This is a genomic window from Klebsiella sp. BIGb0407 (assembly GCF_024807845.1).
Taxonomy (GTDB): Bacteria; Pseudomonadota; Gammaproteobacteria; order Enterobacterales; family Enterobacteriaceae; genus JGM124.
In genome coordinates this window covers 57,672-115,342 of the sequence record NZ_JANUEQ010000007.1, presented here as the reverse complement: position 1 = coordinate 115,342, position 57,671 = coordinate 57,672, and the positions used below count along the sequence as shown (strand labels likewise).

The 57,671-nt window shown below is 48.3% G+C and carries 57 protein-coding genes and 2 tRNA genes (2 of these 59 cut by a window edge); 23 read left to right on the top strand and 36 right to left on the bottom strand.

The window, feature by feature from the left end:
* The 17 genes from M2387_RS19150 to rlmE all read right to left on the bottom strand — a co-directional run.
* On the bottom strand, positions 1–801 hold the 5' end (the start) of the coding sequence (locus M2387_RS19150; RefSeq protein WP_259051742.1) for a DEAD/DEAH family ATP-dependent RNA helicase. 1,137 nt of this gene lie to the left of the window's left edge; the window shows 801 of its 1,938 coding nt (coding positions 1–801); its start codon is at positions 799–801; the stop codon falls past the left edge of the window.
* Positions 794–871 carry a protein YrbN gene (gene yrbN / locus M2387_RS19145; RefSeq protein ID WP_259051991.1) on the bottom strand — a complete coding sequence of 26 codons (78 nt, stop codon included), beginning with the start codon at positions 869–871 and terminating at the stop codon, positions 794–796. The genes M2387_RS19150 and yrbN overlap by 8 nt, the downstream gene beginning before the upstream one ends.
* Before the next feature lie 107 nt (positions 872–978).
* On the bottom strand, positions 979–1,866 hold the full coding sequence (nlpI, locus tag M2387_RS19140; protein ID WP_259051740.1) for a lipoprotein NlpI: 888 nt from the start codon (positions 1,864–1,866) through the stop codon (positions 979–981).
* 100 nt (positions 1,867–1,966) lie between these two features.
* The gene (gene pnp, locus M2387_RS19135; RefSeq protein WP_259051737.1) at positions 1,967–4,096 is read right to left on the bottom strand and encodes a polyribonucleotide nucleotidyltransferase; all 2,130 of its coding nucleotides are present in this window, start codon (positions 4,094–4,096) and stop codon (positions 1,967–1,969) included.
* A 241-nt stretch (positions 4,097–4,337) separates the two neighbouring features.
* Positions 4,338–4,607, bottom strand: coding sequence for a 30S ribosomal protein S15 (gene rpsO, locus M2387_RS19130; protein WP_211993323.1), 270 nt, complete (start codon positions 4,605–4,607; stop codon positions 4,338–4,340).
* Between the two features lie 148 nt (positions 4,608–4,755).
* Positions 4,756–5,700: a tRNA pseudouridine(55) synthase TruB gene (gene truB, locus M2387_RS19125; protein WP_259051735.1), complete on the bottom strand. Its 945-nt coding sequence runs from the start codon at positions 5,698–5,700 to the stop codon at positions 4,756–4,758.
* Complete coding sequence (rbfA, locus tag M2387_RS19120) at positions 5,700–6,101, bottom strand: 30S ribosome-binding factor RbfA (protein WP_259051734.1); 402 nt, start codon at positions 6,099–6,101, stop codon at positions 5,700–5,702. The genes truB and rbfA overlap by 1 nt, the downstream gene beginning before the upstream one ends.
* Positions 6,102–6,164: 63 nt before the next feature.
* Positions 6,165–8,861 carry a translation initiation factor IF-2 gene (gene infB / locus M2387_RS19115; RefSeq protein ID WP_259051733.1) on the bottom strand — a complete coding sequence of 899 codons (2,697 nt, stop codon included), beginning with the start codon at positions 8,859–8,861 and terminating at the stop codon, positions 6,165–6,167.
* A gap of 24 nt (positions 8,862–8,885) precedes the next feature.
* Positions 8,886–10,373, bottom strand: a complete 1,488-nt coding sequence (gene nusA / locus M2387_RS19110; protein WP_259051732.1) for a transcription termination factor NusA — start codon at positions 10,371–10,373, stop codon at positions 8,886–8,888.
* 27 nt (positions 10,374–10,400) lie between these two features.
* On the bottom strand, positions 10,401–10,853 hold the full coding sequence (rimP, locus tag M2387_RS19105; protein ID WP_259051731.1) for a ribosome maturation factor RimP: 453 nt from the start codon (positions 10,851–10,853) through the stop codon (positions 10,401–10,403).
* A 211-nt stretch (positions 10,854–11,064) separates the two neighbouring features.
* Positions 11,065–11,141, bottom strand: a tRNA-Met gene (locus M2387_RS19100).
* 61 nt (positions 11,142–11,202) lie between these two features.
* Positions 11,203–11,289, bottom strand: a tRNA-Leu gene (locus M2387_RS19095).
* A 40-nt stretch (positions 11,290–11,329) separates the two neighbouring features.
* Complete coding sequence (secG, locus tag M2387_RS19090; RefSeq protein ID WP_259051730.1) at positions 11,330–11,662, bottom strand: preprotein translocase subunit SecG; 333 nt, start codon at positions 11,660–11,662, stop codon at positions 11,330–11,332.
* Between the two features lie 227 nt (positions 11,663–11,889).
* Positions 11,890–13,227: a phosphoglucosamine mutase gene (gene glmM / locus M2387_RS19085; protein ID WP_259051726.1), complete on the bottom strand. Its 1,338-nt coding sequence runs from the start codon at positions 13,225–13,227 to the stop codon at positions 11,890–11,892.
* Positions 13,220–14,068, bottom strand: a complete 849-nt coding sequence (folP, locus tag M2387_RS19080; RefSeq protein WP_259051990.1) for a dihydropteroate synthase — start codon at positions 14,066–14,068, stop codon at positions 13,220–13,222. Before folP ends, glmM begins: the two co-directional genes overlap by 8 nt.
* 319 nt (positions 14,069–14,387) lie before the next feature.
* Positions 14,388–16,316 (bottom strand): ATP-dependent zinc metalloprotease FtsH, encoded by a 1,929-nt coding sequence (ftsH, locus tag M2387_RS19075; protein ID WP_259051724.1) that lies wholly within the window; start codon positions 16,314–16,316, stop codon positions 14,388–14,390.
* Positions 16,317–16,469: 153 nt separating this feature from the next.
* Complete coding sequence (gene rlmE, locus M2387_RS19070; RefSeq protein WP_259051722.1) at positions 16,470–17,126, bottom strand: 23S rRNA (uridine(2552)-2'-O)-methyltransferase RlmE; 657 nt, start codon at positions 17,124–17,126, stop codon at positions 16,470–16,472.
* Positions 17,127–17,251: 125 nt separating this feature from the next.
* On the opposite strand from rlmE, the gene yhbY reads away from it, so the two are divergent.
* Positions 17,252–17,545 (top strand): ribosome assembly RNA-binding protein YhbY, encoded by a 294-nt coding sequence (gene yhbY, locus M2387_RS19065; protein ID WP_259051720.1) that lies wholly within the window; start codon positions 17,252–17,254, stop codon positions 17,543–17,545.
* Positions 17,546–17,648: 103 nt separating this feature from the next.
* On the opposite strand, the gene greA is transcribed toward yhbY, so the two are convergent.
* Entirely contained in the window at positions 17,649–18,125 is a 477-nt protein-coding gene (greA, locus tag M2387_RS19060; protein WP_259051718.1) for a transcription elongation factor GreA, read from the bottom strand.
* Positions 18,126–18,377: 252 nt separating this feature from the next.
* Here greA and dacB point away from each other — a divergent pair, with 252 nt between their 5' ends.
* Genes dacB through pmrB form a run of 3 tightly spaced genes read left to right on the top strand, consistent with a single transcriptional unit; the run spans position 18,378 to position 21,531 of the window.
* Positions 18,378–19,811 carry a serine-type D-Ala-D-Ala carboxypeptidase gene (gene dacB / locus M2387_RS19055; RefSeq protein ID WP_259051716.1) on the top strand — a complete coding sequence of 478 codons (1,434 nt, stop codon included), beginning with the start codon at positions 18,378–18,380 and terminating at the stop codon, positions 19,809–19,811.
* A 2-nt stretch (positions 19,812–19,813) separates the two neighbouring features.
* Positions 19,814–20,476: a two-component system response regulator PmrA gene (gene pmrA, locus M2387_RS19050; RefSeq protein ID WP_259051715.1), complete on the top strand. Its 663-nt coding sequence runs from the start codon at positions 19,814–19,816 to the stop codon at positions 20,474–20,476.
* Positions 20,473–21,531 (top strand): two-component system sensor histidine kinase PmrB, encoded by a 1,059-nt coding sequence (pmrB, locus tag M2387_RS19045; protein WP_259051714.1) that lies wholly within the window; start codon positions 20,473–20,475, stop codon positions 21,529–21,531. Before pmrA ends, pmrB begins: the two co-directional genes overlap by 4 nt.
* A 33-nt stretch (positions 21,532–21,564) precedes the next feature.
* Here the strand turns inward: pmrB and cgtA are convergent, their stop codons facing one another.
* The 4 genes from cgtA to rplU form a co-directional block, all read right to left on the bottom strand.
* Entirely contained in the window at positions 21,565–22,737 is a 1,173-nt protein-coding gene (cgtA, locus tag M2387_RS19040) for an Obg family GTPase CgtA (protein ID WP_259051713.1), read from the bottom strand.
* Between the two features lie 16 nt (positions 22,738–22,753).
* On the bottom strand, positions 22,754–23,719 hold the full coding sequence (locus M2387_RS19035; RefSeq protein WP_259051712.1) for a DMT family transporter: 966 nt from the start codon (positions 23,717–23,719) through the stop codon (positions 22,754–22,756).
* A gap of 92 nt (positions 23,720–23,811) precedes the next feature.
* Positions 23,812–24,069 carry a 50S ribosomal protein L27 gene (gene rpmA / locus M2387_RS19030; protein ID WP_259051711.1) on the bottom strand — a complete coding sequence of 86 codons (258 nt, stop codon included), beginning with the start codon at positions 24,067–24,069 and terminating at the stop codon, positions 23,812–23,814.
* Between the two features lie 18 nt (positions 24,070–24,087).
* A complete protein-coding gene (gene rplU, locus M2387_RS19025) occupies positions 24,088–24,399 on the bottom strand; it encodes a 50S ribosomal protein L21 (RefSeq protein ID WP_259051710.1) in 312 nt (103 codons plus the stop codon).
* Between the two features lie 261 nt (positions 24,400–24,660).
* On the opposite strand from rplU, the gene ispB reads away from it, so the two are divergent.
* Both ispB and sfsB read left to right on the top strand, forming a co-directional pair.
* A complete protein-coding gene (gene ispB / locus M2387_RS19020) occupies positions 24,661–25,632 on the top strand; it encodes an octaprenyl diphosphate synthase (protein WP_259051709.1) in 972 nt (323 codons plus the stop codon).
* A 237-nt stretch (positions 25,633–25,869) separates the two neighbouring features.
* On the top strand, positions 25,870–26,190 hold the full coding sequence (sfsB, locus tag M2387_RS19015) for a DNA-binding transcriptional regulator SfsB (RefSeq protein WP_259051707.1): 321 nt from the start codon (positions 25,870–25,872) through the stop codon (positions 26,188–26,190).
* A gap of 207 nt (positions 26,191–26,397) precedes the next feature.
* Here sfsB and murA read toward each other — a convergent pair whose 3' ends face one another.
* From murA to mlaF, 7 genes are all read right to left on the bottom strand, one after another.
* Positions 26,398–27,660 carry a UDP-N-acetylglucosamine 1-carboxyvinyltransferase gene (murA, locus tag M2387_RS19010; RefSeq protein WP_259051703.1) on the bottom strand — a complete coding sequence of 421 codons (1,263 nt, stop codon included), beginning with the start codon at positions 27,658–27,660 and terminating at the stop codon, positions 26,398–26,400.
* A 53-nt stretch (positions 27,661–27,713) separates the two neighbouring features.
* The gene (gene ibaG, locus M2387_RS19005) at positions 27,714–27,968 is read right to left on the bottom strand and encodes a BolA family iron metabolism protein IbaG (RefSeq protein ID WP_259051702.1); all 255 of its coding nucleotides are present in this window, start codon (positions 27,966–27,968) and stop codon (positions 27,714–27,716) included.
* A 127-nt stretch (positions 27,969–28,095) separates the two neighbouring features.
* Positions 28,096–28,398, bottom strand: coding sequence for a lipid asymmetry maintenance protein MlaB (mlaB, locus tag M2387_RS19000; protein WP_259051701.1), 303 nt, complete (start codon positions 28,396–28,398; stop codon positions 28,096–28,098).
* On the bottom strand, positions 28,398–29,030 hold the full coding sequence (gene mlaC, locus M2387_RS18995; RefSeq protein ID WP_259051700.1) for a phospholipid-binding protein MlaC: 633 nt from the start codon (positions 29,028–29,030) through the stop codon (positions 28,398–28,400). The genes mlaB and mlaC overlap by 1 nt, the downstream gene beginning before the upstream one ends.
* Positions 29,031–29,047: 17 nt before the next feature.
* The gene (gene mlaD, locus M2387_RS18990; RefSeq protein WP_259051699.1) at positions 29,048–29,605 is read right to left on the bottom strand and encodes an outer membrane lipid asymmetry maintenance protein MlaD; all 558 of its coding nucleotides are present in this window, start codon (positions 29,603–29,605) and stop codon (positions 29,048–29,050) included.
* 4 nt (positions 29,606–29,609) lie between these two features.
* The gene (gene mlaE, locus M2387_RS18985; protein ID WP_259051697.1) at positions 29,610–30,392 is read right to left on the bottom strand and encodes a lipid asymmetry maintenance ABC transporter permease subunit MlaE; all 783 of its coding nucleotides are present in this window, start codon (positions 30,390–30,392) and stop codon (positions 29,610–29,612) included.
* 7 nt (positions 30,393–30,399) lie between these two features.
* Complete coding sequence (gene mlaF, locus M2387_RS18980) at positions 30,400–31,215, bottom strand: phospholipid ABC transporter ATP-binding protein MlaF (RefSeq protein ID WP_259051695.1); 816 nt, start codon at positions 31,213–31,215, stop codon at positions 30,400–30,402.
* A 226-nt stretch (positions 31,216–31,441) separates the two neighbouring features.
* On the opposite strand from mlaF, the gene M2387_RS18975 reads away from it, so the two are divergent.
* From M2387_RS18975 to npr, 11 genes are all read left to right on the top strand, one after another.
* Complete coding sequence (locus M2387_RS18975) at positions 31,442–32,419, top strand: calcium/sodium antiporter (protein ID WP_259051693.1); 978 nt, start codon at positions 31,442–31,444, stop codon at positions 32,417–32,419.
* Between the two features lie 16 nt (positions 32,420–32,435).
* Positions 32,436–33,422, top strand: a complete 987-nt coding sequence (gene kdsD, locus M2387_RS18970; RefSeq protein WP_259051691.1) for an arabinose-5-phosphate isomerase KdsD — start codon at positions 32,436–32,438, stop codon at positions 33,420–33,422.
* A gap of 16 nt (positions 33,423–33,438) precedes the next feature.
* The gene (gene kdsC, locus M2387_RS18965) at positions 33,439–34,005 is read left to right on the top strand and encodes a 3-deoxy-manno-octulosonate-8-phosphatase KdsC (RefSeq protein WP_259051688.1); all 567 of its coding nucleotides are present in this window, start codon (positions 33,439–33,441) and stop codon (positions 34,003–34,005) included.
* Positions 34,002–34,577: an LPS export ABC transporter periplasmic protein LptC gene (lptC, locus tag M2387_RS18960; protein WP_259051685.1), complete on the top strand. Its 576-nt coding sequence runs from the start codon at positions 34,002–34,004 to the stop codon at positions 34,575–34,577. Before kdsC ends, lptC begins: the two co-directional genes overlap by 4 nt.
* Positions 34,546–35,097 carry a lipopolysaccharide ABC transporter substrate-binding protein LptA gene (gene lptA / locus M2387_RS18955; RefSeq protein ID WP_259051684.1) on the top strand — a complete coding sequence of 184 codons (552 nt, stop codon included), beginning with the start codon at positions 34,546–34,548 and terminating at the stop codon, positions 35,095–35,097. The genes lptC and lptA overlap by 32 nt, the downstream gene beginning before the upstream one ends.
* 6 nt (positions 35,098–35,103) lie before the next feature.
* A complete protein-coding gene (lptB, locus tag M2387_RS18950; protein ID WP_259051683.1) occupies positions 35,104–35,829 on the top strand; it encodes an LPS export ABC transporter ATP-binding protein in 726 nt (241 codons plus the stop codon).
* Positions 35,830–35,871: 42 nt separating this feature from the next.
* The gene (gene rpoN, locus M2387_RS18945; protein WP_259051682.1) at positions 35,872–37,308 is read left to right on the top strand and encodes an RNA polymerase factor sigma-54; all 1,437 of its coding nucleotides are present in this window, start codon (positions 35,872–35,874) and stop codon (positions 37,306–37,308) included.
* A gap of 22 nt (positions 37,309–37,330) precedes the next feature.
* Entirely contained in the window at positions 37,331–37,618 is a 288-nt protein-coding gene (gene hpf, locus M2387_RS18940) for a ribosome hibernation promoting factor (protein WP_259051681.1), read from the top strand.
* Positions 37,619–37,698: 80 nt separating this feature from the next.
* Positions 37,699–38,199 carry a PTS IIA-like nitrogen regulatory protein PtsN gene (gene ptsN, locus M2387_RS18935; RefSeq protein WP_259051679.1) on the top strand — a complete coding sequence of 167 codons (501 nt, stop codon included), beginning with the start codon at positions 37,699–37,701 and terminating at the stop codon, positions 38,197–38,199.
* A gap of 43 nt (positions 38,200–38,242) precedes the next feature.
* Positions 38,243–39,097, top strand: a complete 855-nt coding sequence (gene rapZ, locus M2387_RS18930) for an RNase adapter RapZ (RefSeq protein WP_259051675.1) — start codon at positions 38,243–38,245, stop codon at positions 39,095–39,097.
* The gene (npr, locus tag M2387_RS18925) at positions 39,094–39,366 is read left to right on the top strand and encodes a PTS phosphocarrier protein NPr (RefSeq protein ID WP_259051673.1); all 273 of its coding nucleotides are present in this window, start codon (positions 39,094–39,096) and stop codon (positions 39,364–39,366) included. Before rapZ ends, npr begins: the two co-directional genes overlap by 4 nt.
* A gap of 20 nt (positions 39,367–39,386) precedes the next feature.
* On the opposite strand, the gene mtgA is transcribed toward npr, so the two are convergent.
* The 3 genes from mtgA to arcB all read right to left on the bottom strand — a co-directional run bounded on the left by mtgA (position 39,387) and on the right by arcB (position 43,322).
* Positions 39,387–40,115: a monofunctional biosynthetic peptidoglycan transglycosylase gene (gene mtgA, locus M2387_RS18920; protein WP_259051671.1), complete on the bottom strand. Its 729-nt coding sequence runs from the start codon at positions 40,113–40,115 to the stop codon at positions 39,387–39,389.
* On the bottom strand, positions 40,112–40,765 hold the full coding sequence (gene elbB / locus M2387_RS18915; protein ID WP_259051668.1) for an isoprenoid biosynthesis glyoxalase ElbB: 654 nt from the start codon (positions 40,763–40,765) through the stop codon (positions 40,112–40,114). Before elbB ends, mtgA begins: the two co-directional genes overlap by 4 nt.
* A 217-nt stretch (positions 40,766–40,982) precedes the next feature.
* Positions 40,983–43,322: an aerobic respiration two-component sensor histidine kinase ArcB gene (arcB, locus tag M2387_RS18910; RefSeq protein ID WP_259051662.1), complete on the bottom strand. Its 2,340-nt coding sequence runs from the start codon at positions 43,320–43,322 to the stop codon at positions 40,983–40,985.
* A gap of 850 nt (positions 43,323–44,172) precedes the next feature.
* Here arcB and gltB point away from each other — a divergent pair.
* Together gltB and M2387_RS18900 are read left to right on the top strand one after the other, a co-directional pair.
* Complete coding sequence (gene gltB, locus M2387_RS18905; RefSeq protein WP_259051658.1) at positions 44,173–48,633, top strand: glutamate synthase large subunit; 4,461 nt, start codon at positions 44,173–44,175, stop codon at positions 48,631–48,633.
* Positions 48,634–48,642: 9 nt separating this feature from the next.
* Positions 48,643–50,061, top strand: a complete 1,419-nt coding sequence (locus M2387_RS18900; protein WP_259051655.1) for a glutamate synthase small subunit — start codon at positions 48,643–48,645, stop codon at positions 50,059–50,061.
* Positions 50,062–50,142: 81 nt separating this feature from the next.
* On the opposite strand, the gene M2387_RS18895 is transcribed toward M2387_RS18900, so the two are convergent.
* From M2387_RS18895 to sspA, 3 genes are all read right to left on the bottom strand, one after another.
* On the bottom strand, positions 50,143–50,451 hold the full coding sequence (locus M2387_RS18895; RefSeq protein WP_259051654.1) for a bacteriocin immunity protein: 309 nt from the start codon (positions 50,449–50,451) through the stop codon (positions 50,143–50,145).
* 268 nt (positions 50,452–50,719) lie between these two features.
* Complete coding sequence (sspB, locus tag M2387_RS18890) at positions 50,720–51,211, bottom strand: ClpXP protease specificity-enhancing factor (RefSeq protein ID WP_259051653.1); 492 nt, start codon at positions 51,209–51,211, stop codon at positions 50,720–50,722.
* A gap of 3 nt (positions 51,212–51,214) precedes the next feature.
* Positions 51,215–51,856, bottom strand: coding sequence for a stringent starvation protein SspA (gene sspA / locus M2387_RS18885; protein ID WP_259051652.1), 642 nt, complete (start codon positions 51,854–51,856; stop codon positions 51,215–51,217).
* A gap of 663 nt (positions 51,857–52,519) precedes the next feature.
* Between sspA and M2387_RS18880 the strand changes: the two genes are divergently transcribed.
* Genes M2387_RS18880 through M2387_RS18865 form a run of 4 tightly spaced genes read left to right on the top strand, consistent with a single transcriptional unit; the run spans position 52,520 to position 56,705 of the window.
* Positions 52,520–53,461: a D-ribose ABC transporter substrate-binding protein gene (locus tag M2387_RS18880; protein WP_259051651.1), complete on the top strand. Its 942-nt coding sequence runs from the start codon at positions 52,520–52,522 to the stop codon at positions 53,459–53,461.
* Positions 53,462–53,480: 19 nt separating this feature from the next.
* A complete protein-coding gene (locus tag M2387_RS18875; protein ID WP_259051650.1) occupies positions 53,481–54,092 on the top strand; it encodes a DUF2291 family protein in 612 nt (203 codons plus the stop codon).
* 47 nt (positions 54,093–54,139) lie between these two features.
* Positions 54,140–55,615, top strand: coding sequence for a sugar ABC transporter ATP-binding protein (locus M2387_RS18870; RefSeq protein ID WP_409040089.1), 1,476 nt, complete (start codon positions 54,140–54,142; stop codon positions 55,613–55,615).
* A 1-nt stretch (position 55,616) separates the two neighbouring features.
* A complete protein-coding gene (locus M2387_RS18865) occupies positions 55,617–56,705 on the top strand; it encodes an ABC transporter permease (protein WP_259051647.1) in 1,089 nt (362 codons plus the stop codon).
* A gap of 33 nt (positions 56,706–56,738) precedes the next feature.
* Here the strand turns inward: M2387_RS18865 and M2387_RS18860 are convergent, their stop codons facing one another.
* A protein-coding gene (locus M2387_RS18860; protein ID WP_259051645.1) for a sugar-binding transcriptional regulator crosses the window boundary here: on the bottom strand, positions 56,739–57,671 show its 3' portion. 18 nt of this gene lie beyond the right edge of the window; the window shows 933 of its 951 coding nt (coding positions 19–951); the start codon falls outside the window, past its right edge — the gene reads right to left on this strand; its stop codon occupies positions 56,739–56,741.

Here is a 57,671-nt window from a genome sequence, read left to right as displayed (position 1 = left end):
CGCCTCAAGTGCTTCAGCCACTTCCAGCGTCGCATTTTTGGTACGTACGAAAATAATCGCAGCATCAAAATCTTCAGCTTCCAGGAAACGTACCAGAGCTTCATTCTTACGCATACCGTGAACAGACCAGTAACTCTGGCTGATATCCGGGCGCGTAGTGATGCTTGACTGGATGCGAACTTCCTGTGGATCTTTCATGAAACGACGGGTAATACGACGAATCGCTTCTGGCATAGTTGCAGAGAACAATGCTGTCTGATGCTCAGCAGGGATCTGCGCCATAATGGTTTCAACGTCTTCGATGAAGCCCATACGCAACATTTCATCAGCTTCGTCCAGAACCAGACCTTTCAGGCTGGACAGGTTAAGGGTCCCACGCTTCAGGTGATCCAGCAGACGACCAGGTGTTCCGACAACAATTTGTGGTCCCTGACGCAGAGCACGCAGCTGCACGTCATAACGCTGACCACCGTACAGAGCAACAACGTTAACGCCTTGCATGTGCTTGGAGAAGCTAGTCATTGCTTCAGCAACCTGCACTGCCAGCTCACGCGTTGGCGCCAGCACCAGAATCTGTGGTGCTTTAATTGCAGCATCAAGGTTATTCAGTAAAGGAACGGAAAACGCAGCGGTTTTACCACTCCCGGTCTGGGCCATACCCAGAACATCGCGACCACCCAACAGATGAGGGATACATTCCGCCTGAATAGGGGAAGGTTTTTCGTAACCCAGATCGTTCAGTGCATCAATAATAGAAGATTTCAATCCGAGATCGGAGAAAGTAGTATTTAATTCAGTCATGTAGTACATGTGCCTCAGTAATGGCGGCCAGTCTACATAACTCATCTTGAAATTTAACAGCAATTTTCATTGAAAAGTGTGAACCGGCTCAAATTTGATTGATTGACGAACAAAAACGCCCTCACCCGTTAAGATGATGACTTTAACAAAAGTTTATGGGCTGTCGTTGTACGTCAGCTATTGCTGGTCCGATTCTGCCAGGTCGTCTTGCTCCTGGCCCAAGAGCGCTAATTCCAACAATGCATAACGATGCTCAACGTAATTATGTACGTTGTTAGCTACCGCTAACTTGAACAGTGCCGTGGCGCTGTCCTTTTCCCCCAGACTTAGGTAGTACTTACCTAAATAGAAGTTGGTTTCACTGAGATGCTCAGCGAGCGAAGTGTTATCCGTTGCGTTCATCTGAAGCCTTTCCATTAGCGTGACTTCACTAATGTTGCCCAGATAGAACTCGACAATGTTCCATCCCCATTGCTCTTTATCCGATTCTTCCAGGCGCTGTTGTAACGCCTCTTTGGCCTGTTTTTCATCTACACTGCTTTCAGCAATGTAGAGCCACAGACTACGGAATGGATCGTTGGGATCGTCTTGATAAAACGCCTGCAGATCATCTTGCGCTAAGCGATAACGACCACCGTAATAGAGGGCGATACCACGATTCAAACGCGCATAGTTGTAAGTTGGATCAAGCTCAAGTACAGAATCAAACGCTTCATAGGCGGCGTCAAAATTGCCTGCCTGCGTTAAATATATGCCTAAGTAATTGAATACTTCAGGCATATCAGGTCGGATTGCCAGCGCTTGTGAGAAATCATTCCGCGCAAGTGCTCGCAAACCTAGACTATCATACAACACTCCGCGCTCATATAAAAGCTGTGCGCGTTCATCATCCGTTAAAGCACGGCTGGCAAGAATCTGTTCCATTCTCGCCAGGATGACTTCTTGCTGCAATGACGGTTGTAACGGTACTGCGAGAACCTCGTTTTTACGCCATGCAGAATTGTTGCTGCATCCTGCCAGTGTGATAGCTGTAGCAACAAAACACCAGCGCAAAAAAGGCTTCATGACCTACTCCTGAAGACAACAAATGGTGAACATCCTGGTCCCCGCTCGCAAAATGGGGCATCCTGCCCCGTTACAAACCGTTATCTACTGTCAGTGAGTCTTACTCAGCTTCTGGTGCAGCAGGTGCGGCAGTTTCAGCTGGAGATTGCTCAGTGGCTTCTTTAATACTTAAACGAACACGGCCCTGACGATCGACTTCCAGTACTTTTACCGGTACTTCCTGACCCATTTGCAGATAATCAGTCACTTTCTCTACGCGTTTGTCAGCAATCTGGGAAATATGAACCAGACCTTCTTTACCGCCGCCAATCGCAACGAAAGCACCGAAATCAACGATACGGGTGACTTTACCGTTGTAGATACGACCCACTTCAATCTCTGCGGTAATTTCTTCGATACGACGGATAGCATGTTTCGCTTTCTCGTTATCGGTTGCAGCGATTTTCACAGTGCCGTCATCTTCGATTTCAATCGTGGTACCGGTTTCTTCGGTCAGTGCACGGATAACCGCGCCGCCTTTACCGATGATATCCTTGATCTTATCAACACTGATCTTAATTGTATGGATGCGCGGTGCAAATTCAGAAATATCGCCACGCGGTGCATTGATAGCCTGCTCCATCACGCTCAGGATATGCAAACGCGCACCCTTAGCCTGGTTCAGTGCTGCATGCATGATTTCACGGGTGATACCTTCGATTTTGATATCCATCTGCAGAGCAGAGATACCTTCACGGCTACCGGCAACTTTAAAGTCCATATCACCCAGGTGATCTTCGTCACCCAGAATATCAGACAGAACAACAAAGTTATCGCCTTCTTTGACCAGACCCATCGCGATACCCGCAACGGCAGCTTTGATAGGCACACCTGCATCCATCAGTGCTAATGATGCACCACATACGGAAGCCATAGAAGAAGAACCGTTAGATTCAGTAATTTCTGAAACTACACGTACGGTGTACGGGAAAGTCGCTGCGTCAGGCATTACTGCCAGTACGCCACGCTTAGCCAGACGACCGTGACCAATCTCACGACGCTTAGGTGAACCAACCATACCGGTTTCGCCTACAGAGTACGGAGGGAAGTTGTAGTGGAACAGGAAGCTATCAGTACGCTCACCCATCAACTCATCAAGGTTCTGTGCATCACGCGCAGTACCTAGGGTCGCAGCAACCAGAGCCTGAGTTTCGCCACGAGTAAACAGTGCTGAACCGTGAACGCGTGGCAGAACGCCAGTACGTACATCCAGACCACGGATCATGTCTTTTTCACGGCCATCAATACGCGGCTCGCCACGCAGAACACGGCTACGAACAACGTTTTTCTCGATAGCGTGCAGGATGTCGCTGATTTCAGCGGCATCTAAAGTCTCGTCTTCTGCCTGTAATGCGGCAGTTACGTCAGACTTAATCGCACCAATTTGCTCATAACGCTCTTGCTTATCAGTCACCAGATAAGCATCGCTCAGACGAGATTCTGCCAGAGCAGCAACGCGTGCATTCAGAGCGTCATTAGGCGCTTCTGGCTGCCAGTCCCAACGTGGTTTGCCTGCTTCAGCAACCAGTGCGTTGATATTATCGATAACAACCTGCTGTTGCTCGTGACCAAAGACCACGGCACCCAGCATTTGATCTTCGCTCAACAGTTCAGCTTCTGACTCAACCATCAGTACTGCACCAGTAGTACCAGCAACAACCAGGTCCAGTTTAGACTCTTTCAGTTCATCTGAAGTCGGGTTCAGTAAGTACTGGCCGTTGAGGAAACCAACGCGAGCGGCACCGATTGGGCCATTGAATGGCAGACCTGACAGGCTCAGAGCCGCAGAAGCACCAATCATCGCAACGATATCAGGGTTAACCTGTGGGTTTACGGAAACCACGGTCGCAATAAGCTGAACTTCGTTAACAAAGCCTTCCGGGAACAGTGGACGTACCGGACGGTCAATCAGACGAGAAATCAACGTTTCGCCTTCGCTTGGACGACCTTCACGACGGAAGAAACTTCCCGGGATGCGGCCAGCAGCGTAAGTACGTTCCTGGTAGTTTACTGTCAGTGGGAAGAAATCTTGACCTGGTTTAGCTGTTTTCTTACCAACAACAGTCACTAATACCGCGGTGTCATCCATGCTGACCATAACGGCAGCAGTCGCCTGACGAGCCATCATACCGGTCTCTAAGGTGACGGTATGCTGACCATACTGGAATTTACGAACAATCGGATTCAGCAAAATAATATCCTTAATCATGCAGGTGTACGTATTGACGTACTACCGTTAATACCCGACCTTCATTACACCCTCGCGACTAATGACAATCCTCACCCTGTTCTGTGAGTAAAGCTTCTCATTAGCCGCGCGAATCTCTGCAATAAAGATCACATTTAGCAACGATACAGCAGTTTCAACCGAATTGCTTGGTTCCGGTTGAAAAAAGGGGCCTCGTAGGCCCCTTTTATGAAACTCGCAAAAACTAGCGACGCAGGCCTAAACGAGCGATGAGGTCAGTATAACGAGCAACATCTTTACGTTTCAGGTAGTCGAGCAGTTTACGACGCTGAGAAACCATGCGCAGCAGACCACGACGGCTGTGGTGATCTTTTTTATGCTCTGAAAAGTGACCTTGCAGATGGTTAATCTGTGCGGTCAGCAGTGCAACCTGAACTTCGGTAGAACCGCTGTCGTTAGTACCACGACCAAATTCAGCAACAATTTTAGCTTTAGCTTCAACGCTTAGAGACATTTTTAACTCCAGAATTATAGATAAAAAAAGAGGGTGCCGATCTCTAATTCAGCAACCACAGTACCTGCCAGGAAAGAAAAAATACTTACCCGGCAGTAAGCCGCGTTATTTTACCTGTCGCGACCACCGATCGCAAGCTGGTGCGGATTCAGACAGGGTATTCAACTACCAGACGACGCGGCGCAACACGCCCGTCATCAAGGATTTCTGCCATGCCAATAAATTTTCGCTCGCTTCCTTCGGTGACGCGTACCAAACCTTCTTGTGGGGCTCCGGTAACACGAACAGGCTGGCCATTCTTAAACCAGACTGCAACCTCTGACAGGAGGTTCACTATAGGGAAGTCAGCTGCCGGGCTATCCATTGGCATCAATAGTGGATCCAACAGACTGGCAGGCGCAATGTCCTGAGCTTCAGCTTCTGCAATCAGAGCATTAAGTTGCTCCAGCGTGACCATACGTTCAACAGGATAATTGCTGACAGCCAGACGACGCAGGAAGGTCACATGCGCACCACATCCCAGCTTCTCGCCAAGATCGTCAATGATGGTACGAATATATGTGCCTTTAGAGCAGTGAATTTCCAGTTCCAGTTCATTACCTTCATGACGCAAGAACAAGAGTTCATAAACAATAATAGCACGGGATTCTCGCGGTACACTGATACCCTGACGGGCATATTCATACAGCGGTTTTCCCTGATACTTCAGCGCTGAATACATAGAAGGAACTTGCTGTGTCTCGCCGCGGAATGACTCAAGTGCAAGCGCAAGCTGCTCTGCACTAAAATTCACTTCGCGCTCTTCAACAACTTGCCCTTCAGCATCAGAAGTATCCGTACGCTGCCCAAGACGCGCAATCACACGATAGCGTTTATCAGAGTCCAGCAGGTATTGGGAAAACTTTGTCGCTTCTCCGAGGCAAATAGGCAGCATACCGGTCGCCAGAGGATCAAGCGCACCAGTATGCCCCGCACGGTTAGCGTTATAAAGACGCTTCACTTTCTGCAAGGCATCGTTAGAAGACAAGCCCTGGGGCTTATCCAGCAACAATACGCCATGTATATCACGGCCACGACGACGAGGACGACTCATCAATCCTCCTTGGTGTCGTCCGTGTTTACACGACGCTCATCATCATTACGGATGACATTAGAAACCAGATTAGACATTCTCATCCCTTCAACCAACGAGTTATCGTAGACAAAGGTCAATTCAGGAACAATACGCAAGCGCATCGCTTTTCCAAGCAGAGAACGGATGTAGCCAGAAGCATCATGCAAAACCTTGATGCCTTCTTTCACAGAATCTTCATCTTTATCATTCAGGAATGTCACGAATACTTTGGCATAAGCCAGATCGCGAGAAACCTCAACACCAGAAACTGTCGTCATCATTCCGAGGCGCGGATCTTTAATCTCACGTTGCAGGATAATGGCAATTTCTTTCTGCAGTTCCTGAGAAACACGCTGTGGGCGACCAAATTCTTTCGCCATAATAATTTCTCCAGACAAAACGGGGGGCACTCGGCCCCCCTGATAATAAGTGTGGTACGCCTATCAGGAAATGATACGCTTGATCTCGATGATTTCGAAGACTTCAATCACGTCGCCTACGCGAACGTCATTGTAGTTTTTCACACCGATACCACATTCCATGCCGTTACGAACTTCGGCGGCATCGTCTTTAAAGCGACGCAGAGATTCCAGCTCGCCTTCATAGATAACCACGTTGTCGCGCAGAACACGGATTGGGTTGTGACGTTTAACCACACCTTCAGTAACCATACAACCTGCGATGGCGCCAAATTTCGGTGATTTAAACACATCACGAACTTCTGCCAGGCCGAGGATCTGCTGTTTCAGTTCTGGAGACAGCATACCGCTCATTGCCGCTTTCACTTCGTCAATCAAGTGATAGATAACAGAGTAGTAGCGCAGATCCAGGCTTTCAGCATCAATAACACGGCGAGCAGACGCATCAGCACGAACGTTAAAGCCAACCAGGATAGCGTTAGAAGCAGCAGCAAGTGTTGCATCCGTTTCAGTGATACCACCCACACCAGAACCGATGATTTTAACTTTTACTTCGTCGGTTGACAGTTTCAGCAGTGAATCACTAATCGCTTCCACAGAGCCCTGAACATCCGCTTTCAGCACGATATTCACTTCAGACACTTCGCCTTCAGTCATGTTAGCGAACATGTTTTCCAGTTTAGACTTCTGCTGGCGTGCCAGTTTAACGTCACGGAATTTGCCCTGACGATACAGTGCAACTTCACGTGCTTTTTTCTCGTCACGTACGACGGTCACTTCGTCACCCGCAGCAGGAACACCGGACAGGCCGAGGATCTCTACTGGAATCGAAGGGCCTGCTTCGGTAACTTCATGTCCCAGTTCATCACGCATAGCACGCACGCGGCCATACTCAAAGCCACACAGAACAATATCACCCTTGTTCAGCGTACCTTCACGAACCAGTACAGTTGCAACCGGGCCACGACCTTTATCGAGGTAAGACTCGATAACAACGCCGCTTGCCATACCTGCACGTACTGCTTTCAGTTCCAGAACTTCAGATTGCAGCAGGATAGCATCAAGCAGGTCGTCGATACCGGTACCGGCTTTCGCTGATACATGAACGAACTGGCTTTCACCGCCCCACTCTTCCGGCATAATGCCGTACTGAGACAGTTCAGTTTTAACGCGATCCGGGTCTGCTTCTGGCTTATCGATTTTGTTTACAGCAACAACAACCGGCACCTGGGCCGCTTTTGCGTGCTGAATAGCTTCGATAGTCTGAGGCATCACGCCATCGTCTGCTGCAACGACCAGAACAACGATATCCGTAGCCTGAGCACCACGAGCACGCATTGAGGTGAACGCGGCGTGTCCCGGAGTATCCAGGAAGGTGATCATGCCATTGTCAGTTTCGACGTGGTAAGCACCGATATGCTGAGTAATACCACCCGCTTCGCCAGACGCAACTTTAGTTGAACGAATGTAGTCAAGCAGTGAGGTTTTACCGTGGTCTACGTGACCCATGATGGTAACGACTGGAGCACGAGATTCTGACGCAGCACCGGTATCACGGTCGCTCATGACCGCTTCTTCCAGTTCGTTTTCACGACGCAGAATAACTTTGTGGCCCATCTCTTCAGCAACCAGCTGTGCTGTTTCCTGATCGATAACCTGGTTAATGGTCGCCATGGCACCCAGTTTCATCATCGCTTTGATGACCTGTGAACCTTTAACAGCCATTTTGTTTGCCAGTTCAGCAACAGTAACTGTTTCACCGATCACAACATCACGGTTAACGGCCTGAGCAGGCTTGTTAAAGCTCTGCTGCAGAGAACTTGGCTTACGCTTACCTTTACCGCCACGAACCGCTGCACGCGCTTCTTCGCGATCAGCTTTAGACTCACCGTGTTTACCACCGGCTTTTTTCTGACGCGGAGCTTTAGCTGCAGTACGGGTGCGAGAGTTACGTCCGGCTTCAACTTCACGGTCGTTTTCGTCTTCAGCCTGGCGAGCATGCTGAGAAGTCGTGACATGATAGTCAGACTTATCATCTTCTACTTTTTCTTTTTCTTGTTCAGCCCAGACACCGGCATTTGCTTCAGCCATTTTGCGAGCTTCTTCAGCTACACGGCGGGCATCTTCTTCCAGTTTACGGCGTGCTTCTTCTTCTGCTTTACGTTTCAGTTCAGCAGCTTCTGCTTCACGGCGGGCTTTATCGGCTTGGGCGGTTTTAGTCATATCGTCTGATTGTTGATGAGTCACTTTATCTTTTTCCGCAGCTACACGTTTCGCTTTCTCAGCGACTTCGCGCCTGGCTTGTTCTTCAGCATCACGCTTAGCTTTTTCTTGTGCCACAAGTTTGGCAGCTTCCTCTGCCTCACGACGGGCTTGCTCTTCCGCTTCACGCTGCGCCTGTTCTTCCGCGGCAAGACGTTCAGCCTCTTGCGGGTCACGTTTTACAAAGGTGCGCTTCTTACGGACTTCGATTTGTACCGACTTACTTTTCCCACCGGTACCTGGAATATTTAATGTACTACGTGTTTTACGCTGTAACGTTAACTTGTCTGGCGCTGAACCATGTTCACTGTTCAAATGAGCCAGGAGTGTTTGTTTCTCTTGCGCGGAAACAGAGTCATCAGCTGACTTCGGGATCCCTGCATCAGCAAATTGCTGTACCAGGCGGTCAACGGAGGTCTGAATCTCTGTGGCCAGCGCTTTTACGGTTACATCTGTCATGCTGCTCCTTCCTGCTACAGTTTATTACGCTTCGCCGCCAAACCAGCAAATGTTGCGCGCTGCCATAATCAATTCACCGGCTCTCTCATTCGTCAAGCCTTCGATATCTGACAGGTCGTCAACACCTTGCTCAGCAAGGTCTTCCAGCGTGATAACACCACGTGCAGCCAATTTAAATGCCAGCGTGCGATCCATTCCATCAAGACCCAGTAAGTCTTCAGCAGGTTTCTGATCGCCTAAAGATTCTTCCTGAGCCAATGCGATTGTCGTGAGTGCGTTTTTAGCGCGATCGCGTAATGCTTCTACAGTATCTTCATCAAGGCCGTCGATTTCCAGCAACTCTTTAACCGGTACGTAGGCCAGTTCTTCGAGTGTTGCAAAACCTTCTTCGACTAATACTGTGGCGAAATCTTCATCAATATCGAGGTATTTGGTGAAAATATCAATCGCAGCATGTGCTTCAGCCTGATGTTTAGCCTGTAAATCATCAACGGTCATCACGTTGAGTTCCCAGCCGCTAAGCTGTGCAGCCAGGCGAACGTTCTGGCCATTACGACCAATTGCCTGTGCCAGGTTACCCGCTTCTACTGCGATATCCATCGTGTGTTTATCTTCATCAACCACGATAGAGGCAACATCAGCCGGAGCCATTGCATTGATAACAAACTGCGCTGGATTATCATCCCACAGCACGATATCAATACGTTCACCAGCCAGCTCAGTAGAAACAGCCTGAACACGTGCACCACGCATACCCACACAGGCACCGACTGGATCGATACGCTTATCGTTGGTCTTCACAGCAATTTTTGCTCGTGAGCCAGGATCGCGTGCAGCGGCTTTGATCTCAATAACTTCTTCGCCAATTTCTGGCACTTCGATACGGAACAGTTCGATCAGCATTTCTGGTTTAGAACGGCTGACAAACAGCTGAGCGCCACGCGCTTCCGGACGTACTGCATAGAGTACACCACGGATACGGTCACCCGGACGGAAGTTCTCACGCGGCAACATATCTTCACGTAGGATAACCGCTTCTGCGTTATTACCCAAATCGAGAGCGATATTGTCACGATTCACTTTTTTCACGACACCGGTGATTATCTCACCTTCATGCTCGCGGAATTGATCCACAACCATCGCGCGTTCAGCTTCACGTACTTTTTGTACGATAACCTGTTTTGCAGTCTGCGTGGTAATACGGTCAAAGGTAACAGACTCAATCTGATCTTCGACATAATCACCTGGGTTAAAAGCAGGGTCTTCAAAACGGGCCGCTTCAAGAGTGATTTCACGCGTAGGTAAAGTGACTTCTTCAACCACTAACCAACGACGGAAGGTGTCAAAATCGCCGCTTTTGCGATCAATGCTGACACGAACTTCAATCTCTTGCTCATATTTTTTCTTCGTCGCTGTTGCCAGCGCACTTTCCAGCGCTTCAAAGATCTTTTCACGCGGTAAAGATTTTTCGTTGGAAACGGCCTCAACAACAGCCAAAATTTCTTTGTTCATCCTGGGTTTTCACCTCAATCCAAACTATTAAAAGTGGGGTACCAGGTTCGCTTTCTGGATATTACTCAGGGCGAACACTTCGTCTTTACCTTCGACCGTAATCGTAATCATTTCACCGTCTACAGATTTAATGATACCAGACCATTTACGGCGGTTCTGTACGGCCATACGCAATACAACAACGACCTCTTCGCCACTAAAGCGCTGGTAGTGTTCTGCGTTAAATAACGGACGGTCAAGACCTGGTGAGGATACTTCTAGGTTGTAGGCGACAGTAATTGGGTCTTCAACGTCGAAAACCGCACTGACTTGATGACTGACATCAGCACAATCATCAACATTGATGCCATCTTCACTATCAATATAGATACGCAGCGTTGATTGGCGAGCACGAATAAACTCAATACCAACTAATTCGTAACCTAGCGCCTCGACAGGTGCCGAAATCATCTCTGTTAATTTTTGCTCTAATGTGGACAAGCCCACCCCCAAGACATAAAAAAAGGGCATAAAGCCCAGTTATTCTGAAATCAGATAACAAAAAACCCCGATAAATCGGGGCTTTAGATAACTGAACCCTGTATACCGCCATAGGCGGCCCGGACACTGTCCAGGAGAACTTTTTTCTAAATTTTTCGCGAAGGCATCAAAGATGTTCACAGGATATTTGAAAAATAATTCTCAGGGAAAGTGGTTGCGGGGGCCGGATTTGAACCGACGACCTTCGGGTTATGAGCCCGACGAGCTACCAGGCTGCTCCACCCCGCGTCCGAAACGTGGCAAATATTACGCCAGTATTGCTATAAAAGCAAGAGATGCTAAGACTTGTTGGTACCGAGGACGGGACTTGAACCCGTAAGCCCAATCGGGCACTACCACCTCAAGGTAGCGTGTCTACCAATTCCACCACCACGGCACTCTGAAAATACGATACGTCTTTATTACCGTATTTTTTCTTACTGCGGGATATCACTGCTTGGCATGGTAGATGCCGCAGGTGCAGTCTGCTCAGTTTGCGCTGGCTGACTCAAATTATCCCACTCGCTTCCCGATCCTGATTTGTTAGCGCTCAGATTACCGAGAACCAGACTGAGTATGAAGAACAACGTCCCTAAAATACCGGTCATACGGGTCATGAAATTACCTGAGCCGTTTGAGCCGAATAATGTAGCGGAAGCGCCTGCTCCAAAAGAGGCTCCCATATCAGCGCCTTTACCCTGCTGCAACATAATCAGACCTACAAGACCTAATGCTACAATAAGGAAGATAACCAAAAGAGCTTCGTACATAATCAACCTGTTCCTTGCGGGTTTACCGCGCGCAAATTGCTTCAAATCAGTAAAGCGGATACCTTTTTCATTACCCGGTGAAGCGGGTGAGAATACTAACCAAAGTCATAGTGCTGCGCAAGGGCAATTTATTAACATTGCACTGACTGCGGAAAAAAACACCAAATTACTGACTTTGGTCAGACAAACCGGTACAAATACTGACCGGTTTGTCATAAAAGTATCAATCAGACTGCTTTTACCGCATCTGCAATACGATGTGCAAATTCAGTAACCTGAGCTTCATCTTCACCTTCAACCATGACACGGATTAACGGCTCGGTACCTGACTTACGCAACAGCACCCGTCCACGACGACCGAGTTTCTGTTCAACTTCCTCAGTGATACGTTTCACTTCTGCATTTTCCAGTGGGTCGCTCGATCCAGCAGCAAAACGAACATTCACCAGCACCTGAGGGAATAACTTCATACCGCTGCACAAATCACCCAAACTCATGTTATTACGCATCATCGCGGTGAGTACTTGCAAACCTGCCACAATGCCGTCGCCGGTGGTGGTGCTGTCCAGCAAAATGATATGCCCTGAGTTTTCAGCACCAATACGCCAGCCTTTCTCCTGCAGTTTTTCCAGTACGTAGCGGTCGCCCACTTTGGCACGAGCAAAAGAAATACCCAGTTCTTTTAAAGCGACTTCAAGCCCCATATTACTCATCAGGGTACCGACGACACCGCCGCGTAACTGACCCTGACGTAGCGCCTCACGAGCAATGATATAGAGGATTTGGTCGCCATCGACTTTATTACCGTGCTCATCAACCATGATGATACGGTCGCCATCACCATCCAGCGCAATACCCAGATGCGCTTTCTCTGCCAGAACGCGTGCCTGAAGCATTTCTACGTCGGTCGCGCCGCATTTTTCGTTAATGTTCAGACCGTTTGGTTCGCAGCCGACAGCGATAACATTCGCACCCAGCTCACGCAGAACATTTGGAGCAATGTGATAAGTTGCACCGTTAGCACAGTCAACCACCACTTTCAGCTCATTCAGGCTGAGTTCGTTAGGGAAAGTCCCTTTACAGAATTCAATATAACGCCCGGCAGCATCAACTATGCGGCTCGCCTTGCCCAGTTGAGTGGAGTCAACACAGGTCAGCTCTTTTTCCATTTCAGCTTCGATAGCTTCTTCAACCGCATCCGGTAATTTAGTCCCGTCAATGGAGAAGAATTTAATACCGTTATCGTAGAAAGGGTTGTGAGAGGCAGAAATAACAATCCCAGCTTCAGCACGGAAGGCACGGGTTAAGTATGCAATTGCTGGTGTCGGCATAGGTCCGGTGAATGACGCTGATAAGCCAGCGGCAGCAAGGCCTGCTTCCAGCGCAGACTCAAGCATATAACCGGAAATACGCGTATCTTTACCAATAATAATTTTACGTGAGCCATGGCGAGCGAGAACTTTTCCTGCTGCCCATCCCAGTTTCAACATAAAATCAGGCGTGATAGGAGCTTCACCAACACGGCCACGAATACCATCAGTACCAAAATATTTACGGCTACTCATAACGACTATTTTCCTTCGCTGAAAGGGTGGCTTCAACCACACGGATTGCGTCTACAGTCTCTTTGACATCATGAACACGTATGATGTGCGCCCCTTGCATTGCAGCAATAACTGCGCAAGCCAGGCTTCCACTCAGACGGTGTTCAGGACCGACATTTAATAACTGGCCGACCATTGATTTGCGCGACATACCGACCAGCAGAGGCAGGTCATAGCAATGGAATTCAGACAGACGGGCCAGTAACTGGTAGTTATGGGTGAGATTTTTACCGAAACCAAAGCCCGGGTCGAGCAACAATTTATCTTTTGTAATACCAGCCGCTTCACAACGAGCAATATGTTCAATAAAAAAACGATTCACATCAGCAAAAACATCATCGTAGTGGGGAGTTTGCTGCATGGTTCTGGGCTCACCCTGCATATGCATCAGGCAAACCGGCAGGCAGGTTTCGGCGGCCGCTTCTAAGGCTCCAGGCATCTGCAACGAACGAATATCATTGATGATATGAGCGCCGACTCGAGCCGACTCTTTCATTACTTCGCCCTGTGAGGTATCCACCGAGATCCAAACTTCAAAACGCTGTGCCAGCGCCTCAACAACGGGAATCACACGGGACAGCTCTTCATCGAGACTGACTTCTGCAGCACCCGGGCGGGTCGACTCGCCGCCAACATCAATAATAGTCGCACCAGCGTTAATCATTGCGTTTGCATGTTTTAGCGCATCGATTAATGCGTTGTGTTTACCACCATCGGAAAAAGAGTCCGGGGTCACGTTGAGTATGCCCATAACATGGGGATGATTCATATCAAGCGTGGCGCCCTGCGCACGTAATAACATGTGGTTGTTGTCCATATTTTATAGCCTGAGCCGAAACACAGGTAATTGATACTCCCGGTTTCCTGTTTGATAAGTCACTAAAACGAATCAACTTTGGGGCTATGCTATCAGTTTTCGATATAAGGATAGCGCAGATGTTACACCGCTTTTACACTTTCGTCGTTGCACTTAAGTTAATTTGGTGCGCTTAAGGTGATAGCCAGACAGTTGCCGGATAGGGAGAAACGCTGAAAATGGCGATTTTCAGGCAATAAAAAACCCGGGAATTTATCCCGGGTTTTTATCACAAGAGAGCTTTGTGATAGTTGCTAGCCGTTACTCAGAGTGTTTTTTCTGAGTCAGGTGCATCTGGTTTCTCAGCCGGGCTAACTGCACTCGGTGCACTTGGCGTGGCATTGTTGTTACCAGAGTTACCTTTAGTTCTGGAATCATCATCCCAGCCTGCTGGCATACGCACTTCACGACGAGACATTAAGTCGTCAATCTGCGGAGCATCAATGGTTTCATACTTCATTAATGCATCTTTCATTGCATGAAGAATGTCCATATTTTCGTTCAGAAGCTGGCGAGCACGAGCATAGTTGCGCTCAACCAATAACTTCACTTCCTGGTCGATGATACGCGCAGTTTCATCAGACATGTGTTTCGCTTTAGCAACAGAACGGCCCAGGAATACTTCACCATCTTCTTCCGCGTACAGCAGCGGACCGAGTTTGTCGGAGAAGCCCCATTGGGTGACCATGTTACGTGCCAGGTTAGTCGCAACTTTAATATCGTTAGACGCCCCGGTAGAAACTTTTTCTACACCGTAAATAATTTCTTCTGCCAGACGACCACCGTAAAGCGTGGAGATCTGACTTTCCAGTTTCTGACGGCTGGCGCTAATCGCGTCGCCTTCAGGCAGGAAGAAGGTAACGCCAAGTGCACGACCACGTGGAATGATAGTCACTTTATGTACCGGATCGTGTTCAGGTACCAGACGACCAATAATCGCATGTCCTGCTTCATGATACGCGGTTGATTCTTTTTGCGCTTCCGTCATCACCAGAGAGCGACGTTCCGCACCCATCATGATTTTGTCTTTCGCTTTTTCAAACTCAACCATCGATACAACACGTTTATTAGTACGGGCTGCAAACAGCGCTGCTTCGTTGACCAGGTTAGCCAAATCAGCACCTGAGAAGCCTGGCGTACCACGAGCAATAATTGCTGCATCAATATCGGTTGCCAGAGGCACACGACGCATATGCACTTTCAGAATTTGCTCACGGCCACGAACATCTGGCAGACCAACCACAACTTGACGGTCAAAACGGCCCGGACGCAGTAACGCTGGGTCAAGAACATCAGGACGGTTAGTTGCCGCAATCACGATGATCCCTTCGTTGCCTTCGAAACCATCCATCTCAACCAGCATCTGGTTCAAGGTCTGCTCACGCTCATCGTGACCACCACCTAAACCAGCACCACGTTGACGACCGACAGCATCGATTTCATCGATAAAGATGATACAAGGTGCTGCTTTCTTAGCCTGTTCAAACATATCACGTACGCGCGATGCACCAACACCGACGAACATTTCAACAAAGTCAGAACCAGAAATAGTAAAGAACGGTACTTTTGCTTCACCGGCAATAGCCTTCGCCAGCAATGTTTTACCGGTACCCGGTGGGCCTACCATCAGCACACCTTTTGGAATCTTACCGCCCAGTTTCTGGAAGCGACTTGGTTCACGCAGGAACTCAACCAGTTCAACGACATCTTCTTTTGCTTCATCACAACCTGCGACATCCGCAAAGGTTGTTTTGATCTGGTCTTCTGTAAGCATACGCGCCTTACTTTTACCGAACGACATGGCACCTTTGCCACCGCCGCCCTGCATCTGGCGCATAAAGAAGATCCAAACCCCTATCAGCAATAGCATCGGGAACCAGGATATGAAGATAGAAGCCAGTAAGCTAGGCTCTTCAGGTGGTTCACCCACTACTTTCACTTGTTTGGTCAACAGGTTATCAAGCAGTTTAGGGTCATTAACGGGAATGTATGTCGTGTATTTGTTACTGTCTTTCAAAGTAACGTTGATTTCACGCCCGTTAATACGTACTTCGCGAACCTGGTCCTGATTCACTTCAGACAAGAAAGTGGAATAGTCCACTCTACGGCTATTCGACTCGCTGGGCCCAAAGCTCTGAAAAACTGACATTAGCACGACGGCAATGACTAGCCAGAGTATTAGGTTTTTCGCCATGTCACTCAAGGGATTAACCTCACATTACAACTGTGTTAACAAACAGCGTCAGGGTACTATATCCGTCATATTTCAAGTTTTCCTGGTTTCGCCTTTATTCATCGATTCGAATCACATCGTTTGTCTATGCTCATCGACCCGCTGAACGCAGCGCTACAAGTCACTCGAATTATTTGGGGTATCTAGTTTACGCCCGGTCGCTACAATGTACACTTCACGTGAGCGGGCACGAGAAGAGTCCGGTTTACGTACTTTAACTTTCGTAAACAGGGAGCGAATTTCTCTCAGGTATTCATCGAATCCTTCGCCTTGGAACACTTTCACTACAAAACTACCACCCGGGGCCAGCACATCACGGCACATTTCCAGTGCCAGCTCTACCAGATACATCGAGCGGGGGATATCAACAGCTGGCGTCCCACTCATATTCGGTGCCATATCGGACATGACAACCTGAACCTTACTATCACCAACACGTTCCAACAGAGCCTTAACGACCAGCTCATCACGAAAATCACCTTGAAGGAAGTCTACCCCAACAATAGGATCCATTGGTAACAGATCGCAAGCGATGATTCTTCCCTGAGTCCCGATCTCTGTCACAACATACTGTGACCATCCACCAGGAGCAGCACCAAGATCAACAATAGTCATTCCTGGCTTAAAAAGTTTGTCACTTTGTTGTATTTCATCAAGTTTAAACCAAGCACGGGAACGTAGCCCCTTTTTCTGTGCTTGCAGAACATATTTATCGCTAAAGTGTTCCTGTAGCCAGCGACTGGAGCTGGCAGAACGCTTTTTACCTGTCATCTCATTATCCAACGTTGTTCATCGTGAGCGGCAGGCTGTGCAAAAAATCACAGCCGATTTGGCTATACACTGGAGATGGCGGTAGAATGAACCGTTTTCAATCCCAACGTAAGCAAAAATATACGATGAATCTTAGTACTAAACAAAAACAGCACCTCAAAGGTCTCGCTCATCCACTCAAGCCAGTTGTTATGCTTGGCAATAATGGTTTGACCGAAGGGGTACTGGCCGAGATAGAACAAGCGCTTAACCATCACGAGTTAATCAAGGTGAAAGTTGCAACCGAAGATCGTGAAACTAAAACCCTGATAGTTGATGCTATCGTGCGCGAAACCAAAGCCTGTAATGTCCAGGTTATCGGAAAAACACTCGTTCTTTATCGTCCGTCTAAAGAAAGAAAAGTTTCTCTGCCGAAATAGAGACGTGTGCAAAATGCCACGCTCTGCTCGTTGATTAAAGGCCGCATAGCGGCCTTTTTCTTATCTTTACAATACGCAAGCCATTGAGTAAGCATAGCTGAAACTATAAATATTCAACTTTTAGAATTTCAAACTCAACATCACCACCTGGCGTACGAATAACGACAACATCATCGCACTCTTTCGCGACCAGGCCACGCGCAATCGGTGAATTAACAGAAATAAGATTCTGTTTAAAATCAGCCTCATCGTCACCAACAATACGGTATGTCAGCTCTTCTTCGCTGTCCAAGTTTAACACTGTTACCGTCGAGCCAAAAATAACGCGACCGTTATTAGGCATTTTCGTGATGTCTATCACCTGGGCATTAGAAAGTTTCGCTTCAATATCCTGAATACGTCCTTCACAGAAGCCCTGCTGCTCACGCGCTGCGTGATATTCAGCATTTTCTTTTAAATCGCCGTGTTCACGCGCGTCGGCAATATCAGCGATAATTTTCGGACGGCGTACAGATTTAAGGAAATCGAGTTCTTCACGTAATTTTTCAGCACCACGTAAAGTCATCGGAATAGGTTGCATTATTTATACCTCTTATAATCAGTTCTGTGTGGCACAGTCAGCCGGCTAGTAACCCAAGAGCATAGCCTGAGTTGGTAAGCTCATCCCTGCCAACAAATGTAACAAAAGGGTTCGGAGTGATACCCCAAACCAAGCAGAAGATTTCGAATTATCCGCTATTTTACCCTGGAGTTCATCGAGGGTCATCGTTTACTTTGCAGTGCGATGCACCGTAGTATGAACACCATGTTTACAGGCCGTTACCGCGAGATTATGCGATTTTCTAGACTTATCATTGGTTTAACCACTATTCTTACGCTAAATGTGCAAGCAGCAAATGTGGAAGAATATCTGTCACAGCTGCCCGCAGGGGCTAATCTGGCTTTAACGGTACAAAAAGTAGGTGATTCCTCCCCTACTATTGACTATCACGGCCAGCAAATGGCGTTACCAGCAAGTACCCAAAAAGTGATTACTGCGCTAGCAGCCCTTTTGCAGCTGGGTCCGGATTTTCGCTTTACGACTACTCTTGAGAGCAAAGCACCTATTCAAAATAATACTCTGGAAGGCGACCTGACGGTACGCTTCAGCGGTGACCCGACACTCACCCGCCAGGATATTCGTAATATGGTCACTGCCCTGAGAAAGGCGGGCGTGGAGCAAATTAAAGGGAATTTGCTGATAGATACCTCCGTCTTTGCCAGCCATGATAAAGGCCCCGGCTGGCCCTGGAATGATATGACTCAGTGTTTCAGCGCCCCGCCTTCAGCCGCTATTATTGACCGTAACTGTTTCTCTGTTTCGTTATACAGCGCACCGACAGCCAATGATATGGCACATGTCCGTATCGCTTCTTATTATCCCATTACTGTCTTTAGTCAGGTTAAAACCTTAGCCAGGGGGTCATCAGAAGCCCAGTATTGTGAGCTCGATGTCGTCACTGGTGATTTAAATCGCTATACGCTGACTGGCTGTATGCCACAAAGAGAAGAGCCTTTACCCCTGGCTTTCGCGGTTCAGGATGGTGCGGGTTATGCGGGAGCTATCGTTAAGAAAGAGCTGGAACAAGCGGGTATTCGCTATAGCGGAACCATTCTGCGCCAGACACAGCCCAGTGAACCCGGCACCGTTATTGCCAGTAAACAGTCACCTCCACTGACTACTCTATTGAAAACCATGTTAAAAAAATCGGATAACATGATTGCAGATACCGTATTCCGTACCATTGGGCACCAGCGCTTTGGTGTACCGGGAACCTGGCGATCGGGTGCTGATGCCGTTCGTCAGTTGTTACGGCAAAAAGCGGGTGTCGATTTAGGTAACAGTATCGTAGTCGATGGTTCCGGGCTTTCCCGCCATAATCTCATTTCTCCGGCAGTGATGATGCAAGTCCTGCAGTATATTGCACAAAATGACAGCGAACTGAATATCATCTCAATGCTGCCATTAGCAGGTCACGATGGTTCATTGCAGTATCGTGCGGGTCTGGATCAGGCCGGTGTCAACGGTAAGGTTTCTGCGAAAACAGGCTCATTGCAAGGGGTCTATAATATGGCCGGATTTATCACCACAGCGAGCGGTAAACAAATGGCCTTTGTACAGTTTCTTTCTGGCTATGCGGTTGAACCCGCCGACCAGCGTAACCGTCGAATTCCTCTGGTTCGTTTTGAAAGCCGACTTTATAAAGATATTTATCAGAATAATTAATCATGAAATTATTAGTTGTTGAAGATGATTTGCTATTGCAGGAAGGACTGGCACTGGCCTTCAACCAGGACGGTTATGTCCTTGATCTTGCAGCAACAGCATCACAGGCAGAGCAGTATGTTCGATCTGCTGAATACAGTCTGATTATCCTCGATCTTGGTCTGCCCGATCAGGATGGCTCTACCCTGCTTCGTCACTGGCGCCAGCGTGGAATTAAAAGCCCGGTGCTTATTCTGACTGCTCGTGATGCTCTGGAAGACAGAGTAAACGGGCTCGATTCCGGGGCAGATGATTACCTGGTCAAGCCTTTTGCCCTGGTTGAACTCCAGGCACGTGCCAGAGCCTTGATACGTCGCCATGAAGGACATAGTGATAATCTTTTACAAGATAATGGCTTAACGCTAAATCTACAGACTCAGCAGGTCGTACTGGATAATCAAGCGGTAGATATTACGCCAAAAGAGTTTTCAATACTGACACGCCTGATGATGCGCCTGGGGCAAACGGTTCACCGTGAAACGCTACAACAAGATATTTATAGCTGGCAGGACGATCCTGGCTCCAATACGCTTGAAGTACATATTCACAATCTGCGGCGAAAATTGGGTAAAGAGAGAATCAAAACCATTCGGGGTATTGGCTATCGTCTGGAAAGCCTTCCGTGAACAGCATGCGCTGGCGGCTCATTATTATACTGGCGCTGATTTCCCTTGTTTTTCAAACTGCCAGCGTATTATGGCTATGGCATGAAAGCCGGGAACAAATTGCCTTTTTAGTTGAAAAAGCCCTGTCCGGAACCGTCAGTAATGCGCAGATAAAAAATGAAATCCGCGAGGCTATTGCCGCGTTACTTATTCCCTCAATCGTCATGATCGCCTGTATTCTGTTCTTTTCATTCTGGGCGATTACCTGGATTACACGCCCGTTAGAAAAACTACGTACCAGCTTGTCCCATCGTTCCCCGAATAATCTTTCTCCTATGCCAGTTTGTTCCAGCATCGAGGAGATTGTCGCCGTGACAACAGTGCTTAATCAGTTACTTGCCAGGCTGGATAACAGCCTGCAACAAGAACGCCTGTTCACCGCAGATGCCGCACATGAATTACGCACTCCATTAGCCGGTCTTAAGTTACATCTGGAGTTAATGGCAAATAGCGGTGTTCCACAGGCCCCCGTACTGCTACAACGTACGGATCAACTGATGCACACTATTGAACAGCTTCTGATGCTCGCACGGGCCGGACATGCTCTGGCAAGTGGGCACTATCAGACTCTGAACTGGACAGCCGATATTATTGCACCACTGCAAATGGAAATAGACGAACTGGCGATACAACGCCAGCAAACTATTATCTGGCCTGATAAAACGGCCTGTAACACGCAGGGAGACGCTATCTTGTTACGGCTAATGCTACGGAACCTGTTAGAGAATGCCTGCCGCTACGGCCCGGAAAAGAGCGTTATTCAACTTTTGTTGGTAGAGCAGGATAAGGGAATTTTGCTTACGGTCTGCGATCAGGGGCCAGGCATTGCCGAACAGCATCGGCAGAATCTGACAAAACCTTTTGAACGCCTCGACAGACGCTACAGTGGCAGCGGGCTTGGCTTAAGTATCGTCCACCGTATTGTGCATTTACACCACGGTTACCTGACGCTGGATAACTGCCCTGAAGATAGTGGGTTACTGGCCAGTTGCTGGCTACCCCGGCAGATAGAATAAAACAGGCCGGATTTATCCGGCCTATTTTAGTGATTACTTCTGATAGATGAATTCAACACCTTCTTCGTCGTCTTCATCCCAGTCGTCATCCCAGTCTTCTTCTGATTCAGCTTCCATCTCGTCAAGTTGCTCGCGGTGATAATCATCCCACATGAACTCAACTTTCTCTGGTTGCTTGGTAATATCAGCCATGACAATCGGGTTAGCGATAATAAAGCTCATGATGTCCCAGCACAGATCTTTGACGCCTATCTGGCTTGCCGCAGAGATAAGATAGTACTTATCATCCCATCCTAAGGCTTCAGCTATCGCTTTCGCTTTTGCTTCAGCTTCTGCTTTATCCATCAAATCAATTTTATTAAATACTAGCCAGCGTGGCTTAGAGGCTAAGTCAGTGCTGTACTTCTCTAACTCACCAACAATGATACGTGCATTATCTACTGGGTTTGAACCATCGATAGGCTCAATATCAATCAGATGGAGTAATACACGGCAGCGCTCAAGGTGTTTAAGGAAACGAATACCCAGCCCAGCACCATCAGCGGCACCTTCAATTAAACCGGGGATATCCGCAACCACAAAGCTTTTTTCGGTATCCATACGGACGACACCCAGTGAAGGGATAAGCGTTGTAAATGGATAATCAGCAACTTTTGGTTTAGCCGCAGAGACTGAGCGAATAAACGTCGATTTACCGGCATTTGGCATACCCAGCATTCCGACGTCAGCTAACAACATCAGCTCAAGCAAAATCTCACGCTGATCGCCAGGTGTACCCATGGTTTTTTGACGTGGGGAGCGGTTAACGGAAGACTTAAAGCGGGCATTGCCCAGTCCGTGCCAGCCGCCTTTACCTACCATCAGTTTCTGACCATGCTGAGTCATATCACCCATGGTTTCGCCGGTACCCTGATCGATAATTCGCGTACCAACCGGGACTTTTACCGTCACGTCTTTACCGCGTTTACCAGTACAGTCACGGCTCTGGCCATTTTGGCCACGCTCAGCACGGAATGACTTCTCGAAACGGTAGTCAATCAGGGTGTTAAGGTTTTCATCAGCCTCAAGCCAGACATCACCGCCATCACCACCATCACCGCCGTCCGGTCCGCCTCTCGGGATATATTTTTCGCGACGGAAGCTTACGCAGCCATTACCGCCATCACCTGCTACCACCAGGATTGCTGCTTCATCAACAAACTTCATTTTACTTCTCCGTAAATCATTCGTCTGAACGTTGTCCCGGGGTAACGACCTCGGCAGGTTGCCTGCGTCCCCAAAGGCGGTGACCAATAGCGGAATACATCGCACCAGTCACTACGACAAACGCTCCGACATAACCTAAAAGGTTGAGCTGAGGCATGGCAAAATAGTCGGGCCAGGCCTGGGATAACAGGTCTGAAAAGAGCAGTGTAAACAGAGGGGTTAGTGTAATCAGAGCACTAACCTGAGATGCCTGCCAGCGAGCCATGGCCTCCGCCAGCGCACCATAACCTACAATGGTATTCAAACCACAAAAAAATAAACACGCAAGCTGCCAGTTATTCAGTAAGAACAGGGTATCCAGCTTTGCTATCGGTAATAATGCTACCGCACATAAAATATACAACAAAAGGAGGATTTGTTGTGAGGCTAAACGACGCAATAATATTTTTTGCGCGACACCATAACTCACCCACACCATTGCAGCCAGCACGCCGAAAATCACTCCCAGGGTATAATCTGTCATCCGGGTGAAGATTTCGATGAGGCTGTTATTGAAAAACATCACCAGCCCGCACAACAACATAATGGCACCAACAACCTGTGTCCCACGCATTCTTTCTTTCAGAATGACGACACTGGCAACCATCATCCCAACCGGAGATAGCTGACCAATAACCTGAGAAGCTGTTGGACTGAGATACTGTAGTGAGGAGCTAAAAAATAAAAAGTTACCGAGTAATCCACCGGTCGCAATCGCCAGCATCGCTAACCAGCGGGGCTTACGAAAGAGGCGAAGCGGGGGTAACTTTCTACGAAATGCGAGAATAATTCCTAAGCCAATACTCGCCATTGAGAAACGATAAAAAACGACTGTTAAGGGTTCCATCACCGGCAGTACTTGTTTCATTGCAATCGGTAAGCTACCCCAGCACATCGCCGTGATTATCGCTAAAACAATGCCGACTCCAGCCTGCTGTTTCATGCTCGTTTGATACCTTTGATTTTTCGGATGCAGAATGTAAAAAGCCCCGCAATGTTTGCGGGGCTTACATCCGTTATCAGGACGCGAAAAACTTATTCAGCAACGATGCTGATATATTTACGGTTATTCGGGCCTTTAACTTCAAACTTAACTTTACCGTCAGACAGTGCAAACAGAGTGTGGTCACGACCACAACCTACATTGCTACCAGCGTGGAATTTAGTACCACGTTGACGAACAATGATGCTGCCTGCTAATACTGCCTCACCGCCGAAACGTTTTACGCCCAGACGTTTAGCTTCGGAATCGCGACCGTTACGAGTTGAGCCGCCAGCCTTTTTATGTGCCATTTAATCTGCTCCTCTGTATTAAGCGCTGATGCCAGTAATTTTAACATCAGTGAACCACTGACGATGGCCCTGTTGTTTACGATAGTGTTTACGACGACGAAATTTAACAATCTTAATTTTATCGCCACGACCGTGAGCAACAACTTCAGCTTTGATTACGCCGCCATCAACGAAAGGAACGCCGATTTTGACTTCTTCACCGTTTACGATCATCAGAACTTCTGCGAACTCAACTGCTTCGCCAGTTGCGATGTCTAGCTTTTCCAGGCGAACGGTCTGGCCTTCGCTTACTCGGTGTTGTTTACCACCACTTTGGAAAACCGCGTACATATAAAACTCCGCTTTCCGCACTCGCCTTACATTGAATTCAGGCTGCGCTATAAATATTCACAATAGGGCGCGAATATTACGCAAAACGCGACGCTTTGACAAGTACGATTGTTTATTCCACAGAGAAAAAAAGTACAATCTGTGCCACCCCATTTATCTGTCTCGTATTTTTAGTACAATCTGTACTACAGTATCTCACCGACACCCTCCTGCTAAGCCGCAGAATTGCGGAATAAATAGGACAAAAACCAGATTTTTGCGATGAAACTAGAAAAAATTAATGAATTAGCCGCGCAAGATATGGCGGGCGTGAATGCAGCAATCCTTGAGCAGTTAAATTCTGATGTTCAGCTGATTAATCAGCTCGGCTACTACATCGTCAGCGGCGGCGGCAAACGAATTCGCCCGATGATAGCCGTTATAGCGGCTCGCGCATTGGGATATGAAGGTAAAGCGCATATTAACATTGCGGCGCTGATCGAATTTATCCATACCGCAACTCTGCTGCATGATGATGTGGTGGACGAGTCCGATATGCGGCGTGGAAAAGCGACGGCAAATGCCGCATTTGGTAATGCTGCCAGCGTTCTGGTGGGCGATTTTATCTACACCCGTGCCTTTCAGATGATGACGCAATTAGGATCGCTCAAGGTTCTTGAAGTGATGTCTGAAGCCGTAAACGTTATTGCTGAAGGTGAAGTTTTACAGCTGATGAACTGCAATGACCCAAATATCACGGAAGAGAGTTATATGCGGGTAATTTACAGTAAGACAGCCAGACTGTTTGAGGCGGCAGCCCAGTGTTCAGGTATTCTTGCCGGAGCCAGTGAAGCGCAGGAAACCGCCCTTCAGGACTATGGGCGTTATCTTGGCACCGCTTTCCAGTTAATTGATGATTTACTGGATTACAGTGCTGATAATCAGACATTAGGTAAAAGTGTCGGCGATGACCTCAATGAAGGTAAACCTACTCTTCCTCTGCTTCATGCCATGCGTAATGGCACACCTGAGCAGTCTAAAATGATTCGTGAGGCTATTGAACAGGGTAACGGCCGCCATCTGCTTGAGCCTGTTCTGGAAGCGATGGAAGCTTGCGGATCGCTGGAGTGGACACGTCAGCGTGCCGAAGAAGAGGCTGATAAGGCTATCTCCGCGCTTGCTGCCATTCCTGACACCCCTTACCGTGAAGCGCTTATCGCTCTGGCGCATATGTCTGTACAACGCGATCGCTAGATTCATTTAGCGCGCCGTTTACGGCGCGTTAGAGTTTCCAATAAATCAATTAATTATCCCAAATATATTATTCATCCAGCTTATTTTCATTTATTACATAGTAAGTTGCGCGTAATGACACATATTTAATCGCTCTATATGTTTACAAAAAACATTTGGATATTTTCATGATATAACTGTCCCTGACAGCCATTGTTATTCGGTAACAATAGGTAGTGATACTCACAGGGAGAAGTTATGAAAAGTCAACACGTGGACTGGCATCCGGCGGATATCGTAGCCGGCTTAAGAAAAAAAGGAACGTCACTGGCCGCAGAGTCACGTAAGGCAGGGCTAAGTTCATCAACACTGGCCAATACGCTGACACGTCCGTGGCCTAAAGGTGAACTGATTATTGCGGATGTTTTGGGGATAAAACCTTGGGTTATCTGGCCATCACGCTATCACGATGCCATTACCGATGAATTTATCGACAGAACTCATCATATCCGTAATAGAGCCCCCGTCACCCCAGTTAATTCGCCGGCCTTAGCCACAGAGCATACTGAAAGCCAATAAACTAATTTAGTTAAGTAACAACGGGTTTGTATCCAGAATGATGCAAGTTACTTGTAGGCGATGAGGTTCAGTCGTTTGAATGGGACCCCTCTTCAGGAAACTTGAAACGTGGCAGGTAAATACCCTGGCTTAAACTAGATTAAAAGAGGAAGACGCTAAGCGACTTCCTCTTTTTTATGTCAATGAATTGGCTTTATTCCGGCAAAATCACTCATTGCCGCTAACACGCACAATATTCGCACCCAGCGCCTGGAGCTTATCTTCGATACATTCGTAACCACGATCGATATGATAAATGCGATCAACAATTGTTGTGCCTTCCGCGATACAGCCCGCCAGCACCAGGCTTGCTGAGGCACGTAAATCGGTCGCCATCACCTGCGCTCCGGACAACTTCTCTACACCACGACAAATGACGGTGTTACTTTCGATCTCAGCATGCGCACCCATACGAATTAATTCAGGAACATGCATAAAACGGTTTTCGAAAATCGTCTCGGTGATTACGCCAGTTCCCTCTGCAACCAGGTTCAGCAGGGTGAATTGCGCCTGCATATCGGTTGGGAAACCCGGGTGCGGTGCGGTACGGATACTGACGCATTTTGGGCGTTTTCCGTGCATATCAAGGCTTATCCAGTCTTTCCCGGTTTCAATCTCAGCGCCCGCTTCACGCAATTTTGCCAGTACTGCATCAAGTGTGTCTGGCTGCGCGTTACGACAAATAATTTTACCCGCAGAAATAGCGGCTGCGACTAAGAATGTTCCAGTCTCAATACGGTCAGGCAGAACACGATAAACACCGCCACCTAAGCGAGATACGCCTTCGATAGTAATGCGATCGCTACCCGCACCCGTGATTTTGGCGCCTAAAGTGTTCAGGAAATTAGCGGTATCGACAATCTCCGGCTCACGAGCAGCATTTTCAATAACAGTGGTTCCCTCAGCCAGGGTCGCAGCACTCATAATCGTTACGGTGGCACCTACACTCACCTTATCCATAACGATGTGTGCGCCTTTCAGGCGGCCTTGTACGGAAGCCTTGACGTAACCTTCTTCCAGCTTAATTTCAGCACCCAGTTGTTCCAGGCCTGAGATATGAAGGTCTACCGGACGCGCTCCAATGGCGCAGCCACCAGGCAATGACACCTGACCTTGTCCAAAACGCGCAACTAACGGCCCTAAAGCCCAGATAGATGCACGCATGGTTTTGACCAGGTCATAAGGCGCACAGAAGATATTGACCTCACTGGCGTCGAGATAAATCGAGCCATTGCGTTCCACTTTGGTGCCCAGCTGGGTGAGCAACTTCATGGTGGTATCAATATCTTTAAGATGCGGTACGTTCTGAATTTCAACAGGCTCTTCGGCTAACAACGCGGCGAAGAGGATCGGTAACGCGGCATTTTTGGCCCCGGAAATGGTCACTTCTCCACTGAGCTGGGTAGGCCCCTGCACACGAAATTTATCCATTGCAACTGTTCTCTTTTAAATCAAAATTGTGGCCATCAGCTGATACTGACGGATTAAAAACCACTGAGTTTACGATCGCGAGCCCACTCCGCCGGAGTATAGGTCTTAATTGAAACCGCATGCATGCGATTATCAGCAATGAAAGGCATTAACGGCGCATAAACCGCTTGCTGTTTTTTTACACGACTCAACTCAGCGAATAACTCACCCACCGCTATCACCTGGAAATGACTACCGTCACCAGAAACGTGGACTTCTTCAAGGGGCAGTGCATTCATCAGCACGGTCTGGATTTCATGATTTTCCATGGCTATATATTCGTCGATTAGTGAAAAAGGGCTCTCATCTTAGAGGAAAGTTGCCCGGGCATAAATAACCAAAAAAAGCCCTCAAACGAAACCGCTCCAGGGCTTTAATAGTTATCCGATAAAATTATCAGGCTGAACAGTGTGGGAACAGGCTTTCAGGCAAATTGTAAAGCTGCACCAGCGTGTATAAATTTTCACTCATCTGCCGTAGCTCAACATCATTTCCTTGCTGTTTTGCCAGTCCGATAAGGTGAATCAATAACGCAAGCCCAGCCGTATCGACACGCGTCAGGCTACTGAAGTCAATAATTTCGACGCCTGAAGCCACCCCGGACCTCTGCTCCCAGAGCGGCAGGAGTGTTTCACTGGTAAGTTCACCTTCCAGCTTCAGCACCTTGTCGTCTCGTTGCCAGTTCAGCTGACTCACCATTATTTTTTATTATCCAGGGTAATAGGCTGGCGAGAGATCGCCTGAAGCTGCGCGGTCAGGCCATCAATACCTTTAGTACGCAGCAAATCGCTCCACTCGCTTTGTTTGGTGGTAATCATACTCACACCTTCAGCTATCATATCGTACGCCTGCCAGTTGCCCGTTTGGCTGTTTTTACGCCACTGGAAATCAAGGCGGATTGGCGGACGACCGTTTGGATCGGTGATAGACACACGGATAGCGACAATGTCAGCATTGCCTAGTGGCTGTTCCGGGGCAATCTGATAGTTCTGACCGTTATACATAGCTAAAGCCTGGCCATAAGCCTGTGTCAGATAATCACCAAACGCTTTGAAATAGGCCTCTCGCTGTGCTGGAGTCGCCTCTTTGTAATAGCGTCCTAATACCAAGGCACCCGCGTATTTTACCTGAACATAAGGCAGCAGCTCTTCGCGAACAATTTCACGTAAATAGTCCGGATTCTGGCGGATCTTCGGCTGTTCGGCTTTCAGACGATCAAAGGTCTTCTGAGCGGCCTCATTCATCAGCTTATAAGGATTAGTCTGGTCGGCGGCCATTGCCGCAAGTGGCGCAAATGCCAGCATGGCAATCATTACGAGACGCTTAAACATAATACTTTCCTCTTCAGTTAGTTCGTCGCATTAGCGTGTGGGGCGGCGTCATGCAGTTCTTGAGTTGCACTATTACCCTGTTCAGCAGGCTGGTTATCTCCCTCACCACTGCCACTCTTATATAAAAACTGACCAATCAGGTCTTCGAGTACTAATGCTGATTTGGTGTCTTGGATGGTTCCGCCATCTTTAAGAATGCTGGAACCCAATTCAGGGTCGTCAAAGCCCAGGTTTAACGCCAGGAATTGCTCACCCAGTAAGCCAGAGGTACGGATAGACAGAGAACTGGTATCAGGTATCTGGTTATAACGTGTCTCAATATCTAATGTGACACGTGGCAGGTAGGTTTTTTCATCAAGCTGAATATTATCAACTCGACCAATCACTACACCACCGAGTCGTACTGGTGAACTCACTTTCAGACTGCCAATATTGTCAAATGTTGCATATATCTTGTAGGTAGGTTCACTACGTAATGAGGTGATATTGGCGACTTTGAGGCAAAGGAAAACCACAGCAGCCAGCGCCACCAGTACAAATAATCCCACCCAAATTTCTAATTTTTTCGTTTGCATGAACTCAATTCCCAAACATCAGTGCTGTTAGCACAAAATCGAGGCCCAAAACGGCCAGTGAAGAGTGCACTACCGTACGTGTCGTTGCCCGGCTAATACCTGCGGAAGTCGGAATCGCATCGTATCCGTTAAACAGCGCAATCCAGGTGATAGTAATGGCGAAAACAACGCTTTTAATCAGGCAGTTCACTAAATCTACACGCCAGGATACGGCATCTTGCATCGCTGCCCAGAAGAAACCAGAGTCAATGCCTTTCCAGCCTACGCCAACCATTTCGCCACCCCAGATACCGACGGCAACAAAAATAATGGTCAACAGGGGTAATGAGATGATCCCGGCCCAGAAACGTGGAGATACTACGCGTCGTAATGGGTCAACAGCCATCATTTCCATACTGGACAGCTGTTCAGTCGCACGCATTAAACCAATTTCGGCGGTGAGTGCTGAACCTGCTCGCCCGGCAAATAAAAGTGCCGCAACTACCGGACCCAGTTCGCGTAATAGAGAAAGTGCGACCAGCATCCCTAAGCTAGACTCAGCCCCATAGGTTGTCAGTACCAGATAGCCCTGTAACCCCAGAACCATGCCGATAAACACCCCTGAGACGACAATAATCAGCATCGACTGCACGCCGACATAATAGAGCTGGCGCATCAGCAACGGGGCATGTTTACGAAACTCTGGTTTACCCACCAGTGCGTTGAATAACATTAATCCGGCACGCCCAAAGGACGCGCAGGTTTTAAGGCCACGCCGTCCCAAAGATGCCAGTACATTTAGCAACATGAGCAGCTTAACTCCCTGTTCCGAATAAAAGATCTTGTTGATAATCTCCAGCAGGATAACGGAAAGGAACCGGGCCGTCCGCAATACCATCGAGAAACTGCCGTACTCGAGGATCCTGATTATTATGGAGTTCGCTCGGGCTGCCTTGTGCAACAATATGCCGGTCGGCGGCAATATAAGCATAATCAGCGATACTCAGTACCTCCGGAACGTCATGAGAAACCACCACACAGGTGACCCCCAACGCACTATTAAGTTCGGAAATCAGTTTAACCAGTACCCCCATGGTTATCGGATCTTGTCCGACAAAGGGCTCATCAAACATAATCAAGTCCGGCTCCAGGGCGATAGCACGCGCCAGGGCTGCACGACGGGCCATTCCACCCGATAATTCAGATGGCATCAACTTAGCGGCTCCACGCAACCCGACAGCCTCCAGTTTCATCATCACAGTGCTGTACAGTAGAGGTTCAGGTAAGCGTAAGTGCTCGCGTAACGGGTAAGCAACGTTTTCAAAGACATTCAGGTCAGTAAATAGAGCCCCTGACTGAAACAACATGCTCATACGTTTACGTACGGTGAATAGCCTTGATCGTGACATCGCGGGAATATTTTCACCATCGAATAAAATTTTACCGCTATCAGGCGCAATCTGCCCGCCAATCAGGCGCAGGAGCGTTGTCTTCCCAATGCCCGACGGTCCCATGATCGCAGTAATTTTACCTCGTGGCACAGTCAGCGATATATTGTCAAAAATCTGTCGGTTACCACGGGTAAAACTGACCCCATGGAGCTCAACAAGATTCGCCTCTGCCTGATTCATTATCTTTCCTTTTACAAGTCTGGCGATAAGCATGGCTTCAAAACGAAGTAACTACCCACCATTTTTACAGAATATTACCTGCCAAGGTTAGCGAAAGCTGGCATTTGTTTTACTTTTCTGTCCTATAAAGTCAAAATTAGGAATGATGGACGATACTTGTCACTGTGAGCACTGCTGATGCTCTCATGGTACAAAGTAAACAGATATACCTTATAAAGGATTTGTCATGCTGTTAGCGATGGCGTTACTGATTATCGGCTTGCTGTTGGTGGTTTATGGTGCCGATCGCTTAGTTTTTTCGGCAGCAATACTGTGCCGCAGCATAGGATTTTCGCCATTAATCATTGGTATGACAGTCGTCAGTATAGGGACATCGCTGCCTGAAATCATTATTGCCAGTGCAGCAGCCTTACACGGGCAACTTGATCTGGCTATCGGCACAGCCATCGGCTCGAATATCACCAATATCATGCTTATTCTCGGACTTGCTGCGATATTGCATCCGTTTGCCGTGAATTCCGATATTCTGCGCCGCGAACTGCCCTTGATGCTGTTAGTCAGCCTGCTCGCTGGCCTGTTTTTATTTAACGGTGAACTCAGTCAAATAAAAGGCATCTTACTGCTGATTATCGCCGTATTATATCTGCTGTTTATTATTAGGATAGGTCGCCTTGCAGAGCGAACAGGTAATGATAAGCTCACTCGCGAACAGGCTTCGGAGTTACCTCAGGAAGGTAGCCTTTCTGTCGCTTTTTTATGGCTTGGTGTCGCATTAGTCATCATGCCGATTGCCACCCGGATGGTGATTGATAACGCTACGGTTCTTGCCCACTACTTTGGTGTCAGTGACCTGGTCGTCGGTTTAACGATAATCGCCATTGGTACGAGTCTGCCAGAGCTGGCCACCACCATCGCCGGAGTGCGTAAAGGTGAAAATGATATCGCGATCGGCAATATTATCGGTTCCAATATATTTAACATTGTTTTTGTACTCGGGATCCCTGCACTCGTGGCACCAGGTAGTTTTGACCCACTCGCCTTCGCCCGCGATTACTGGTTGATGTTAGCAGTAAGTGCTGTGTTTGCCGTACTTTGCTGGCGAAAACCTCGTCATGTCGGCAAGCCGATTGGCGCTCTGTTAATATGTGGGTATATCGTATGGGTTGTGGTGCTCTGGTGTTTCGCATCGCCTGTCGTCGGATAGAACGGAAAACAAAATTATGCTTCAGATAGACTTAGCTACGGACTTTGACTTTCAACAAGCAGGAAAAGATGTCCTTAACATTGAACGTGAAAGTCTGGCACAGCTGGATCAATATATTAATGAAGATTTTTCAAATACTTGCCGTGCGATATTTCGTTGTACCGGTAAAGTTGTCGTCATGGGTATGGGCAAATCTGGTCATATTGGAAAAAAAATAGCCGCAACTTTTGCCAGCACCGGCACGCCAGCATTTTTTGTTCATCCCGGTGAAGCAAGTCACGGCGACTTAGGCATGGTCACGCCTAAGGATATTGTCATTGCCATTTCTAATTCAGGGGAATCAAACGAAATTCTGGCCCTGATTCCCGTCTTAAAGCGTCTGAAGGTTCCCCTGATTTGTATGACCGGCAGGCCCGACAGTGCCATGGGAAAAGCCGCTGATATTCACCTGTGTATCCATGTACCGCAGGAAGCCTGCCCGCTGGGCCTGGCGCCGACATCAAGCACTACCGCAACACTGGTGATGGGAGATGCACTGGCTGTGGCCTTGTTAAAAGCACGCGGTTTTACTGCCGAAGATTTCGCCCTCTCCCACCCCGGTGGCGCACTGGGCCGTAAACTGCTGCTGCGGGTTAGCGATATTATGCATACTGGCAGTGAGATCCCGCATGTCAGTAAAGAAGCATCATTACGTGACGCATTACTGGAAATCACCCGTAAAAATATGGGGATGACCGTAATCTGTGATGATTTGATGAAAATTGAAGGTATTTTTACTGATGGTGATTTGCGCCGGGTATTCGACATGGGCGCGGACTTACACACCTTACGTATTGCGGATGTTATGACTGCTGGTGGAATTCGCGTTCGTCCCGGCACACTTGCAGTGGATGCATTGAATTTGATGGAATCACGCCATATTACTTCTGTTATGGTGGCAGATGGCGATCATTTATTGGGCGTAATACATATGCATGACATGTTACGTGCAGGCGTAGTTTAATTAAGGATTCGTATTAATGAGTAACGGTGATGTGCTACTGAATACTTGCTATGGGCCAGTGAGCGCACAAGTCATGGCACGTGCTGCGGCGGTACGCCTGCTGATTCTGGATGTCGATGGCGTAATGTCAGACGGCCTGATTTATATGGGAAATAACGGTGAAGAGCTAAAAGCTTTCAACGTACGTGACGGTTATGGTCTGCGCTGCGTCCTCACTTCAGGTATTGAAGTGGCGATAATTACCGGACGTAAGGCTAAACTGCTGGAAGATCGCTGTCATACTTTAGGTATTTCTCATCTTTTTCAGGGACAGTCCGATAAACTCATTGCTTATCGTCAGCTATTATCTGAACTAAATTTAACTGCTGACCAAGTTGCCTATATTGGCGATGACCTTATTGACTGGCCGGTGATGGAACAAGTGGGGCTGAGTGTTGCTGTCAATGACGCACATCCTCTTTTACTGCCCAAAGCAAACTACGTTACACGGATTAACGGTGGGCGTGGTGCCGTCCGGGAAGTCTGTGATCTGATCCTGATGTCACAGGGTTTGCTTGATGAGGCCAAAGGGCTATCTATATGAGTAGAACCAAACGCTGGGTTATTATTTTTCTCTCAATAATTGCTATCATTTTGATTGGCCTGAATATCACGGGTAGCGATAAAGATGAACCAATTATCGTCAATAATGATGAACCAACCTATACCAGCGAACAGGCAATCACTCGAGTTTATAACCTCACCGGTGCCTTGAACTATCGACTAGTCACAGAAAATGTCGAGTATTTTTCGTCGGATTCCACTTCTTGGTTCACTAAACCAGTAATGACTCAATATGATGAGAAGAGACTGGCGACGTGGGAGATCCGAGCCGATCGCGCGAAACTCACTAACGATCGTATGCTTTATTTATACGGTAACGTAGTGGTTAATGCGCTGACGCCAGATGCACAGCTCCGTAAAATTACCACTGATAACGCCAGTATCAATTTAACCACCCAGGATATCTCGTCTGATGACCAGGTGACGCTTTATGGTACCAGCTTTAACTCCAGCGGAATGAAAATGCGTGGCAATCTACGCAATAAAACCGCCCAGCTGATTGAAAAGGTTAAAACCTCTTATGAAATCCAGACGCAACAAACTCAGCCTTAGCCTTGTACTGATCGGTACACTTTTTGTGGCCCCGTTTTCAGCGTGGGCGTTGACGGGTGATACCAATCAACCGATTCACATTGAGTCCGATCAGCAATCACTGGATATGGACGGCAATGTTGTTACCTTCACCGGTAATGTTGTTGCCACTCAAGGCACCATAAAAATTAATGCCGACAAAGTCGTAGTGACGCGCCCCGGTGGAACTCAGGGTCAGGAAGTCATTGATGCTTATGGTAATCCGGCCACTTTTTATCAGATGCAGGACAACGGTAAACCGGTAAAAGGGCAGGCGTCTAAGCTGAACTATCAGTTAGCGAAAGATTTCGTCACTCTGACCGGCAATGCATATCTTGAGCAACTGGATAGCAATGTCAAAGGAGACAAGATAACCTATCTGGTGAAAGAGCAGAAAATGCAGGCGTTTAGTGATAAAGGTAAACGCGTTACCACCGTTCTTGTTCCTTCCCAGTTACAGGATAAAAACGGTCAGCAACCGGCGCAGCAGAAGAGTAACTAATTCGTTATGGCAACCTTAATTGCAAAAAATCTTGCGAAGGCCTACAAAAAACGACGTGTTGTTGAAGACGTCAGCCTGACGGTAAATTCAGGTGAAATTGTTGGCCTGCTTGGCCCCAATGGTGCCGGTAAAACGACTACGTTTTATATGGTCGTTGGCATTGTTCCGCGTGACGCAGGTAATATCATTATTGATGATGAAGACATCAGTTTACTGCCCCTGCACGCCCGGGCACGTCGAGGAATTGGCTATCTTCCACAGGAAGCATCGATTTTCCGTCATCTGAGCGTTTTTGATAACCTGATGGCGGTATTGCAAATTCGTGACGATCTGACGCCAGAACAGCGTGATGACCGTGCGAATGAGCTGCTGGAAGAGTTCCATATTCAGCATCTGCGCGACAGTATCGGGCAATCGCTATCCGGGGGGGAACGTCGCCGCGTTGAAATCGCTCGCGCCCTGGCAGCAAACCCAAAATTCATTCTGCTGGATGAGCCCTTCGCGGGCGTTGATCCGATATCGGTTCTGGATATCAAACGTATTATTGAGCATTTACGCGACAGCGGGCTCGGTGTTCTGATAACTGACCATAATGTGCGTGAAACGCTGGCAGTATGCGAGCGTGCTTATATCGTCAGCCAGGGGCATATGATTGCCCATGGGACGCCGGCTGAAATTCTTGAAGATGAACAGGTGAAACGTGTCTATCTGGGAGAAGAGTTCAGGCTCTGACCGCGTGACATGACGCATGTATAAAGGATACTGGCACTGATTATGAAGCAAGGTTTGCAATTACGGCTTAGCCAACAGCTTGCGATGACGCCACAGCTGCAACAGGCTATTCGTCTGTTACAGTTGTCGACGCTGGAACTTCAGCAAGAACTCCAGCAAGCACTGGAAAGTAACCCCTTGCTTGAGCAAACCGACCCACATGATGAAATTGAAATTCAGGATGTGGCAGATACCGATAGCCTGGATACGCGTGAAGCACTTGAACAAAAAGATATGCCTGAAGAGCTGCCACTGGATGCCAGCTGGGATGAAATCTACACTGCGGGTACACCTTCCGGAACAGGTACAGACTACATTGATGACCTGTTACCGGTCTATCAGGGCGAGACGACCCAGTCGCTTCAGGATTATCTGACATGGCAGGTCTCACTAACGCCATTTTCTGAGACCGATACTGCGATTGCCACTGCGATTGTTGATGCAGTCGATGATACCGGCTATCTCACCGTCCCAGTGTCAGATATTCTGGAAAGCTTAGGCGATGATGAAATCAGTCTCGAAGAGGTCGAAGCGGTACTTAAACGTATCCAGCGCTTTGACCCGGTCGGTGTTGCCGCCCGGGATCTAAGAGATTGCCTGCTGGTTCAGCTATCACAGTATGCGAAAGAGACACCCTTTTTAGCTCAGGCACGTCTTATCGTCAGTGAGCATTTAGACTTGCTGGCAAATCATGATTTCCGTAATTTGATGCGTGTTACCCGGCTGAAAGAAGATGTCCTGAAAGAGGCAATTGATCTGATCCAGTCCCTGGATCCTCGCCCCGGTCAGTCGATCCAGATGGATGAGCCTGAATACGTTATTCCTGATGTTCTGGTACGTAAGCATCAGGATAAATGGACCGTCGAGCTCAATTCAGAGAGTATTCCGCGTCTTAAAATTAATCAGCAATATGCGGCAATGGGCAATAATAGCGCCCGCAATGACAGCGACTCGCAATTTATTCGCAGCCATCTGCAAGATGCCCGATGGCTGATAAAAAGCCTTGAAAGTCGAAATGATACGCTTCTTCGTGTCAGTTGCTGTATTGTCGAACAGCAGCAGGATTTTTTTGAGTATGGGGCCGAACATATGAAGCCCATGGTACTAGCCGATATCGCTCAAGCCGTTGAAATGCATGAGTCGACCATTTCACGCGTAACCACTCAAAAATATCTTCACAGCCCAAGAGGTATTTTTGAGCTGAAGTATTTTTTCTCAAGTCATGTCAATACAGAAGGGGGCGGTGAAGCGTCCTCAACGGCAATCAGGGCATTAGTTAAAAAACTGGTTGCTGCAGAAAACCCGGCGAAACCACTCAGCGATAGTAAGCTCACTTCACTACTATCCGAACAAGGTATTATGGTTGCTCGCCGAACGGTTGCGAAGTATAGAGAGTCTTTATCCATCCCACCGTCGAATCAGCGTAAAAAGCTGATTTGACCTCACTGATAAGGAAGACAATATGCAGCTCAACATTACTGGTCAAAACGTTGAAATCACTGATGCAATACGTGAGTTTTTGAACACAAAATTTGCAAAACTGGAACAGTACTTCGAAAGAATTAACCAGGTTTATATTGTCTTAAAAGTAGAAAAAGTGACTCAGATAGCGGATGCTACGCTACATGTGAATGGTGGAGAATTGCACGCAAGTGCGGAAGGTCAGGATATGTACGCCGCGATTGATGGTCTGATTGATAAATTAGCTCGTCAGTTAACTAAACATAAAGATAAATTAAAACAACATTGATAATCCAGGCATTCAGTATGCTTTATCGGCCCGTTTACTTCCGGTAACGGGCCGTTCGCATACCATGCTTAGGTGAACTTATGACAAATAACGATCCGATTTTGCAATTGAGCAGTGTCCTTAATCAAGAATGTACCCGCAGTGCTGTGCACTGCCAGAGTAAAAAGCGTGCGCTGGAAATCATCAGCGAACTGGCAGCAAAACAGCTCGGTCTGCCCACTCAGGTTGTCTTTGAGGCTGTTCTCACGCGTGAGCGTATGGGCAGTACCGGTATTGGTAATGGTATTGCTATTCCTCATGGCAAAATCGAAGAAGATACAACAACAGCTGTTGGCGTTTTTATCCAGCTGGAAACACCCATCGTTTTTGACTCGATAGACAATCAACCCGTAGACTTACTATTTGCTTTACTGGTGCCTGCCGGACAGACGAAAACGCATCTGCATACTCTGTCTTTGGTCGCAAAACGTCTGGCTGATAAAAATATCTGCCGACGCTTACGGTTAGCGAGTAATGATACGGATCTCTACAATATCATCACAGACACAACCAGTTCTGCTGCTGATACCCGTAATGAGTAAAATGTTTTGATAGAAAAGACAGCTAAATCTGGAGAGTGAGCATATGGTACTGATGATCGTTAGCGGTACTTCAGGGTCGGGGAAATCTGTTGCTCTGCGCGCACTGGAGGATATGGGGTTTTATTGCGTTGATAACCTGCCAGTCGTGCTGTTACCCGACCTGGCAAAGACGTTGAGTGGCCGTGAAATCTCAGCGGCAATCAGCATCGACGTGCGTAATATGCCAGAGTCACCGGAAATTTTTGAGCAGGCGATGGATAATCTGCCGGATGACTTTACTCCGCAGCTGCTCTTTTTAGATGCCGATCGCAATACGCTGATCCGTCGTTATAGCGATACGCGCCGCCTGCACCCTTTATCAAGCAAGAACCTCTCTCTTGAGAGTGCGATTGATGAAGAAAGTCATTTACTTGAGCCTCTGAAGTCTCGTGCTGACTTGATTATTGATACTTCAGAGATGTCAGTACATGAGCTGGCTGAGATGCTCCGTACTCGCCTGCTGGGCAAGCGAGAGCGCGAACTGACGATGGTATTTGAATCATTCGGGTTTAAGCATGGGATCCCGATAGATGCAGATTACGTCTTCGACGTGCGTTTCCTGCCAAACCCACACTGGGATCCGAAACTGCGTCCGATGACTGGCCTCGATCGTCCGGTTGCGGCCTTCCTTGACCGTCATACTGAAGTCCATAACTTTATTTACCAGACCCGGAGTTACCTGGAGTTATGGCTACCCATGCTGGAAACCAATAACCGTAGCTATCTGACGGTCGCGATTGGTTGTACCGGGGGTAAGCACCGTTCGGTTTACATTGCAGAACAGCTTGCGGATTATTTTCGTTCGCGTGGTAAAAACGTTCAGTCACGCCACAGAACGTTAGAAAAACGCAAACAATGACGGTAAAGCAAACGGTTCAAATCACCAATAAGCTGGGCATGCATGCGCGCCCGGCCATGAAACTGTTCGAACTGGTGCAAAGTTTCGATGCTGAAGTCATGCTACGCAACGAGGCGGGCACCGAAGCCGAAGCCAGCAGTGTGATAGCCCTGCTAATGCTGGACTCTTCCCAAGGGGGGCATATCGAGGTGGAAGTCAGCGGCCCGCAGGAAGAACAGGCGCTGGCTGCGGTAATAGCGTTATTCAATGCCGGATTTGATGAAGACTAGTCAGGTCTTCATCTTTCTCTTTAGTGCAGATTATGCTGCTGCATAAATGACTCACCGCCCAGCTGACGCATCTGCCTTAAAATCCAGCGCTGGCGCGAAATCACATAGCTTGATGGCGCATTCACCTTAAACCGTATCGGATTAGGCAGGACGGCAGCTAACAGTGCAGCTTCCGACGCAGTCAGCTGTCTGGCAGATTTTTTAAAGTAATGCCGGGCCGCCGCCTCAACGCCAAAAATGCCCTCTCCGAACTCAGCGATATTCAGATACACGGTTAAAATACGCCGTTTACTCCAGACTGTTTCCGTCACCAGGGTTAACCCCGCCTCGAGCCCTTTACGCACCCAGCTGCGCCCATCCCACAAAAAAAGGTTTTTTACCGTCTGCTGTGAAATCGTCGAGGCACCACGAACACGATTTTCATTATGTTCATTGTAGGACAGAGCTTTCTCAATAGCGCCGACATCAATGCCCCAGTGGTCGGGGAATTTTTGATCTTCAGCCGCGATCACCGCCAGCCCCATCCACGGCGAGATGTCATCCATACTGACCCAGTCGGAACGCGCGTGATAGCTGAAATCCCCCTCCAGCCAGGCACTGACCTGTCGGTCAACCATCACCGCTGAAAAAGGAACCGGTACCAGGCTAAACAGAACAATGCCTGAGAGCCATAACCCGATAATAATCAGAGCAGCACGCCAGATAATGCGCTTTAGCCTGTGGAGCAGAGTAAAGCGCCGTCTTGTCATTCGGTCAGTACCAGAACGCGCGATACCAGCTTATTGATGCCCGCAGCCGCTTCATCAATACGCGTCGCCAGCATATAAGCCGGAGTGGTCACGATTTTGTGCTCTTCATCAACCACAATGTCATCCACCGGGCAAGGGACATGCTCTGCACCCATATCTTCCAGCATTTCTGCGGTATCGATATCAGTGCCAATGGTGATACGCAGCGGAATATCTAAAATTTTTGGCAGCATAACGGGGGCAATACACATAAAACCCAAGGGTTTTCCTTGTGCATGGCAGTCACGTACCAGCCGGGTTAAATCACTATCCACCGTGCAGTCGATCCCCTCTGTAGCAAAGGTACTCAGATTTTTTGCCGCACCAAAACCACCAGGTACTATCAGTCCATCAAGCTCTTCGGCTCTCGCCTCGTGCAAAGGTCGAACATTACCTCGGGTAATACGTGCGGATTCCTGGAGTATCGATCGTTTTTGCTCAACTTTATCCCCCGTCAAATGGTTAATGACTTCTGACTGGGCTTTATCTGGCGCGAAACAAACGGCTTCTGCTTCTGAATGAGCGAGTGCCAGCAGGGTTAATACTGCTTCATGAATTTCACTACCATCATAAACACCACAACCACTCAACACTACGCCAATTTTTTTCATCTGTTTCTTCCCATACAGGCTTACCGGAATAATTTATTTACAATAACGCACATGTTTAACGACTTTATATAACAAGATTTCTAATCTTTGCTATCTTGTATAGTGCAGTCAGAATTTAATTTAAGGTTGTACTATACAATTAAAGTAATAAAGCAAAGTACAACGCCATTTTCCCTGGTGTTGGCGCTCTATTCGCGCACCCCGGCCGAGGCCGGGGTCATTTTTGCCCAACCGCGGAAACCCAGGCTTTCAACACGTCTACATCATGCTGCCATTCATGTTTTAACTGCTCTATCCATTCTCCGACATTATCAGACCAGGCTGGCAAGTCCGGCGATTGAATTTGTTGGGCTATTTGCTGTAAATGGCGCAGACCTACCGAGCCCGCTGCACCTTTAATCTTATGCCCTTCCTCAACGACGCCTTTATCATCTCTGGCAGTCATATTTGAGTCGAGAATTTCCAGATATCCTGGCATCATTTTTTCGAACATAGTGAGCCCGTCGATAATTATCTTTGGCCCCACCAGGTCAATATATTGTTCAAGCATCGGAATATCGAGTAATGCTTGCTGAGAATCCGCTGTTGTTGCCACCGGAACTTCAGTTTCTTCCGGGTCCTGCGAATCCCAATATTTTCTAATAATAGACATCAATGCCGGTACTGCCAGCGGCTTACTCAGCACATCATCCATACCCGCATCGAGATATTCTTTTTTATCCTTTAGCACATTCGCCGTTAACGCCACCAGCGGTGGCAGGGAATCTTTGGTAAAGCGCTGATTAAGTACGCGTGAGATATCCATTCCGGTCATATCCGGCAGCTGGATATCCAGCAACACCAGGTCATACTCTCCGGGTTCAAACATCTCCAGCGCTTCTTTTCCGGTCATGGCGATATCAACACTATTACCGAGTTTTTCCAGTACTGAGCGGGCAACCACGACATTTAGCTCAATATCTTCTACCAGCAAAACATGTAACGCTGGCAGCGGCATATCATCATCAAGCGTATCTTCAACTTCTTCTGCCACGCTCGGAGCCTGGACTTTTAGCACAAACACAGAGCCCTCACCCGGAGTACTACTCACCGTAATATCGCCCCCCATACTTTTGGCCAGTCGACGTGATACGGCAAGCCCAATACCGGTTCCAGTTGCCGGTTTACCGCCATGCTGGTCTTTGACCTGATAATACATAGCAAAGATTTTATCTTGCTCATCCTCAGGGATACCAATACCTGAATCCTGAACCTCAAAACACAGGTTCTGATTTGCCTCATAGCGAATACGTACCGTGACCTGTCCACCCTTAGGGGTAAATTTCACCGCATTACTGATAAGGTTCCATAAGATTTGACGCAACCGGGTTCCATCAGTGACCACTTTATGGGGAACAGGCAGTTCAGGCTCCATCACAAATGTCAGCCCTTTCTGTTGTGCCTGTAGTCCGGACAGGTTTTCAAGTTCAGCCTGGAAACTGGTGAAATCTATAGGCTGGTTATCGAGCTGAACTTTATGACGTTCAAGTTTATCCATATCGATAATATCATTGAAAATATTACCCAGAGTGATAGCTGAAACATGGATAGTTTTCAGATAGTTAGTCTGTTCTTCCGTCAATTCAGTATCCAGCAGAATACGGCTCAGACCGACAATACCGTTTAGTGGGGTACGTAGTTCATGGCTGATAGTAGAAATAAAGGTGGTTTTATCCCGACTGGCTCGCTCCAGCGCATCCTGATAGCGTTTACGTTCAGTAATATCGCGCCCAAAGCCCATTAAACCATGGCGTTTACCCACTCGGTCATAGTAAGGAACTTTACGAATTTCAAAACAAGCTTTGCGTCCATCGGGGTATTCAAGCCATTGTTCGTAAGTCAGGGAAACGTTATGGCGAAAGACTTTTTCATCTGTCTCATTCACTTTTAATGCCGCATCGGCAGAATAGACATCCTGAGGTTTCAGCTGAATAAGCTGTTTCTCGCTTTTGCCTGTCAGCAATTCCATGGCCCGGTTACAGCCGGAAAACTCTTTATCTTCATTGCGGTAAAAAACCAGATCTGGTGAAGCATCAAGGAAGGATCGTAAGAAAGAGGACTGTTGCTCAAGCCTGATTTGCGTCACTTCGCGTTCCTGCATTTCAACCTTAAGCTGTTCCAGCATGTTCTGGCGCTCGGTCTCTGCTTTAACACGCTCAGCAATTTCCAGATTGAGCTGATTAATATTGTCTTTGAGTTGCACATTAAGACTCAAGTCTCGCTCACGCATCTCTTCTAACTTAGAAACCATTTTCGATAACCGCTGTCTGGATTCTTCAAGCTGTTCGACAACGATCGATAAAAAGTACACGGCCCAGGGTGTAATCAATAACCCAAAGAAAATAGAGCGTACAACATCAATACTCTCAACCCGTCCGCTCATCAGCAGAGTCACAGCCATTTGTACTACCATGGCAGTCACGACTAAGGCTGAGGCTAAGAGCAGGGAAAAACGAACCAGGCCGAGCTTTACCATTAAATCAACGTAATACTGCGCTAATCTTCTGAGTTGTTTCATGGGCAGTTTCCTTTACTATCGAGACGTTAAATATACCGCAAATTGAGCGATGACCCAGACTTAAAGCCAGGAATGATGCACGTCTCTTCCTTCCACTCGCATCGCGCCATATCGCTGTTAAAAGACAGCCAAAATACCCAATAAACTTATTGACTAATTTACCGAATGGAATAGTCTGATATACCCCCCATAATGAATGGGGAATTAGGTTGCCATTTCTACATAACTTTGACGATGACACAGATCAACAGTCACGGCGAAGCTATACCTTTTGCATATTAATGCACATAAATTGCAGATTTAGTCTGTCTCCAGTAATAGCTTTTTCTTATATCTCACCATTTAACTTTGTAAAATGTTATTAAATCCTAAAAAACAGCTAATTGATTCGCCATTGAGATCGCGCATAGTTTTTAATCCTGAAAATATCAAATATATTAGAGGAATGTTAAATTAAAAACGCTCACTCATAGTGATCCGGATCACAAAAACCAAAGCATCCGCTTAACCCAGCTCTGGTTAAAAAATTGGTAATGCATTGATTTAAATCACATTAAATGGCAAATACTCTATTCCCCTGACAAAGCAATGCTATTTGACGTATATGCGCTTTCCCGATAACTTGGTTATCCGCTGGAAGCTTTCTGGATGGGTGTTTCACTCATCATATTTATGCAGTAATTGAGATTCCCTCTGAGCAAGTTTAACCCTTGCGAAACCGGATACGTTGGCCACAAGAGGGCGACACACGAGGCAGGTGCCATATGCACCCATCCCGTTGCCGCACCTTAGCTGTGCCTACGTATAACCGAACAGAGGAGTCACGCAGAGCCTGGGGAGGTTCACTGATATGTTGTACGACAAATCCCTTGAGAAGGATAACTGTGGTTTCGGTCTGATTGCCCATATAGAAGGCGAGCCAAGCCATAAAGTGGTGCGTACTGCGATTCACGCACTCGCACGCATGCAACACCGTGGGGCAATCCTTGCCGATGGTAAGACCGGTGATGGTTGTGGTCTGTTGCTGCAAAAACCGGACCGTTTCTTCCGCATTGTTGCTGAAGAAGCTGGCTGGCGTTTAGCAAAAAATTACGCCGTTGGTATGCTTTTCTTAAACCAGGATCCTGTACTTGCCAGTGCGGCTCGTCAGGTAGTTGAAGAAGAACTGCAAAACGAAACCTTGTCTATTGTTGGCTGGCGCGAAGTGCCTACCAATGAAGGCGTGCTAGGTGAAATCGCCCTCTCCTCTCTGCCGCGTATTGAACAGATTTTTGTTAATGCTCCTGCTGGCTGGAGCCCGCGTGATATGGAACGTCGCCTGTTTATCGCGCGTCGCCGTATCGAAAAACGCCTGCTGGCAGATAAAGACTTTTATGTCTGTAGTCTGTCCAATGTCGTGAACATCTATAAAGGTCTGTGCATGCCGACAGACTTACCGCGCTTCTATCTGGATCTTGCTGATTTACGTCTGGAGTCAGCCATTTGTCTGTTCCACCAGCGTTTCTCAACCAATACCGTACCACGCTGGCCATTAGCGCAGCCGTTCCGTTATCTGGCGCATAATGGTGAAATCAACACCATCACCGGTAACCGTCAATGGGCCAAAGCGCGTACTTATAAATTCCAGACGCCACTGATCCCTGACTTGCAGTCGGCTGCGCCTTTCGTCAATGAAACGGGTTCAGACTCCAGTTCACTGGATAATATGCTGGAATTGCTGCTGGCAGGCGGGATGGATATTGTCCGAGCCATGCGTTTACTGGTTCCGCCAGCCTGGCAGAATAACCCGAACATGGATCCGGAACTGCGTGCCTTCTTCGACTTTAACTCCATGCATATGGAGCCGTGGGATGGTCCGGCAGGTATCGTTATGTCCGATGGCCGCTTTGCTGCCTGTAACCTGGACAGAAACGGTCTGCGCCCGGCGCGTTACGTTATTACTAAAGATAAGCTGATTACCTGTGCTTCCGAAGTCGGTATCTGGGATTACCAGCCCGATGAAGTCGTAGAGAAAGGGCGTGTTGGTCCTGGCGAACTGATGGTGATTGACACCCGCGCCGGCCGCATCCTCCATTCAGGCGAAACCGATAACGATTTGAAAAGCCGTCACCCTTATCAGGCGTGGATGGAGAAAAACGTTCGTCGTCTGATAGCGCTGGAAGACTTGCCGGATGACCAGGTGGGTTCACGTTCTCTGGACGATGATACGCTTGCCAGTTATCAGAAACAGTTTAACTACAGCAGCGAAGAGCTGGATACTATCATCCGTGTGCTGGGTGAAAATGGCCAGGAAGCGGTTGGTTCAATGGGCGACGATACCCCATTTGCCGTGCTCTCCAGCCAGCCACGTATCATTTATGACTACTTCCGTCAGCAGTTTGCACAGGTGACTAACCCGCCAATCGATCCGCTGCGTGAAGCTCATGTGATGTCACTGGCCACCAGTATCGGCCGTGAGATGAACGTGTTCTGCGAAGCTGAAGGTCAGGCCCACCGTCTGAGCTTTAAATCGCCGATTTTACTGTGGTCTGATTTCCAGCAGCTGACTTCTTTAGATGAACAGCATTATCAGGCTAACACCCTGGATATTACCTACGATGCCCGCGAAAAATCACTGCATGAGACGGTAACAGAACTCTGTGACGAAGCTGAACGCATGGTTCGCAGTGGTACCGTGTTACTGGTGTTGTCTGACCGTAATATCGATAAAAACAGATTACCGGTTCCGGCCCCTATGGCGGTTGGCGCTATCCAGACTCGTCTGGTAGAACGCAGTCTGCGTTGTGATGCGAACATTATCGTTGAAACAGCCAGTGCCCGTGACCCGCACCATTTCGCCGTGCTGCTTGGCTTCGGTGCAACCGCGATTTACCCGTATCTGGCCTATGAATCACTCGCCAGACTGGTGGATAACGGCACTATCGATAAGAACTACCGTGTAGTGATGCAAAACTACCGCAACGGCATCAATAAAGGGCTGTATAAGATAATGTCCAAAATGGGCATCTCGACTATCGCCTCTTATCGCTGCTCAAAACTGTTTGAGGCCGTTGGCCTGCATGATGACGTCGTTTCCCTGTGCTTCCAGGGCGTGGTTAGCCGTATCGGCGGTGCCAGCTTCACCGACTTCCAGCAAGATTTACTGAATCTGTCCAAGCGTGCGTGGCTTGCCCGTAAGCCGCTGGACCAGGGTGGATTACTGAAATATGTCCACGGCGGTGAGTATCACGCTTACAACCCGGATGTGGTACAGACGCTGCAAAAAGCAGTGCAAAGCGCTGACTACAATGACTACCTGGAATATTCCAAATTAGTCAATGAGCGCCCTGTCGCTACTTTACGCGATATGTTTGCCCTTAATCCTCAGGATGAACCTGTTGCGATTGAAGAGGTTGAATCTGCAAGCGAACTGTTCAAACGTTTTGACAGTGCGGCCATGTCAATCGGTGCCCTGAGCCCGGAAGCACATGAGTCACTGGCCGAAGCCATGAACAGCATTGGCGGTAACTCCAACTCAGGTGAAGGCGGCGAGGATCCGGCGCGTTACGGCACCAATAAAGTGTCCCGTATCAAGCAGGTCGCCTCCGGCCGCTTCGGTGTAACCCCGGCTTACCTGGTGAATGCTGACATTATTCAGATAAAAGTCGCCCAGGGTGCTAAACCTGGCGAAGGTGGTCAGTTGCCTGGGGACAAAGTCACCCCTTACATCGCTAAATTACGCTACTCCGTACCGGGGGTAACCTTAATTTCGCCACCACCGCACCATGATATTTATTCGATTGAAGACCTGGCACAGCTGATTTTTGACCTGAAACAGGTTAATCCGAAAGCGATGATCTCGGTCAAACTGGTTTCCGAACCGGGTGTGGGCACTATCGCTACCGGCGTGGCTAAAGCCTATGCTGACCTGATTACCATCGCCGGTTATGACGGTGGTACCGGTGCCAGCCCACTCTCTTCAGTGAAATATGCGGGCTGTCCGTGGGAATTGGGTCTGGTAGAAACACAACAAGCCTTAGTCGCAAACGGTCTGCGCCATAAAATCCGTCTGCAAGTGGATGGCGGTCTGAAAACCGGACTCGATATCATTAAGGCTGCAATCCTCGGCGCTGAAAGCTTCGGTTTTGGTACCGGTCCGATGGTCGCTCTGGGCTGTAAATACCTGCGAATTTGCCACCTCAACAACTGTGCAACGGGTGTGGCAACTCAGGACGATAAACTGCGTAAGAACCACTATCACGGCCTGCCGTTCAAAGTGACTAATTACTTTGAATTTATCGCCCGTGAAACCCGTGAGTTGATGGCGCAGCTCGGCGTAAAACGTCTGGTGGACTTAATCGGTCGTACTGACCTGTTAAAAGAGCTGGAAGGTTTTACCGCTAAACAACAGCGTCTGGACTTGTCGAAGCTGTTGAAAACAGCAACCCCGGCGCCAGGTAAAGCCGTGTATTGCACCGAACATAACCCACCGTTTGATAATGGTGAGCTTAACCAGCGGCTGTTAAGTCAGGCTAAGCAGTATGTTGATGACAAACAAAGCAAAACCTTCTGGTTTGATATTCGTAATACCGACCGCTCTGTGGGTGCATCCCTGTCTGGCTATATTGCCCAGACCCACGGTGACCAGGGACTGGCGGCTGACCCAATTAAGGCGCACTTCAGCGGTACCGCAGGCCAGAGCTTCGGCGTCTGGAACGCAGGTGGGGTTGAACTGCATCTGACCGGGGATGCGAATGACTATGTCGGTAAAGGCATGGCGGGCGGCTTACTCTCGTTACGTCCACCGGTAGGTTCAGCCTTCCGTGCACATGAAGCCACTATCATCGGTAACACCTGTCTGTACGGTGCGACCGGCGGTAAATTGTTTGCAGCAGGCCGTGCCGGTGAGCGTTTCGCGGTACGTAACTCAGGCGCTATCACCGTTGTTGAAGGTATCGGCGATAACGGCTGTGAGTATATGACCGGCGGTATCGTCTGTGTTATGGGTCAGACGGGTGTGAACTTCGGGGCAGGTATGACCGGTGGTTTCGCCTATGTCCTGGATGAAGACGGTGAGTTCCGTAAACGCGTTAACCCGGAACTGGTCGAGCTGTTACAGGTAGAAGACCTGGCTATTCATGAAGAGCATTTACGTGGTCTGATTACCGAGCACGTACAGTTAACAGGTTCCTTGCGTGGCGAAGAAATTCTGGCTAACTGGCCGGAGTTTGCAGCGAAATTTACCTTAGTTAAACCGAAGTCTAGTGATGTTAAAGCATTGTTAGGTCACCGCAGTCGTTCCGCAGCTGAGCTGCGGGTGCAGGCGCAGTAAGGGGTCAAGATGAGTCAGAACGTTTATCAATTTATCGACTTGCAGCGTGTTGATCCGCCGAAGAAAGCGTTAAAAATTCGCAAGATTGAGTTTGTTGAAATTTATGAACCTTTCTCAGAAGGCCAGGCTAAAGCACAGGCAGATCGCTGCCTGTCCTGCGGCAACCCTTACTGCGAATGGAAATGCCCGGTTCATAACTACATTCCAAACTGGTTAAAGCTTGCGAATGAAGGGCGCATTATCGAAGCTGCGGAATTATCACACCAGACTAACAGTCTGCCAGAAGTCTGTGGGCGCGTTTGCCCTCAGGACCGTCTGTGTGAAGGTTCTTGTACCCTGAATGATGAGTTTGGTGCCGTCACCATCGGTAATATCGAACGCTATATCAACGATAAAGCGATTGAGATGGGCTGGAAACCTAATTTAACGGGCGTTAAACCAACAGGTAAACGCGTGGCGATTATTGGTGCGGGCCCTGCGGGTCTGGCTTGTGCCGATGTCCTGGCGCGTGGTGGTGTCAAAGCTGTGGTTTATGATCGTCATCCAGAAATCGGCGGCCTGCTGACCTTCGGGATCCCGGCTTTCAAGCTGGAAAAAGATGTCATGACCAAACGTCGTGAAATCTTCAGCGGTATGGGCATCGAGTTTGTGCTCAATACCGAAGTGGGCCGTGATGTTCAGATAGAGACCCTGCTCAGTGACTTTGATGCCGTGTTCCTCGGTGTCGGCACCTATCAGTCGATGCGTGGCGGGCTGGAAAACGAAGATGCACCGGGTGTCTATGAGGCACTGCCATTCCTTATCGCCAATACGCGTAGCATTATGGGCTTTGGTGAAACCGAAGAGTCCCCTTATGTGGATATGGCCGGTAAACGTGTCGTGGTTCTGGGTGGTGGTGACACCGCGATGGACTGCGTGCGTACCTCGATTCGTCAGGGCGCAACGCATGTGACCTGTGCCTATCGCCGTGACGAGGCAAACATGCCGGGTTCACGCCGTGAAGTTAAAAATGCGCGTGAAGAAGGCGTTGAGTTTCAGTTCAACTTGCAGCCGATTGGCATTGAAATCAATGGCAATGGTAACGTCTGTGGAGTGAAGGTTGCCCGGACTGAACTCAGTGCACCTGATGCTCAGGGCCGTCGTCGTCCGGAAATCGTTGCCGGTTCAGAGCATATCCTGCCAGCCGATGCGGTGGTGACTGCCTTTGGTTTCCGTCCGCACAGCATGGCGTGGCTTGAGAAGCACAGCGTTAACCTCGACGGTCAGGGACGTATTCTGGCGCCTGAAGGCAGTGAAAACGCCTTCCAGACCAGTAACCCGAAAATCTTTGCCGGTGGCGATGCGGTTCGTGGTTCCGACCTGGTAGTGACTGCAATAGCTGAAGGCCGTAAAGCGGCTGACGGCATCATGAACTACCTCGAAGTGTAAGCAAAAAAAATGGCCTGATAACGCGGTTATCAGGTCATTTTCTACGTTATCTGAAAACGCCTCGCAATCCGTTAGCAAAACTTAGCCCTTTTTGAATCCTGGCTTACCATTTTTAGTTCGCCATTCTTTAATCTCTTTAATAATGGCGTTAGTGCTTCCATCATTATCCCCTTCAGGATAATAAATAAGATCAGAGCCACCTGGGTGTTCAGTAACACGGATATCCGTGGTTGTGGACGTTCCGTTGCCGTTATCCTTGGTGTGGCCGCCGAGATTATGCCCGTCATAGCCACCTTTCCCTGAAGAGGGGCCTCCCTTACCGGATGACCCCTTTACCCCGCCTGTTGCATGCGCCCCACTGCTATGGTTTTTTCCATCTCCACCACTCATATCCACCTCCTCCTTGATGTGTCTCCCCGCTACAGGAATATAGTGATTTTGGTTAAAAAATAATCACAAAAAACGGGCGTGATACGCACTTTGTCTGTTCGTTAATGGGATGATTTAGGGCTGGCGGGAACGGCTGAAGATGCGTATCAGTTCATATGGGGCGAGGGTTTACGGCGGATCTTGCTGAACAAAAACAAAAGGCCTGAGTCCGTTAACCGAACTCAGGCCTTGATAATAACCTGTGAATGACCCGATTTTACCGGGGCAGTTACTTCACCACACGCAGTGCCGGGCGACCACCTCGCGGCGGCGGCTCGTCATCAGGATTGTTATCTGAATCGTCCTGGTCATCACGATCGCCATCAATAACCTGCATCAGTGGCTCTGACGTTGGCTCGTCAGCATCATTATGACTTTCAGCGCCTTCTTCGTAACCGGCTTCCGGTTCAAACATCGTTCCTGCGCCGTTTTCACGTGCATAGATAGCAAGTACCGCCGCCATAGGGACATAGACCTGACGCGGAACACCGCCAAAACGGGCGCTAAAACTCACCGAGTCGTTGGTTAACTGAAGATTGCCCACTGCACGAGGCGCGATATTCAGAACGATTTGCCCGTCACGCGCATATTCCAGCGGAACCTGCACATCAGGCAACGAGATATCCACAACAACATGTGGCGTTAACTCGTTATCGAGCAACCATTCATAAAAAGCCCTTAATAGATAAGGACGACGCGGAGACAGTTCCGACATTTCCATCAATTAGCCCCGCGTTTGCAAACGCATTTCACGCTCTGGCTCAGTCAATGAAGCCAGGAACGAATCACGTTCAAATACGCGTGTCATATAGCCTTTCATCTCTTTCGAGCCCACACCCGTCAGTTCGATATTCATCTGCGGTAAGCGCCACAGTAATGGAGCCAGGTAGCAGTCAACCAGGCTGAATTCATCACTCAGGAAGAATGGCTTTTGAGTAAATACTGGAGCAATAGCCAGCAGCTCTTCGCGCAGCTGTTTACGTGCAGCATCAGCCTCATGAGCAGAACCGTTCATGACGACGTTCATCAGCGTGTACCAGTCTTTCTCAATACGATGCATATACAGACGGCTCTCACCGCGCGCAACCGGATAAACTGGCATCAGCGGAGGATGCGGGAAACGCTCATCAAGGTATTCCATGATGATACGAGATTCCCATAACGTCAGCTCACGATCGACCAGGGTCGGTACACTATGGTTCGGGTTGAGATCGATAAGATCCTGAGGCAGGTTATCCGCTTCCACATGTTCAATTTCAACGCTAACACCTTTTTCCGCCAGTACAATACGTACTTGATGGCTATAGATATCAGTAGGACCGGAAAACAGTGTCATTACCGAACGTTTGTTGGCAGCGACAGCCATGAGAACCTCCAAGTTTATCCAGAAAATCACTTCGGATAGTCGCAAATGGCGACCATCCCGATAGTTTATGACCCAACATTAGACGATATGCCGCCATCGCTTAACCCTAAGCGGCGGCAGAAATCAATATTTGGGCAGAAAATTGGCTATTAGTTTACCAGATTTTACTGCCTTTGTGGGGAACACATTATTAATTTGCAAATAAATACATTTATTTCATTAAGTTAGAAGCAATAATATAAATTAGCGGTATAAAAAATGGGTTAAATCAGAAAAAATACGCTCGCTAAATTTTTTCCGATATCAAGAATATCAAGCGCTTAAAATATTCCTCAAAAACCACGCCTGATTCATCGCAATCAGGCTGATATCTATTGTGTGAATAAGATCTCTTTTTTGACTAACATGTTCCCCTCCCCTGTTTAAAACTCACATTAATTCATTGATATTATTTAATATAAAAACACAGCCTTCCATTTTTAAGATTTTAACAGATGCCCGCCCGCCACCGGCCCCACCGTCCCTTTTTACCCCATGAAGCGTGATCCTTTTCTCCTTTTAAAAAATTACCTGCGCGAACTATAGACAGTCTCTTAACTCAGCTTTATCGTTGACTGGCATAATAAATCATTTTTGAATAAATATTCAATGTGGAGAAAAAGAATGAAATCTACCTTTGCTAAATCCGTTCTGTTCGCTTCAATGATTGTCACTTCCGGATCACTCTACGCTGCCGATAACGGCCTGATCGTTATTATTACCCCATCCCATGATAACCCGTTCTTTAAGGCAGAGGCTGACGGTGCAGCAGCCAAAGCAAAAGAGCTTGGCTACACCACGCTAGTTGCTTCTCATGATGACGATGTAAATAAACAAAACCAGCTGATTGAGACAGCCATCGCGCGTAAAGCAAAAGCAATTATTCTGGATAACGCCGGCGCTGACGCCACCGTTGGTCCGCTAGAGAAAGCCAAAGCAGCCGGTGTTCCTGCATTCCTTATCGATCGTGAAATCAATAAAACCGGTGTTGCCGTAGCCCAAATCGTCTCCAACAACTACCAGGGTGCACAACTCGGCGCTGAGAAGTTCGCTAAGCTGCTGAACGGTAAAGGCAAGTATGTTGAATTGCTGGGTCGTCAGTCAGATACCAACGCAGGCGTTCGCTCTCAGGGCTATCACGATGTGCTCGACGACTACACCGATATGAGCATGGTGGCACAGCAAACCGCTAACTGGAGCCAGACCGAAGCCTTCACCCGTATGGAAGCCATTCTGCAAACTAACCCGGATATCGTTGGTGTTATCTCCGGTAACGACACCATGGCATTAGGCGCAGAAGCCGCTCTGAAAGCTGCAGGCAGAAATGATGTCATCGTAGTGGGTTTTGATGGCAGCGATTACACCCGCGACTCCATCATCAATAAAGGCAATATCAAAGCCACCGTACTGCAACCAGGCTGGGAACAGGCACAAATGGCTGTTGAGCAGGCTGACTACTATCTGAAAAACGGTAAACCACAGAAGACTGAAAAACAGTTGATGGATTGCATCCTGATCGATGACTCCAACGCCAACAAACTCAGCATGTTTAACCTTAGCAAGTAAGTAAGGCGGAGGATTTTTTATGTTCTTAAAACAATGGGGCGGTGCATTAATTGGATGTTCCGTCCTGTTGCTAACAGCCTGCACAGTGGTAGATCTGGATGAAAACGGCAAACCTATTCTGCCTGTCGACCCAAATGCGAAGCATAGCTTCGACAATCTGACTCCACAGCAGGTAGCGCAACAAACCTGGCAAACCCGTGTTATCGACGCAGCAAACCAGCATGCTCTTGATGCCAGTTCGCTGGAAAGCAAGTTAACCGCATCTGGAGAGAAGCCAGAAAGCTATTTTGTTCACCTGAATACGCCTGTCACAGAGGTCAATACCCGTGACGAGCGCGAACAAAAATTCACCGTTACCGTCAATGGCAAACCGCTGGTTATTCAGGTAGGCCCGGTAATAAAGGGGAATGCTATTCGTGATGCGACCGGTTTTGTATTTGAAGATTTTACCAACCAGGTACAGTTTGCTCAGCTGTCACGCGTCTACAACCGGGAGGCGGTAAAACTGCTACCGAAAATCGACTCCAGCTGGGTGGGTAAACCCGTCAGCGTTCGCTTTGCCGTGACATTAAGTAACGGCGCTGCACAGAACGCGGCTGCGCTGGAACTGAAACAGGAGGCGCAACCGTGAGCACCTTAGCGACCGATGACATTATTCTGCGCACCCGCGGTATTTCGATGTTATTCCCCGGCACCATCGCTCTGGACAGTGTCGACTACAACGTCTGGCGCGGTAAGGTCAACGTCATCATCGGGGAGAATGGTGCAGGTAAATCGACGTTAATGAAAATCCTTGCCGGTGTTCAGCAACCGAGCGTCGGGGAAATCCTGCTTAATGGTAAACCAGTGCACTTTTCCAGTACCCGTGAAGCAAGCGCTCACGGCGTCGGAATGGTGCACCAGGAGTTAAACCTGTTTGAAAATCTGAGCATTGCCGAGAATATTTTTCTCGGCCGTGAGCTGCAAAACGGTATTACACCGATTAATGAAGCCGAACAGGAAAAACGTGCTGCTGAATTATTAAAACGCCTCGATCAGCCCCTGTCGCCTCGGGAGCTGGTTGGAAATCTTAAAGTAGGCCAGCAGCAGCTGATAGAGATAGCCAAAGCCCTGGCAGATAATGCCGATATTCTGATTCTGGATGAACCGACCTCTGCTCTGAGTAAAACAGAAGTAGAGATCCTGTTTCGCGTGATTCGTGAACTGACTCGTCAGGGAGTATCTATTATTTATATCTCACACCGTCTGGAAGAGTTGATGGCAATAGGTGATGTCATCACTATTCTGCGTGACGGTAAATTCCAGTCTGAAGCCAAAGTTAGCGATATCGATGTGCCCTGGATTGTCCGGGAAATGCTCGGTAGTGAGCCCGTAACCGATTTTCTGAGCCCGGGGCGTACCTTTGGGGCTCCGGTTCTGGAAGCAGAAAATATTACCAGTGTGAATAGCGCCGGAAATACGGTGGTTAATGATGTGAGTTTCAAAGTACATGCTGGGGAAATTGTCGGTATTTATGGCCTGATGGGAGCCGGGCGTACTGAGCTATTTGAATGCATGCTGGGTACAGAACGTAATTACTTAGGCAAACTGTGGCTTGATAGCAAACCGGTATCGCAGCGTTTAACACCTGCCGAACGTATCCGGATGGGAATGAGTCTGGTACCTGAAGACAGGAAACGTACCGGTATTTTTCCCGTTTCTTCAGTCGCCAATAACCTGACGATTGCCAGCCTGTGGCGACGCCTGCAGCGTGGATTCACCATCGCTAACAATGAAGAACAGGCGGTTATCTCCGGCACCATCGGGAACCTGTCCATTAAGGTCTCCTCGCCAGAGGTAGAAATTCAGGCTCTGAGCGGCGGTAACCAACAAAAAGTGGTCATCGGTCGCTCTTTGCTCACCAATCCAAAGGTGCTCTTCCTCGATGAGCCAACCCGCGGGATTGATATTGGCGCCAAAGCTGATGTCTTCCGCATGATGGTAAAGCTTTCCCAACAAGGTATCGCGGTGGTTTTCTCCACCTCAGATCTCAAAGAAATTATGGCGGTATCCGATCGTATCCTGGTAATGTCTGGCGGCAAACTGACCGCTGATATTCCCCGCGATCGCGCCGAAGAATCCGCGCTGGTCTCAGCAAGTGCTCAGGGGTTTTAACATGAAAACGACACAATCCGCGGCTATTGTTCCGCCTGCCAGAACATCAGTCTCTCGCGAAAACTTTCTGCTGCTACTGCTGAAACTGCGAACCTTTATTGCCCTGTTTTTAATTGTAGGTTTCTTTACCATTACCGTCCCGGGCTTCTTGTCTGCTGGCAGTATGGTTATCATGATTAAACATATTGCCATCAATGCCTTCCTGGCACTGGGTATTACCTTTGTCATTATTACTGCGGGTATCGACCTGTCTATCGGTGCAACGCTTGGCCTGTGTGGCATGATAGCCGGATGGCTTATCACTAAAGGAATTGTCATTCCCTGGCTCGGCATCGCTATTTTCCCAAGTGTCTGGGTGATAGTCCCTATTGTATTACTGATAGGTGCCTTTATAGGGGCAACCAATGGCTGGATTATAACCCGCTATAGTGTGGCTCCGTTTATCTGTACCCTGGGTACCATGTACGTATTACGTGGTACTGCGATGCTCACCTCCGACGGACAGACCTTCCCAGGCCTCGCGGGTAACCCGCAACTGGGTAACACCGGTTTTGATGAAATTGGCGCCGGTTCGTTGTTTGGTATTCCATGGGCCATCTGGATGATGATCGTTCTGGCGCTGGTTATTGCCTATATCGCCCGCCGCCTGCCCTTTGGTCGCCACGTTTACGCCATCGGTGATAATGAGCGTGCGGCAGAGCTCTCTGGCGTGAAAGTGAAGCAGGTTAAAATCCTCGTCTATACCCTTTCTGGTGTCTGTGCTGCTATTGCCGGGATCGTCGTTTCCGCACAGCTGCTGGCAAGTCACCCGGCAAGCGGTGCAGCCTTTGAAATGAATGCCATTGCCGCTGTAGTACTGGGCGGAACCTCACTGGCAGGCGGACGCGGAACCATTCTGGGTACCATCATCGGGGCATTTGTTATCGGTTTCCTCGCCGACGGCCTGGTGATGATGGGCGTCAGTGAGTTCTGGCAGATGGTGATTAAAGGCTTAGTAATTATACTTGCCGTTATTATCGACCAGATGCAAAACCGAATGCAGCAGAAGGCTGCGGTGGTTGCACAAAAGACAGCTTTCGAAGCTAAATAAACTCAAAAATGCGCCGATACTTCGGCGCATTTTTTATGCTGTAATCAAACTACGTGCGGTAGCAAAATCCGTAACGAGAACATCGATATAGTTCCCTTTTAATGCTCCACGAATCGCCTTCGTTTTTTCGATTCCACCCGCCAGAGCAATCACATGCTGGCAGGCACGAGTTTGTTCCAGTTCCATACCAATCACCGGATCTTCTTCGTGGCTTAATACCGGTTTGCCGGACTCATCATAATAATGAAGGCAAATATCACCCACCGCACCGCGCTCAGCCAGTAACTGGAGCATCTCTTCGTTATAGTAGTTCCCTGAGTTTTTAAGCAACTGGGAAGGTTCAAGCTCACCAATACCGACAATGGCCATATCCACTTTCGCAAACTTCTCCACCACCACCGCCACATCCGGACTATTAACCAGCCGGGTACGCTCCTCAACAGAGTGTTCAAAGCTTTGTGAAGGGAGTAACCATGCGCCACACCCGAGATGAGCCGCCAGTTGCTGGGTCAGAATGGTCGCCTGTACGTTCCCATTAGGGCCAACTCCGCCAAGTAACTGAATCACACCCGCGGCATGAATACTCTGAGGATGCATTTCATCAACCATGCAACGAATAGTACTACTCCATGAAGAGATACCGACCCAGTCTTCCGGACGTAAACGCGTCTCGACGTAGTGTGCGGCCGCACTCCCAATAGCATGCTTTATCTGCGCATTACCGGCATTCTCACCCGCATCAACGACAATCGCCTGGCGAATGCCATAGCGGGTCTCTATCTCTTTTTCCAGCTCGACAAAAATATTGGTCGGCTGAACTACGGTGATTTTCACCAGACCTTCTTTCTGACAGCGGGTCAGCGCCCTTGAGACGAAAGATTGCGATAATTGTAGAAATGAGGCTATCTCAGACTGCTTTTTATTCTCGCTATAGTAAAGCGTCGCTATCTTTACCAGTAAGCGCTG

Bases quoted from the DNA above. Each gene is read 5' to 3' on its own strand.
- yrbN (WP_259051991.1), bottom strand. From the start codon at position 871: ATGAAAATTGCTGTTAAATTTCAAGATGAGTTATGTAGACTGGCCGCC.
- nlpI (WP_259051740.1), bottom strand. From the start codon at position 1,866: ATGAAGCCTTTTTTGCGCTGGTGTTTTGTTGCTACAGCTATCACACTG.
- rpsO (WP_211993323.1), bottom strand. From the start codon at position 4,607: ATGTCTCTAAGCGTTGAAGCTAAAGCTAAAATTGTTGCTGAATTTGGT.
- truB (WP_259051735.1), bottom strand. From the start codon at position 5,700: ATGAGTCGTCCTCGTCGTCGTGGCCGTGATATACATGGCGTATTGTTG.
- rbfA (WP_259051734.1), bottom strand. From the start codon at position 6,101: ATGGCGAAAGAATTTGGTCGCCCACAGCGTGTTTCTCAGGAACTGCAG.
- infB (WP_259051733.1), bottom strand. From the start codon at position 8,861: ATGACAGATGTAACCGTAAAAGCGCTGGCCACAGAGATTCAGACCTCC.
- nusA (WP_259051732.1), bottom strand. From the start codon at position 10,373: ATGAACAAAGAAATTTTGGCTGTTGTTGAGGCCGTTTCCAACGAAAAA.
- secG (WP_259051730.1), bottom strand. From the start codon at position 11,662: ATGTACGAAGCTCTTTTGGTTATCTTCCTTATTGTAGCATTAGGTCTT.
- glmM (WP_259051726.1), bottom strand. From the start codon at position 13,227: ATGAGTAGCCGTAAATATTTTGGTACTGATGGTATTCGTGGCCGTGTT.
- folP (WP_259051990.1), bottom strand. From the start codon at position 14,068: ATGTTATTACGTGCGCAGGGCGCCACGCTTGATATGAATCATCCCCAT.
- ftsH (WP_259051724.1), bottom strand. From the start codon at position 16,316: ATGGCGAAAAACCTAATACTCTGGCTAGTCATTGCCGTCGTGCTAATG.
- rlmE (WP_259051722.1), bottom strand. From the start codon at position 17,126: ATGACAGGTAAAAAGCGTTCTGCCAGCTCCAGTCGCTGGCTACAGGAA.
- yhbY (WP_259051720.1), top strand. From the start codon at position 17,252: ATGAATCTTAGTACTAAACAAAAACAGCACCTCAAAGGTCTCGCTCAT.
- greA (WP_259051718.1), bottom strand. From the start codon at position 18,125: ATGCAACCTATTCCGATGACTTTACGTGGTGCTGAAAAATTACGTGAA.
- dacB (WP_259051716.1), top strand. From the start codon at position 18,378: ATGCGATTTTCTAGACTTATCATTGGTTTAACCACTATTCTTACGCTA.
- pmrA (WP_259051715.1), top strand. From the start codon at position 19,814: ATGAAATTATTAGTTGTTGAAGATGATTTGCTATTGCAGGAAGGACTG.
- cgtA (WP_259051713.1), bottom strand. From the start codon at position 22,737: ATGAAGTTTGTTGATGAAGCAGCAATCCTGGTGGTAGCAGGTGATGGC.
- M2387_RS19035 (WP_259051712.1), bottom strand. From the start codon at position 23,719: ATGAAACAGCAGGCTGGAGTCGGCATTGTTTTAGCGATAATCACGGCG.
- rpmA (WP_259051711.1), bottom strand. From the start codon at position 24,069: ATGGCACATAAAAAGGCTGGCGGCTCAACTCGTAACGGTCGCGATTCC.
- rplU (WP_259051710.1), bottom strand. From the start codon at position 24,399: ATGTACGCGGTTTTCCAAAGTGGTGGTAAACAACACCGAGTAAGCGAA.
- ispB (WP_259051709.1), top strand. From the start codon at position 24,661: ATGAAACTAGAAAAAATTAATGAATTAGCCGCGCAAGATATGGCGGGC.
- sfsB (WP_259051707.1), top strand. From the start codon at position 25,870: ATGAAAAGTCAACACGTGGACTGGCATCCGGCGGATATCGTAGCCGGC.
- murA (WP_259051703.1), bottom strand. From the start codon at position 27,660: ATGGATAAATTTCGTGTGCAGGGGCCTACCCAGCTCAGTGGAGAAGTG.
- ibaG (WP_259051702.1), bottom strand. From the start codon at position 27,968: ATGGAAAATCATGAAATCCAGACCGTGCTGATGAATGCACTGCCCCTT.
- mlaB (WP_259051701.1), bottom strand. From the start codon at position 28,398: ATGGTGAGTCAGCTGAACTGGCAACGAGACGACAAGGTGCTGAAGCTG.
- mlaC (WP_259051700.1), bottom strand. From the start codon at position 29,030: ATGTTTAAGCGTCTCGTAATGATTGCCATGCTGGCATTTGCGCCACTT.
- mlaD (WP_259051699.1), bottom strand. From the start codon at position 29,605: ATGCAAACGAAAAAATTAGAAATTTGGGTGGGATTATTTGTACTGGTG.
- mlaE (WP_259051697.1), bottom strand. From the start codon at position 30,392: ATGTTGCTAAATGTACTGGCATCTTTGGGACGGCGTGGCCTTAAAACC.
- mlaF (WP_259051695.1), bottom strand. From the start codon at position 31,215: ATGAATCAGGCAGAGGCGAATCTTGTTGAGCTCCATGGGGTCAGTTTT.
- M2387_RS18975 (WP_259051693.1), top strand. From the start codon at position 31,442: ATGCTGTTAGCGATGGCGTTACTGATTATCGGCTTGCTGTTGGTGGTT.
- kdsD (WP_259051691.1), top strand. From the start codon at position 32,436: ATGCTTCAGATAGACTTAGCTACGGACTTTGACTTTCAACAAGCAGGA.
- kdsC (WP_259051688.1), top strand. From the start codon at position 33,439: ATGAGTAACGGTGATGTGCTACTGAATACTTGCTATGGGCCAGTGAGC.
- lptC (WP_259051685.1), top strand. From the start codon at position 34,002: ATGAGTAGAACCAAACGCTGGGTTATTATTTTTCTCTCAATAATTGCT.
- lptA (WP_259051684.1), top strand. From the start codon at position 34,546: ATGAAATCCAGACGCAACAAACTCAGCCTTAGCCTTGTACTGATCGGT.
- lptB (WP_259051683.1), top strand. From the start codon at position 35,104: ATGGCAACCTTAATTGCAAAAAATCTTGCGAAGGCCTACAAAAAACGA.
- rpoN (WP_259051682.1), top strand. From the start codon at position 35,872: ATGAAGCAAGGTTTGCAATTACGGCTTAGCCAACAGCTTGCGATGACG.
- hpf (WP_259051681.1), top strand. From the start codon at position 37,331: ATGCAGCTCAACATTACTGGTCAAAACGTTGAAATCACTGATGCAATA.
- ptsN (WP_259051679.1), top strand. From the start codon at position 37,699: ATGACAAATAACGATCCGATTTTGCAATTGAGCAGTGTCCTTAATCAA.
- rapZ (WP_259051675.1), top strand. From the start codon at position 38,243: ATGGTACTGATGATCGTTAGCGGTACTTCAGGGTCGGGGAAATCTGTT.
- npr (WP_259051673.1), top strand. From the start codon at position 39,094: ATGACGGTAAAGCAAACGGTTCAAATCACCAATAAGCTGGGCATGCAT.
- mtgA (WP_259051671.1), bottom strand. From the start codon at position 40,115: ATGACAAGACGGCGCTTTACTCTGCTCCACAGGCTAAAGCGCATTATC.
- elbB (WP_259051668.1), bottom strand. From the start codon at position 40,765: ATGAAAAAAATTGGCGTAGTGTTGAGTGGTTGTGGTGTTTATGATGGT.
- arcB (WP_259051662.1), bottom strand. From the start codon at position 43,322: ATGAAACAACTCAGAAGATTAGCGCAGTATTACGTTGATTTAATGGTA.
- gltB (WP_259051658.1), top strand. From the start codon at position 44,173: ATGTTGTACGACAAATCCCTTGAGAAGGATAACTGTGGTTTCGGTCTG.
- M2387_RS18900 (WP_259051655.1), top strand. From the start codon at position 48,643: ATGAGTCAGAACGTTTATCAATTTATCGACTTGCAGCGTGTTGATCCG.
- M2387_RS18895 (WP_259051654.1), bottom strand. From the start codon at position 50,451: ATGAGTGGTGGAGATGGAAAAAACCATAGCAGTGGGGCGCATGCAACA.
- sspB (WP_259051653.1), bottom strand. From the start codon at position 51,211: ATGGAAATGTCGGAACTGTCTCCGCGTCGTCCTTATCTATTAAGGGCT.
- sspA (WP_259051652.1), bottom strand. From the start codon at position 51,856: ATGGCTGTCGCTGCCAACAAACGTTCGGTAATGACACTGTTTTCCGGT.
- M2387_RS18880 (WP_259051651.1), top strand. From the start codon at position 52,520: ATGAAATCTACCTTTGCTAAATCCGTTCTGTTCGCTTCAATGATTGTC.
- M2387_RS18875 (WP_259051650.1), top strand. From the start codon at position 53,481: ATGTTCTTAAAACAATGGGGCGGTGCATTAATTGGATGTTCCGTCCTG.
- M2387_RS18870 (WP_409040089.1), top strand. From the start codon at position 54,140: ATGTTATTCCCCGGCACCATCGCTCTGGACAGTGTCGACTACAACGTC.
- M2387_RS18865 (WP_259051647.1), top strand. From the start codon at position 55,617: ATGAAAACGACACAATCCGCGGCTATTGTTCCGCCTGCCAGAACATCA.